At 64.7% G+C, this 53,269-nt stretch carries 64 protein-coding genes and 1 pseudogene (1 of these 65 only partly in view); 25 read left to right on the top strand and 40 right to left on the bottom strand.

The window, feature by feature from the left end; translation table 11 throughout:
- Positions 1–80 precede the first annotated feature (80 nt).
- The gene (gene yihA, locus L1F06_RS00820; RefSeq protein ID WP_003242175.1) at positions 81–731 is read left to right on the top strand and encodes a ribosome biogenesis GTP-binding protein YihA/YsxC; all 651 of its coding nucleotides are present in this window, start codon (positions 81–83) and stop codon (positions 729–731) included.
- Between the two features lie 394 nt (positions 732–1,125).
- On the opposite strand, the gene polA is transcribed toward yihA, so the two are convergent.
- Entirely contained in the window at positions 1,126–3,921 is a 2,796-nt protein-coding gene (gene polA / locus L1F06_RS00815) for a DNA polymerase I (protein ID WP_129483260.1), read from the bottom strand.
- Positions 3,922–4,139: 218 nt separating this feature from the next.
- Here polA and L1F06_RS00810 point away from each other — a divergent pair, with 218 nt between their 5' ends.
- A complete protein-coding gene (locus L1F06_RS00810; protein ID WP_011920475.1) occupies positions 4,140–4,424 on the top strand; it encodes a DUF2782 domain-containing protein in 285 nt (94 codons plus the stop codon).
- Positions 4,425–4,439: 15 nt separating this feature from the next.
- Positions 4,440–5,390: a homoserine kinase gene (locus L1F06_RS00805; protein ID WP_129483259.1), complete on the top strand. Its 951-nt coding sequence runs from the start codon at positions 4,440–4,442 to the stop codon at positions 5,388–5,390.
- A gap of 51 nt (positions 5,391–5,441) precedes the next feature.
- On the opposite strand, the gene L1F06_RS00800 is transcribed toward L1F06_RS00805, so the two are convergent.
- From L1F06_RS00800 to L1F06_RS24975, 20 genes and pseudogenes are all read right to left on the bottom strand, one after another.
- Positions 5,442–6,074 carry an SCO family protein gene (locus tag L1F06_RS00800; protein WP_011920473.1) on the bottom strand — a complete coding sequence of 211 codons (633 nt, stop codon included), beginning with the start codon at positions 6,072–6,074 and terminating at the stop codon, positions 5,442–5,444.
- 138 nt (positions 6,075–6,212) lie between these two features.
- Positions 6,213–8,387 (bottom strand): phage tail protein, encoded by a 2,175-nt coding sequence (locus tag L1F06_RS00795; RefSeq protein ID WP_129483258.1) that lies wholly within the window; start codon positions 8,385–8,387, stop codon positions 6,213–6,215.
- Complete coding sequence (locus L1F06_RS00790; RefSeq protein WP_129483320.1) at positions 8,371–8,601, bottom strand: hypothetical protein; 231 nt, start codon at positions 8,599–8,601, stop codon at positions 8,371–8,373. The genes L1F06_RS00795 and L1F06_RS00790 overlap by 17 nt, the downstream gene beginning before the upstream one ends.
- A gap of 8 nt (positions 8,602–8,609) precedes the next feature.
- A complete protein-coding gene (locus L1F06_RS00785; protein ID WP_129483257.1) occupies positions 8,610–8,840 on the bottom strand; it encodes a hypothetical protein in 231 nt (76 codons plus the stop codon).
- 1 nt (position 8,841) lies between these two features.
- Positions 8,842–9,663 (bottom strand): phage/gene transfer agent baseplate hub protein, encoded by an 822-nt coding sequence (locus tag L1F06_RS00780; RefSeq protein ID WP_129483256.1) that lies wholly within the window; start codon positions 9,661–9,663, stop codon positions 8,842–8,844.
- Positions 9,653–11,350 (bottom strand): hypothetical protein, encoded by a 1,698-nt coding sequence (locus L1F06_RS00775; protein WP_129483255.1) that lies wholly within the window; start codon positions 11,348–11,350, stop codon positions 9,653–9,655. Before L1F06_RS00775 ends, L1F06_RS00780 begins: the two co-directional genes overlap by 11 nt.
- Positions 11,351–11,352: 2 nt before the next feature.
- Positions 11,353–12,312: a hypothetical protein gene (locus L1F06_RS00770; protein WP_129483254.1), complete on the bottom strand. Its 960-nt coding sequence runs from the start codon at positions 12,310–12,312 to the stop codon at positions 11,353–11,355.
- Complete coding sequence (locus L1F06_RS00765; RefSeq protein ID WP_129483253.1) at positions 12,312–12,929, bottom strand: putative phage head morphogenesis protein; 618 nt, start codon at positions 12,927–12,929, stop codon at positions 12,312–12,314. The genes L1F06_RS00770 and L1F06_RS00765 overlap by 1 nt, the downstream gene beginning before the upstream one ends.
- The gene (locus L1F06_RS00760) at positions 12,919–14,490 is read right to left on the bottom strand and encodes a DUF935 domain-containing protein (RefSeq protein ID WP_129483252.1); all 1,572 of its coding nucleotides are present in this window, start codon (positions 14,488–14,490) and stop codon (positions 12,919–12,921) included. Before L1F06_RS00760 ends, L1F06_RS00765 begins: the two co-directional genes overlap by 11 nt.
- The gene (locus tag L1F06_RS00755) at positions 14,484–16,145 is read right to left on the bottom strand and encodes a hypothetical protein (RefSeq protein ID WP_129483251.1); all 1,662 of its coding nucleotides are present in this window, start codon (positions 16,143–16,145) and stop codon (positions 14,484–14,486) included. The genes L1F06_RS00760 and L1F06_RS00755 overlap by 7 nt, the downstream gene beginning before the upstream one ends.
- A complete protein-coding gene (locus L1F06_RS00750) occupies positions 16,145–16,693 on the bottom strand; it encodes a phage protein Gp27 family protein (protein WP_129483250.1) in 549 nt (182 codons plus the stop codon). Before L1F06_RS00750 ends, L1F06_RS00755 begins: the two co-directional genes overlap by 1 nt.
- Before the next feature lie 2 nt (positions 16,694–16,695).
- Complete coding sequence (locus L1F06_RS00745) at positions 16,696–16,992, bottom strand: VpaChn25_0724 family phage protein (RefSeq protein WP_129483249.1); 297 nt, start codon at positions 16,990–16,992, stop codon at positions 16,696–16,698.
- Positions 16,993–16,999: 7 nt separating this feature from the next.
- Positions 17,000–17,335 (bottom strand): DUF2730 family protein, encoded by a 336-nt coding sequence (locus L1F06_RS00740; RefSeq protein WP_129483248.1) that lies wholly within the window; start codon positions 17,333–17,335, stop codon positions 17,000–17,002.
- Positions 17,335–17,958: a lysis protein gene (locus L1F06_RS00735; RefSeq protein WP_129483247.1), complete on the bottom strand. Its 624-nt coding sequence runs from the start codon at positions 17,956–17,958 to the stop codon at positions 17,335–17,337. Before L1F06_RS00735 ends, L1F06_RS00740 begins: the two co-directional genes overlap by 1 nt.
- A gap of 213 nt (positions 17,959–18,171) precedes the next feature.
- Positions 18,172–18,795: pseudogene (locus tag L1F06_RS00730) on the bottom strand (transglycosylase SLT domain-containing protein); the annotation flags it as partial.
- A gap of 80 nt (positions 18,796–18,875) precedes the next feature.
- A complete protein-coding gene (locus L1F06_RS00725) occupies positions 18,876–19,178 on the bottom strand; it encodes a putative holin (protein WP_252576716.1) in 303 nt (100 codons plus the stop codon).
- Positions 19,179–19,357: 179 nt separating this feature from the next.
- Entirely contained in the window at positions 19,358–19,807 is a 450-nt protein-coding gene (locus tag L1F06_RS00720) for a hypothetical protein (protein ID WP_129483246.1), read from the bottom strand.
- Positions 19,808–19,858: 51 nt separating this feature from the next.
- Positions 19,859–20,587, bottom strand: coding sequence for a hypothetical protein (locus L1F06_RS00715; protein WP_129483245.1), 729 nt, complete (start codon positions 20,585–20,587; stop codon positions 19,859–19,861).
- A gap of 22 nt (positions 20,588–20,609) precedes the next feature.
- Positions 20,610–20,996 (bottom strand): hypothetical protein, encoded by a 387-nt coding sequence (locus tag L1F06_RS00710; protein ID WP_129483244.1) that lies wholly within the window; start codon positions 20,994–20,996, stop codon positions 20,610–20,612.
- A 4-nt stretch (positions 20,997–21,000) separates the two neighbouring features.
- Positions 21,001–21,420 (bottom strand): helix-turn-helix domain-containing protein, encoded by a 420-nt coding sequence (locus L1F06_RS24975; protein ID WP_305955312.1) that lies wholly within the window; start codon positions 21,418–21,420, stop codon positions 21,001–21,003.
- A gap of 98 nt (positions 21,421–21,518) precedes the next feature.
- Here L1F06_RS24975 and L1F06_RS00700 point away from each other — a divergent pair, with 98 nt between their 5' ends.
- From L1F06_RS00700 to L1F06_RS00670, 7 genes are all read left to right on the top strand, one after another.
- A complete protein-coding gene (locus L1F06_RS00700) occupies positions 21,519–21,731 on the top strand; it encodes a DNA-binding protein (protein WP_074919264.1) in 213 nt (70 codons plus the stop codon).
- A 36-nt stretch (positions 21,732–21,767) separates the two neighbouring features.
- Complete coding sequence (locus L1F06_RS00695) at positions 21,768–22,337, top strand: hypothetical protein (protein ID WP_129483243.1); 570 nt, start codon at positions 21,768–21,770, stop codon at positions 22,335–22,337.
- 100 nt (positions 22,338–22,437) lie between these two features.
- Positions 22,438–22,917 (top strand): hypothetical protein, encoded by a 480-nt coding sequence (locus L1F06_RS00690; protein ID WP_129483242.1) that lies wholly within the window; start codon positions 22,438–22,440, stop codon positions 22,915–22,917.
- On the top strand, positions 22,914–23,138 hold the full coding sequence (locus L1F06_RS00685) for a hypothetical protein (RefSeq protein WP_129483241.1): 225 nt from the start codon (positions 22,914–22,916) through the stop codon (positions 23,136–23,138). The genes L1F06_RS00690 and L1F06_RS00685 overlap by 4 nt, the downstream gene beginning before the upstream one ends.
- Entirely contained in the window at positions 23,135–23,443 is a 309-nt protein-coding gene (locus L1F06_RS00680) for a helix-turn-helix domain-containing protein (protein WP_024308355.1), read from the top strand. Before L1F06_RS00685 ends, L1F06_RS00680 begins: the two co-directional genes overlap by 4 nt.
- A 16-nt stretch (positions 23,444–23,459) precedes the next feature.
- A complete protein-coding gene (locus L1F06_RS00675; protein WP_129483240.1) occupies positions 23,460–23,741 on the top strand; it encodes a hypothetical protein in 282 nt (93 codons plus the stop codon).
- Entirely contained in the window at positions 23,741–24,706 is a 966-nt protein-coding gene (locus L1F06_RS00670) for a hypothetical protein (RefSeq protein WP_129483239.1), read from the top strand. The genes L1F06_RS00675 and L1F06_RS00670 overlap by 1 nt, the downstream gene beginning before the upstream one ends.
- 1,182 nt (positions 24,707–25,888) lie before the next feature.
- On the opposite strand, the gene L1F06_RS24970 is transcribed toward L1F06_RS00670, so the two are convergent.
- Both L1F06_RS24970 and L1F06_RS00660 read right to left on the bottom strand, forming a co-directional pair.
- Complete coding sequence (locus L1F06_RS24970; RefSeq protein WP_353851035.1) at positions 25,889–27,166, bottom strand: ExeA family protein; 1,278 nt, start codon at positions 27,164–27,166, stop codon at positions 25,889–25,891.
- 365 nt (positions 27,167–27,531) lie between these two features.
- Positions 27,532–27,732 (bottom strand): hypothetical protein, encoded by a 201-nt coding sequence (locus tag L1F06_RS00660; RefSeq protein ID WP_129483238.1) that lies wholly within the window; start codon positions 27,730–27,732, stop codon positions 27,532–27,534.
- Between L1F06_RS00660 and L1F06_RS00655 the strand changes: the two genes are divergently transcribed.
- Genes L1F06_RS00655 through L1F06_RS00620 form a run of 8 tightly spaced genes read left to right on the top strand, consistent with a single transcriptional unit; the run spans position 27,731 to position 31,117 of the window.
- Complete coding sequence (locus L1F06_RS00655; protein WP_129483237.1) at positions 27,731–28,351, top strand: DUF3164 family protein; 621 nt, start codon at positions 27,731–27,733, stop codon at positions 28,349–28,351. The genes L1F06_RS00660 and L1F06_RS00655 overlap by 2 nt on opposite strands.
- A 2-nt stretch (positions 28,352–28,353) precedes the next feature.
- Positions 28,354–28,599: a hypothetical protein gene (locus tag L1F06_RS00650; protein WP_129483236.1), complete on the top strand. Its 246-nt coding sequence runs from the start codon at positions 28,354–28,356 to the stop codon at positions 28,597–28,599.
- The gene (locus L1F06_RS00645) at positions 28,596–29,036 is read left to right on the top strand and encodes a hypothetical protein (RefSeq protein WP_129483235.1); all 441 of its coding nucleotides are present in this window, start codon (positions 28,596–28,598) and stop codon (positions 29,034–29,036) included. Before L1F06_RS00650 ends, L1F06_RS00645 begins: the two co-directional genes overlap by 4 nt.
- A complete protein-coding gene (locus tag L1F06_RS00640) occupies positions 29,037–29,246 on the top strand; it encodes a hypothetical protein (protein WP_129483234.1) in 210 nt (69 codons plus the stop codon).
- Positions 29,246–29,641, top strand: a complete 396-nt coding sequence (locus L1F06_RS00635) for a hypothetical protein (RefSeq protein WP_129483233.1) — start codon at positions 29,246–29,248, stop codon at positions 29,639–29,641. The genes L1F06_RS00640 and L1F06_RS00635 overlap by 1 nt, the downstream gene beginning before the upstream one ends.
- Positions 29,638–30,204, top strand: a complete 567-nt coding sequence (locus L1F06_RS00630) for a gp16 family protein (protein ID WP_129483232.1) — start codon at positions 29,638–29,640, stop codon at positions 30,202–30,204. The genes L1F06_RS00635 and L1F06_RS00630 overlap by 4 nt, the downstream gene beginning before the upstream one ends.
- Complete coding sequence (locus L1F06_RS00625; RefSeq protein ID WP_129483231.1) at positions 30,204–30,752, top strand: HI_1489 N-terminal domain-containing protein; 549 nt, start codon at positions 30,204–30,206, stop codon at positions 30,750–30,752. Before L1F06_RS00630 ends, L1F06_RS00625 begins: the two co-directional genes overlap by 1 nt.
- Positions 30,749–31,117: a Mor transcription activator family protein gene (locus tag L1F06_RS00620; RefSeq protein WP_252576714.1), complete on the top strand. Its 369-nt coding sequence runs from the start codon at positions 30,749–30,751 to the stop codon at positions 31,115–31,117. The genes L1F06_RS00625 and L1F06_RS00620 overlap by 4 nt, the downstream gene beginning before the upstream one ends.
- Positions 31,118–31,377: 260 nt before the next feature.
- Here L1F06_RS00620 and cyoE read toward each other — a convergent pair whose 3' ends face one another.
- The 4 genes from cyoE to L1F06_RS00600 are packed head-to-tail and all read right to left on the bottom strand — an operon-like array spanning position 31,378 to position 34,657.
- Positions 31,378–32,277, bottom strand: coding sequence for a heme o synthase (cyoE, locus tag L1F06_RS00615; RefSeq protein WP_003242169.1), 900 nt, complete (start codon positions 32,275–32,277; stop codon positions 31,378–31,380).
- Positions 32,278–32,295: 18 nt separating this feature from the next.
- Positions 32,296–33,333, bottom strand: a complete 1,038-nt coding sequence (locus L1F06_RS00610) for a COX15/CtaA family protein (RefSeq protein ID WP_003242167.1) — start codon at positions 33,331–33,333, stop codon at positions 32,296–32,298.
- A 36-nt stretch (positions 33,334–33,369) separates the two neighbouring features.
- Positions 33,370–33,951 carry a PA_0111/PP_0108 family redox-active disulfide protein gene (locus tag L1F06_RS00605; RefSeq protein WP_129483229.1) on the bottom strand — a complete coding sequence of 194 codons (582 nt, stop codon included), beginning with the start codon at positions 33,949–33,951 and terminating at the stop codon, positions 33,370–33,372.
- Positions 33,926–34,657, bottom strand: coding sequence for an SURF1 family protein (locus L1F06_RS00600; protein WP_129483228.1), 732 nt, complete (start codon positions 34,655–34,657; stop codon positions 33,926–33,928). The genes L1F06_RS00605 and L1F06_RS00600 overlap by 26 nt, the downstream gene beginning before the upstream one ends.
- Before the next feature lie 71 nt (positions 34,658–34,728).
- On the opposite strand from L1F06_RS00600, the gene L1F06_RS00595 reads away from it, so the two are divergent.
- Positions 34,729–34,932 (top strand): twin transmembrane helix small protein, encoded by a 204-nt coding sequence (locus L1F06_RS00595; protein ID WP_129483227.1) that lies wholly within the window; start codon positions 34,729–34,731, stop codon positions 34,930–34,932.
- A gap of 8 nt (positions 34,933–34,940) precedes the next feature.
- Here L1F06_RS00595 and L1F06_RS00590 read toward each other — a convergent pair whose 3' ends face one another.
- Genes L1F06_RS00590 through coxB form a run of 4 tightly spaced genes read right to left on the bottom strand, consistent with a single transcriptional unit; the run spans position 34,941 to position 39,120 of the window.
- A complete protein-coding gene (locus L1F06_RS00590; RefSeq protein WP_003242159.1) occupies positions 34,941–35,837 on the bottom strand; it encodes a cytochrome c oxidase subunit 3 in 897 nt (298 codons plus the stop codon).
- 11 nt (positions 35,838–35,848) lie between these two features.
- Positions 35,849–36,397 carry a cytochrome c oxidase assembly protein gene (locus tag L1F06_RS00585; protein WP_011920469.1) on the bottom strand — a complete coding sequence of 183 codons (549 nt, stop codon included), beginning with the start codon at positions 36,395–36,397 and terminating at the stop codon, positions 35,849–35,851.
- Positions 36,398–36,407: 10 nt separating this feature from the next.
- Positions 36,408–37,991: a cytochrome c oxidase subunit I gene (ctaD, locus tag L1F06_RS00580; protein WP_003242155.1), complete on the bottom strand. Its 1,584-nt coding sequence runs from the start codon at positions 37,989–37,991 to the stop codon at positions 36,408–36,410.
- A gap of 4 nt (positions 37,992–37,995) precedes the next feature.
- Complete coding sequence (coxB, locus tag L1F06_RS00575; RefSeq protein WP_003242153.1) at positions 37,996–39,120, bottom strand: cytochrome c oxidase subunit II; 1,125 nt, start codon at positions 39,118–39,120, stop codon at positions 37,996–37,998.
- Between the two features lie 408 nt (positions 39,121–39,528).
- On the opposite strand from coxB, the gene L1F06_RS00570 reads away from it, so the two are divergent.
- Positions 39,529–40,170: a hypothetical protein gene (locus L1F06_RS00570; RefSeq protein WP_129483226.1), complete on the top strand. Its 642-nt coding sequence runs from the start codon at positions 39,529–39,531 to the stop codon at positions 40,168–40,170.
- Here the strand turns inward: L1F06_RS00570 and L1F06_RS00565 are convergent.
- Positions 40,160–41,089, bottom strand: coding sequence for an AEC family transporter (locus tag L1F06_RS00565; protein ID WP_003242149.1), 930 nt, complete (start codon positions 41,087–41,089; stop codon positions 40,160–40,162). The genes L1F06_RS00570 and L1F06_RS00565 overlap by 11 nt on opposite strands.
- Positions 41,090–41,231: 142 nt before the next feature.
- Between L1F06_RS00565 and glsB the strand changes: the two genes are divergently transcribed.
- Together glsB and L1F06_RS00555 are read left to right on the top strand one after the other, a co-directional pair.
- Complete coding sequence (gene glsB / locus L1F06_RS00560) at positions 41,232–42,140, top strand: glutaminase B (protein WP_003242147.1); 909 nt, start codon at positions 41,232–41,234, stop codon at positions 42,138–42,140.
- A gap of 68 nt (positions 42,141–42,208) precedes the next feature.
- Entirely contained in the window at positions 42,209–42,604 is a 396-nt protein-coding gene (locus L1F06_RS00555) for a RidA family protein (RefSeq protein WP_096824977.1), read from the top strand.
- 7 nt (positions 42,605–42,611) lie between these two features.
- Here L1F06_RS00555 and L1F06_RS00550 read toward each other — a convergent pair whose 3' ends face one another.
- The 3 genes from L1F06_RS00550 to L1F06_RS00540 all read right to left on the bottom strand — a co-directional run bounded on the left by L1F06_RS00550 (position 42,612) and on the right by L1F06_RS00540 (position 45,677).
- Complete coding sequence (locus L1F06_RS00550; protein WP_003242143.1) at positions 42,612–43,055, bottom strand: GNAT family N-acetyltransferase; 444 nt, start codon at positions 43,053–43,055, stop codon at positions 42,612–42,614.
- A 28-nt stretch (positions 43,056–43,083) separates the two neighbouring features.
- Positions 43,084–44,073 (bottom strand): asparaginase, encoded by a 990-nt coding sequence (locus tag L1F06_RS00545; RefSeq protein WP_003242141.1) that lies wholly within the window; start codon positions 44,071–44,073, stop codon positions 43,084–43,086.
- 161 nt (positions 44,074–44,234) lie between these two features.
- Positions 44,235–45,677, bottom strand: a complete 1,443-nt coding sequence (locus L1F06_RS00540) for an alanine/glycine:cation symporter family protein (protein ID WP_096824979.1) — start codon at positions 45,675–45,677, stop codon at positions 44,235–44,237.
- Positions 45,678–45,837: 160 nt separating this feature from the next.
- On the opposite strand from L1F06_RS00540, the gene L1F06_RS00535 reads away from it, so the two are divergent.
- On the top strand, positions 45,838–46,656 hold the full coding sequence (locus tag L1F06_RS00535) for a helix-turn-helix domain-containing protein (RefSeq protein ID WP_129483225.1): 819 nt from the start codon (positions 45,838–45,840) through the stop codon (positions 46,654–46,656).
- Between the two features lie 4 nt (positions 46,657–46,660).
- On the opposite strand, the gene L1F06_RS00530 is transcribed toward L1F06_RS00535, so the two are convergent.
- From L1F06_RS00530 to L1F06_RS00520, 3 genes are read right to left on the bottom strand one after another with little or no spacing between them, the layout of a single operon-like run.
- A complete protein-coding gene (locus L1F06_RS00530; protein WP_129483224.1) occupies positions 46,661–47,332 on the bottom strand; it encodes a GNAT family N-acetyltransferase in 672 nt (223 codons plus the stop codon).
- Positions 47,332–47,772: a GNAT family N-acetyltransferase gene (locus tag L1F06_RS00525; RefSeq protein WP_129483223.1), complete on the bottom strand. Its 441-nt coding sequence runs from the start codon at positions 47,770–47,772 to the stop codon at positions 47,332–47,334. Before L1F06_RS00525 ends, L1F06_RS00530 begins: the two co-directional genes overlap by 1 nt.
- A gap of 19 nt (positions 47,773–47,791) precedes the next feature.
- The gene (locus L1F06_RS00520; RefSeq protein WP_129483222.1) at positions 47,792–48,424 is read right to left on the bottom strand and encodes an FMN-binding negative transcriptional regulator; all 633 of its coding nucleotides are present in this window, start codon (positions 48,422–48,424) and stop codon (positions 47,792–47,794) included.
- 97 nt (positions 48,425–48,521) lie between these two features.
- On the opposite strand from L1F06_RS00520, the gene pdxR reads away from it, so the two are divergent.
- Positions 48,522–49,988 (top strand): MocR-like pyridoxine biosynthesis transcription factor PdxR, encoded by a 1,467-nt coding sequence (pdxR, locus tag L1F06_RS00515; protein WP_129483221.1) that lies wholly within the window; start codon positions 48,522–48,524, stop codon positions 49,986–49,988.
- 115 nt (positions 49,989–50,103) lie between these two features.
- Here pdxR and L1F06_RS00510 read toward each other — a convergent pair whose 3' ends face one another.
- Positions 50,104–51,357, bottom strand: coding sequence for a dicarboxylate/amino acid:cation symporter (locus L1F06_RS00510; protein WP_011920458.1), 1,254 nt, complete (start codon positions 51,355–51,357; stop codon positions 50,104–50,106).
- A 128-nt stretch (positions 51,358–51,485) separates the two neighbouring features.
- Positions 51,486–52,910 (bottom strand): aspartate ammonia-lyase, encoded by a 1,425-nt coding sequence (gene aspA / locus L1F06_RS00505; RefSeq protein WP_011920457.1) that lies wholly within the window; start codon positions 52,908–52,910, stop codon positions 51,486–51,488.
- Positions 52,911–53,202: 292 nt separating this feature from the next.
- Between aspA and L1F06_RS00500 the strand changes: the two genes are divergently transcribed.
- A protein-coding gene (locus L1F06_RS00500) for a LysR substrate-binding domain-containing protein (RefSeq protein WP_003242125.1) crosses the window boundary here: on the top strand, positions 53,203–53,269 show its beginning. 836 nt of this gene lie beyond the right edge of the window; the window shows 67 of its 903 coding nt (coding positions 1–67); it begins with the start codon at positions 53,203–53,205; its stop codon lies beyond the right edge, outside the window.

The following is a 53,269-nucleotide window of genomic DNA, read 5'->3' as shown; positions in this document are numbered from 1 at the left end:
CCGGCGTGCCGCAGGTGCGCGGAAATGTCGCAAGTCCTCGTACCGCTGAACGGGAATCGAGGCACCCACCGGATACCCCCATGCTCCCGAAGAATCCCATCATCGGACTGTGCCAGCAGGCCAGCTTCCTCATCAGTGCCGCCAAGGTCGATCAGTGCCCCGAGGACAGCGGCCTGGAAGTGGCTTTCGCCGGCCGCTCCAACGCCGGCAAGTCGAGCGCGCTGAACACCCTGACCCATGCCAGCCTGGCGCGCACCTCGAAAACCCCGGGTCGTACCCAGCTGCTCAATTTCTTCCGCCTGGATGACGAGCGCCGCCTGGTGGACCTGCCCGGCTACGGCTACGCCAAGGTGCCGATCCCGCTCAAGCAGCACTGGCAGAAGCACCTGGAAGCCTACCTGGGCAGTCGCGAGAGCCTCTGCGGCCTGGTGTTGATGATGGATATCCGCCACCCGCTGACCGAGTTCGACCGGATGATGCTGGACTGGTCGGTGGCCAGCGGCATGCCGCTGCACATCCTGCTGACCAAGGCCGACAAGCTGGCCTTCGGCGCGGCGAAGAACGCATTGCTCAAGGTGCGTCAGGAAATCCGCAAGCAGTGGGGCGAGGGCATCAGCATCCAGCTGTTCTCGGCGCCCAAGCGCATGGGCGTGGAAGAGGCACAGATGGTACTGGCCGGCTGGCTGGACCTGTTGCCGCAAGAGGATGAAGAAAGCGCCGAGGAGGCCTGAAGTAGGGTGCGCTGTGCGCACCGAGACCGTAGAGAGTATCCGGTGCGCACAGCGCACCCTACGGAACTGTAGCCGCCCTCTCCCGCTAGGGGAGATCACCATCTGAATGCGCGTACGGCACTTTTCTGCAGGCAAAAAAAACCCCGAGCTTCGTATGGGGAGGGAGAAGTTCGGGGTTTAAGGTCTGAACCGCTAGGGCGGGGTTCAGATGTCTGCCAACACTTAACACAACAAAGGAGCATTGAAGGGCTTTGCGGCCATTCATGAGCTCTGACCGGGCGGCGCCGCGGAAAGTTCATCGCCTTCTTAAAAACCATTTGCCATAAGAAAGCGTCGATTCAGCCCTCAAGACCATAAGCCAGAGCTGCCGCGGCCTCGCGCCGCTTCGCGCGGGTCAATGCGCTTCGTCCCAGTTGGCGCCTACGCCGACTTCCACCAGCAGTGGCACATCCAGCTGCGCGGCCCCACCCATCAGCACCTTGAGCTGGGCGCCGACCTCTTCGAGCAGATCCTCGCGAACCTCGAGAACCAGTTCGTCGTGCACCTGGAGAATGATGCGGGCGTCGATGCCGCTGCCTTGCAGCCAGTCATCCACAGCGATCATCGCGCGCTTGATGATGTCCGCCGCAGTGCCCTGCATCGGCGCGTTGATCGCCGCGCGCTCGGCGCCCTTGCGCATGGCCTGGTTCTGCGCGTGGATCTCCGGCAGGTACAGGCGGCGACCGAACACGGTCTCCACATAGCCCTGCTCGGCAGCCTGCGCGCGGGTGCGCTCCATGTAGCTCAGCACGCCGGGATAGCGCGCGAAGTAGCGGTCGATATAGGCCTGCGCCTCCTTGCGCTCGACGTCGATCTGCTTGGCCAGGCCGAAGGCGCTCATGCCGTAGATCAGGCCGAAGTTGATGGCCTTGGCCTTGCGCCGCTGGTCGCTGGTCACCTCCTCCAGCGCCACGCCGAACACTTCGGCGGCAGTGGCCTTGTGCACGTCCAGATCATGGCGGAAGGCGTCGAGCAGGCCTTCGTCCTTGGCCAGGTGGGCCATGATGCGCAGCTCGATCTGCGAATAGTCCGCCGCCATCATCTTGTAGCCCTTGGGCGCGACGAACGCCTGGCGAATACGCCTGCCCTCGGCGGTGCGGATTGGGATGTTCTGCAGGTTCGGGTCGCTCGACGACAGACGGCCGGTCGCCGCCACCGCCTGGTGGTAGCTGGTGTGGATGCGCCCGGTGCGCGGGTTGATCTGCTCCGGCAACTTGTCGGTGTAGGTGCTCTTGAGCTTGCTCAGGGAGCGGTACTGCATCAGCACCTTGGGCAGCTCGAAGTCCTGCTCGGCCAGCTCGGCGAGTACTGCCTCGGCAGTGGAGGGCTGGCCCTTGGCGGTCTTGCTGATTACCGGGTAGCCGAGTTTTTCATAGAGGATCACGCCCAGCTGCTTGGGCGAGGCCAGGTTGAATTCCTCGCCGGCGATCTCGAAGGCCTTGCGCTCCAGTTCCACCAGTTTTTCGCCCAGCTCGACGCTCTGCTCGCCGAGCAGCTTGGCATCGACCAGCGCGCCGTTGCGCTCGATGCGCGCGAGCACCGGCACCAGCGGAATTTCGATCTCGCGCAGCACCTTGGCCAGTGACGGCACGGCCTCAAGCCTGCCCCAAAGCTCCTGGTGCAGGCGCAGGGTCACGTCGGCGTCCTCGGCGGCGTAAGGGCCGGCCTGCTCCAGGGCGATCTGGTCGAAGGTCAGCTGCTTGGCGCCCCGGCCGGCGATGTCCTCGAAGCGGATGGTGCTGTGGCCCAGGTATTTCAGCGCCAGGCTGTCCATGTCGTGGCGCGTGGCGGTGGAATCGAGCACGTAGGATTCGAGCATGGTATCGAAGGCCACGCCCTGCACGGCGATGGGCGTGCTGGCATTGGCCAGGACGTTGATGTCGTACTTGGCGTGCTGGCCGACCTTGGCCTTGGCCGGGTCTTCGAGGATCGGCTTGAGCGCCTTGAGCACGGCGTCGCGGTCGAGCTGCTGCGGCACGCCCATATAGCTGTGCGCCAGCGGCACGTAGGCAGCCTCGCCGGCCTTGACCGCGAAGGACAGACCGACCAGCTGCGCCTGCTGCGCGTCGATACTGGTGGTTTCGCTGTCGAAGGCGATCAGCTCGGCCTGCTCCAGCTTCTTCAGCCAGGCGTCGAACTGTGCCTGCTCCAGCACCAGCTCGTAATCGCCGGCGCCCATCGGAGGGGTCTCGGACGCTTGCTCGGTTGCCAGCCCGGCAGGCTCGGCGAACAGGTCGCCGGCCGGCACGGCGGCCTTGGCGGCCAGGGCCTTGTTCTGACGCAACAGCTCGTCGAGCCAGGCCTTGAATTCGAGCTCGCCGTACAGCTGCACCAGGGTCGCCTGATCCGGCTCGCCCGGGTGCAGCGAATCGATCTCGATGTTCAGCGGCACATCGGTCTTGATGGTGGCCAGCTGGTAGGAGAGATAGGCCATCTCGCGGTGTTCCTCGAGCTTGGCCGGCAGGCTCTTGGCGCCGCGGATCGGCAGCTCGGGCACCTTGTCGAGGTTGGCGTAGAGCACGTCGAGGCCACCGCCGACGCCGACCAGCAGGCCCAGCGCGGTCTTTTCGCCTACACCGGGCACGCCGGGGATGTTGTCGACCTTGTCGCCCATCAGCGCCAGGTAATCGATGATCAGCTCGGGACCGACACCGAATTTCTCTTTCACGCCATCGATGTCGTAGACGCTTCCGGTCATGGTGTTGACCAGCGTAACGTGCGGGCAGACCAACTGCGCCATGTCCTTGTCGCCGGTGGAGATCACCACGTCGCGCTGCTGCGCCGCGGCCTGGCGGGCCAGGGTGCCGATCACGTCGTCGGCCTCGACCCCCTCCACGCACAGCAGCGGCAGGCCCAGGGCGCGTACGCTGGCGTGCAGCGGCTCGACCTGCACGCGCAACTCGTCCGGCATGGACGGGCGGTTGGCCTTGTACTCGGCGAACAGCTCGTCGCGGAAGGTACCGCCCTTGGCATCGAAGACCACGGCGAAGGGGCTGTCGGGGTACTGCTTGCGCAGGCTCTTGAGCATGTTCAGCACACCCTTCACCGCACCGGTAGGCATGCCCTTGGAGGTGGTCAGCGGCGGCAGGGCGTGGAAGGCGCGGTACAGATACGAGGAACCGTCGACCAGAACGAGGGGAGCTTGGCTCATGCGCGGGATCAACCTTTTCGGCGGGTGCGGCGCTAACAGGTAGTTGAAAAACGTAGGCGAGGCAGCCAGTGCAAGGCAAAAACAGGCGAGGAAGCGGAGTTTACGAGCTGTAAATGAGCATTCTGAGCCTGTTTTTAACGCAGCAATGGCAACGCAGGTAGTTTTTCAACGGCCTGTTAGAATGACCGCATCATTGAAAAATAAGGAGCAAGGTTACCATGGGTACAGCCAAACGCCTGTTGCTGGTCGGCCTGCTGGCCTGCCTTCCGCTTGCCGCGCACGCCGATGACCCGGTGTCCGGCGACCCGGACGTGACCATCCGCCAGGATGGCGACCGCACCATCGAGGAATACCGCGTCAACGGCTTCCTGTACGCGATCAAGGTGATCCCGAAGAACGGCAAGCCCTACTTCCTGGTGCGCGCCGACGGCAGCGACGGCAACTTCATACGCTCGGACGACCCGGACATGCTGATCCCGTCCTGGGAAATCTTCAGTTGGTAACAAGGCAGTTCTGATATGTCGGTATTCACCCCCCTGGAGCGTCACGAGCTCGAAGTCTTCCTGGCGCCCTACGGGCTTGGCCGGTTGCGTGACTTCCAGGGCATCGCTGCAGGCAGCGAAAACAGCAACTTCTTCGTCAGCCTGGAGCAGGGCGAGTACGTTCTGACCCTGGTCGAACGCGGCCCGGTGGCCGACCTGCCGTTCTTCATCGAACTGCTCGACGTACTGCACGACGCCGGCCTGCCCGTGCCCTACGCCCTGCGCACGCAGCAAGGCGAAGCGCTGCGCAGCCTGGCGGAAAAACCGGCGCTGCTGCAGCCGCGGCTGGCCGGCAAGCATGTGCGCGAGGCCAACGCGCACCACTGCCAGGAGGTCGGCAGTCTGCTGGCACGCATCCATCTGGCCACCCGCGATGCACCCATCGAAAGACGCAGCGATCGCGGCCTGGACTGGATGCTGGCCGAAGGCCCGAGCCTGGCCCTCAAGCTCGACGAGCAGGCGTTGCCGCTGCTGCGCGATGCGCTGGCCGAGATTGCCGAATTGAAGCCGCGCATCCTCGCCCTGCCGCGGGCGAATCTGCATGCCGACCTGTTCCGTGACAACGTGCTGTTCGACGGCAACCACCTGGCTGGCGTGATCGACTTCTACAATGCCTGCTCGGGGCCGATGCTCTACGACCTGGCGATCACCCTGAACGACTGGTGCTCGCACGAGGATGGCAGCCTGGACGGCGCTCGCGCCCGCGCGCTGCTCGGCGCCTACGCGGCGCTGCGCCCCTTCACCGCCGCCGAGGCCGAGCTGTGGCCGACCATGCTGCGCGTGGCTTGCGTGCGCTTCTGGCTGTCACGCCTGATCGCGGCCGAGTCGTTCGCCGGGCAGGAAGTGCTGATCCACGATCCCGCCGAATTCCAGCGGCGCCTGGCGCAGCGCCAGCAGGTCAATCTGCCGCTGCCATTCGCGCTGTAGGGTGCGCCGTGCGCACCAATACCAATGCCTTCGAGTACTGGCCGGTGCGCCCTACGAGCCTGAAACCAGCCCCGGCAGTTGCGCGGCCAGCTTGGCGTTGTTGATCGGCGCGCGGATGAAGCCGCGCTGGGTGCCATCCGGGCCGATGATCACCAGATTGCCGCTGTGATCGACGGTGTAGTTTTCCTTGCTGGTGTCGGCCGGGATGTAGGGGATGCTCACCGAATTGGCGAATTTCTGCAGCGTCGCTTCCTCGCCGGTCAGGCCCTTGAAGCCGGCGTCGAAGTAGTTCAGGTACTTGCTCAGTTGCTCCGGCGTGTCCCGATGGGGATCGACGCTGACCATCACCACCTTCAGCCGCGCGCGGGTTTCCTCAGGCAGTTGCGTCTGCAACTGGCGCAGCTGGGCGAGGGTGGCCGGGCAGATGTCCGGGCAGAAGGTGTAGCCGAAGAACAACAGCTTCCAGTCACCCTTGAGCTGGTCCACCGCGACCTCCTTGCCGTCCTGATCGATCAGGGTCAGCGCCGGCAGGCTGCGGTTCTGCGGCAGCAGCACGATGCCGGCATCAAGCAGCGCCGCCGGGTCGCCCTGGCTCCGGCTGTTGAGCACCTTGTTGACGGTCAGGCCCAGCACCAGAGCCACGATGGCAACGAGAACGAAAACGGTGGTATGAGTACGCGTCATGAAACCCCTCAGCAAGCCGTTGAAAAACTACCTGCGTTGCCATCGCGGCGTTATGTAGCGCCGCGCGAAAAATCGCTTTGATGTGCGCGATAAATGTGAGGCGCTGATTCTTTCACATAAGGCAAGGGAATTGCCAAATCACGGTGGTGGCGGGTTGGTATGTCCGAACTGCCACCGCTGCCTCTGTAGGCTCTCAATCCCTCCACGCACCGACCACACCTCGGCAATGACTTGGCCCACGTAGGTGGTCGCCAGGGTGGCTGTAGTGCCGGCGAGACCTGTCTGGCTAGCCAGCACCGCGCTGGTGTCAGCGCGCAGCAGCCGGCAGCTGTAAGTAGTGCCGGCCTCGGGGCCGATGCTGCCGAGGCTTGTGTCGATCAGCTGATCAGCCTGGCTCAACCTGTTCCTATGAGCCCAGCCCAGCACCACGTCACCCTCGATGCTGGTCGGCCAGCTGCTGCCACCGATGGTGAACTGCCCAGGCGGGTAAGGTCTCCCTTGGCGCCCAACAAGAGCCAGGCTGTCGGTACCGGCCAGACCTGGGGCGAGCTGTCCGATACTGGTATTGGTCAGCAGCCTGGCCTGCACCGTGACGCCCGAGGAGTACTCAGTCTCGTCCACCCCTTCAAACGTGTCGTAGAACCACACCCGCGCCCCTGCCGCGTGCTCGCGGGGCACAGTGTCTGCGCAGCCGCGCCCCAAGGTCACCGAGCCGGTGCCCAGGTCAATCGCATCAACCCGCACGATCTCATCGTCGATCAGCGCCGCCTGCCCCAGGGAGACGCGATCCAGATCGAGGCCGCTGGTCAGCGTAGCCACAGTGGGCGCAGTCGAGACGGGAATGGCGCCGACGAGCTGGGCGGTCGGGCACCAGTCCGCGACGCCCCGATCGACGAACGAACCGCTAACCCCTGGGCGTGTAGTGAGGTTGTAGTTGAGCGATAGCCCGGACGGCTTAGCCGCCAACGTCGACAGCCAGGCCGCAGTGACGTCGAGCAGCGCCAGGTTGGCCGGATCGATCAGGCCAGCCAGCTCACGGTATGGCACCTCCATCAGGCGCCGCTGGCTGACCGCCTGTGGCGAGCGATCGGGCGGGACGTAGCCGCTGGGAGGGACCGCAACAAAGGATGCCGATGGCAGGCCAAACACGTCCTGGAGGGCAGTGATGGTGATCGCACCGTTGGCCAGCGTGCCGTCCTCGATCCGCCCGGCCCGCACCACCACTTCGGCAATGCCACGCTTGAGCGAGCGGATACGGAACGCATCGGCCGGCCCGATGCTCGATCCGCGACGGTCCAGCTTGACCTTGTACTTACGAAGGTTGCTGCCCATAACACGCATATCACGCTGCACGACCCGCGCCGCCAGGTCTCCCGTCGGGATGCCCGGATAGCTCCTGGTCTCTGACGATGGGCCGCCCTGCAGCTGCGCGATCGCCTGGTTGACGGCCCTTGCCCGGCGGGTCTCGCCAGTGACCGCGTCTGTGTACTCGACGAACAGCTGGCTGGGCGCGATCAGCGCACTACTGCTCTCGTCCTCCTCGATGCTGAGCAATCCGCTGTCCTCGTCGAACAACGGCAAGTCCGCAACGGTGTAGTCGTCGCGGATCAGCTTGAGGGTGATCAGGCCGGAGTTACGGTCAGGGCCACAGTAGGCGCCGATGTGGTCGGTGATCTGATCGCGGAAGTCGGCCAGAGACCCGGAAGAGCGCTTCCAGCCCAGGCAAAGGCCGAAGCCTTCATTGAACAGCTTCAGCGCTGCAGCCCGGAATGCCGTGTCGTCGAGCATGGCCCGATCGACGCCCAGGCCATTCTCTCGATTGGTGTAGACCTCATAGAGGATGTGCGCCGGGTTCATCGCCCGTACCTGGCCACCCGCCAGGTTGATGGCGCAGGTCTCTGGGTACCAAACATCTCCATCCCAGCCATTCATGCGGCGATAGCGCAGCAGCTCCCAAGGCTTTGGATAAGGGTTGATCGAGGTCACCAGGCCGGAATAGAAGAAGCCGGCGAACCCACGGAAGTTCGGCACATGCCCGCCGCCCAGCGCAGCAGCGAGGCTGGCGTTCAACGGTTGAGCCTCATCCCCCATCATCAAGTCGAAGCGCCCCTGGATGCCGCCTTCGCCCTTGTCGCCGCCGAACAGGTCAGGGGCGTTGATGGTGATGGTCTGGCTGGTTGTGGCGTTGCCCGACCAGGCCACCTTCCCGCTTGCGCGGATCTGCAGCAGGCCGTCAATCGCCTTGGCGATCGCACCGTGAATATCGAAGCTGTAGCGGAAACCCACAGTTTGCGCTTTAGGCTTGGCTCCCATCGCGGGCCTCCTCTACTGAACGAGCATGGGCGACCAGGTGCGCGGCCAAAGCGTTGTCAGTGGCCAGCAGCAGCTCGGCATCGATGCCCTCTTGCACGAACTTCAGCCAATCCAGCCCATGCTCGGCGAAGAACGCCCGAGACTGCTTGGCGCAGTAGCCCGTCCGGGTTGTCCAGGTCGGCACCGTATGCAGGTGCTGGATGGTAACGATCAGCCGGTCGCTCACTTCTTGCTCCCTTTCACCTTGATTGCCTGGCTGCGCTGGTTACGCACCGATAGCACCATCCAGTCCCTCGCCCACACCTGGCCGAAGATCCACTCCTTCTCGGTCCCTTCGTCGCACCGCGGGAAGTCGAAGTCCTGGAAGAAGGCTGGCTTGGGCTTCTTCGGCTTGGGCGCGGTTGCCTGGTTGAGGAGAAACGACGCCACCAAAATCGCAATCTGTGGCCACATGTCAGAACACCTGCTCGCCGTCGAAGGGGGATTTGCCATCCATCTGCGGTGTAGCCCGCATGTTGGCAAGGTTGTTGAACTTGCTGTGGCAGGTAGTGGCCAGGAAGTCGCAGCCGGGGAACACGCGAATCGCTCGGCCGAGGCCGAGTGCTACGGTGCCGCCCAGCAGGGTAAGCACGCCGCCTATATGCCGCTCGATTGTGCGCCTGTCGTATTCGCCCTGGCCGATCGGCCACTCGACCCACCCGCCGGTGAACCAGCCGTCCGGGAACGCGGCAAGAGCCCCACTGCTGATGGTGGCGCCAGTCATGGCCTGGATGGTGGTATCGACGCGCAGTGGGTTGAGGTCGACCTTGCACCAGGGCGAACCGAGATACGTTGTGCAGGTGCGGCTGAACGTATCGCTCAGGCCAGGCCGGTCCATTTCCGCATCAATGCTCTGGCATGTGATGGTGCAGCGGTCCAGCTCGGGCCAGCGCACGCTGGCGATGCTGCCGGTATAGCGCCACTTGCGCTCGGCTTCGCCGTAGTGGCCGTCATAGATGATCAGGCCGATCTTCGAGCTGGGGATGCTGTTGCGAAACGGCTCGGCGACCTCAATGTCGGCTGGCGCGGTGATCAGCAGCGAATCCTGCTTGGCCACGCCGCTCTGGCGGATGCCGTTGTCACTGATGCCGCCGCGCACCGTGCGGAACACCTGGGTCCCCACGGTCACGTCACGGTCGCAGCTGATATACAGCCAGCGCATCACACCGCGGCGGAACTCATAGAAGCGGAGTGGCGCGCCAGTCGCGAGCGAGGTCTCACGACTGCTAAAGCTCATCATCCCGCTCCTCTTTAAATACCGTTGCCCAGGCGGCAACGCCTTCGCTGTCGGTCATGTGCTGGATGCGCTGCACATCGCTCTCGAAGCGCATCAGGTTCATCCAGCTGATGCGCGCGACCTGGTGCGGCTGCACCTCGATGCCCAGGCCGCTACTGAGCGCCAGGCGCTCGACCTGGCTGTTGATCTCCGTCGAACCGATGATGCGGCGCATGCGCACGGTGCCGTCCCACAGCTCAATGCGGATATCCCGCCGACCGGCCTTGCCGGCGCTGAAGCGGGTGTAGCCGATATGGGTGATATCCATGGTGGTGGCCACCGCCGAGACAGTTGCCAAGAGGGTCACGTCATCCATGTGGGTTGGCACCCATACGGCCTGCTGCCGGCCGCGCATGCCATAGATGAAGGATCGAACCAACGCCCGCGCTTCGCGCCCCAGGTCGACATGGCGCTGGCCGAGCACCTGCAACGCACGCCTGGCTGCGTCAGTGATCAGGGGCTGGGCGAAGCCGCTGTCTAGCGTTTTGCGCAGCCGCTCGGCCGCATGGGTCAGGTCCTCGGTCTCGTCCGGCCGGCGCGCCCATACCGGGTAGCCTCTATATAAGGTGGCGGGCAGCCATTCGGGCCAATCCGAGGGCTCGACCACCAAAAAGCGAACCTCTGCTTCGACGAGACGATCGGTGAGCTTGCGCTGAGTAGGTTCTTCGAGCAGCTGGGCGGCGCGAGCTGGATACAGGCGCGAGCCAGCCGGCCAGGGCTGCTGTGTGTTGCGCTTGAGCTGCAGCCCGTTGCTGAGGACGTCGAGGATCTCGACCGTCTCACTGGTAAAGGCGTCCTCACCGCGCAGCATCGCCAAGCCGCCGTCACGAAAGTCCAGGTACTGCGTGCTGCAGGGAATGAATGCAGAGTCGGCGGCGATAGCCACCTGCAGCAGCTGGATGTCCGGCCAGATCGGGATCGACCAGATACGATCACTCCAGCCGAACAGCGCGAGATCGAGCAGCTGTCGCTCGCGCCCCTCGGCATACATCGGCCCGGAAAATTCACGACGCAGCGCGATGCGCAGACGGCGGCGCTGACTGACGGCCGACTCGCTCTGCAGCACATCAGTCAGTGCCGAGAGCACCTCATCGATGCCATCACCCCAGTCGGGCGCGAATGTCCAGGCGATAATGCGGTTGGCGGTGATCCGTAGGCCGGGTGCGCTACCGTTGTCAAATAGCCAGGTAACTACGGTATCAAGGACGGGTTGTCCGTCTGGAGTGACGGTCACATCCCAGGACAACTCCTTCAGGCCAGGGAACAGCAACGGCGGTGCTGGTTGGCCGCCAACCTGTATCCCCTCATCCAGGCCCTCAATGCTGGTCAGCGTACGAGCACCGAGGAAGGCATTCCAGAGAAACACAGGGCTCGTCTGCGCGGAGACGACGTTGCCCAGATCCAGCCGGCTCGGGGTGATATGGACCCGGAAATAGTAGTCGTCAAGGAAGCTACCCCCTCGCCGCCCGTTGATCTCACGCCCGTTGGCCTCAACCGGCCAGTGCATCGAGAGCGCAGCACCACCAGGTGTGCGCTGCATATCAGCCGGGGATGCGCCCACTGCACGGGTATAGAGGTCCGCCGCCCATTGCGGTTCGGTGAAACCACCCGTGCTAGCTGCCCGGAGCAGGCCTTGCAGAATAGCCATATTCAGGGCCCGTCATAGCGCACGGCGTAGCCGAAGGTGCCGCTATGGTCGATGTTGTCGAATGCGGTGCCTCCACCGGTTCCATTGCGCACAACACCATCACGCCTATGCCATGGGAACGTCTTCCAGCGGTCGGGACCAATTTCTATGATCTGACCTGGAACATAGTTGTCATTGCGCACGTGCCGAACATTAACCAAGTCGGCCACCAGGCTGAGCTTGTTAGATGCCCGGAAGCGGTAGAGACGCATCGGAATCAACGCAGCCTCACTGTTCCAGGCCGACGGCTGCGCAGCAACGAGTTGCGAAAAGGCATTAACGCCGGGCAGCGCTGCACTGGGGTCGTTAAGCCGCAAGTTCCACCCGTTCCCATCCAGGTCTGAGTGTAGGTAGACGTCTCTCTGCGCCGGGAATGCCCGGCCGGACGTGTTCCAACCGAACGCCCCAGATGTTAGTCCGTGGCTACCACTGCGATCAGCTCCACCCGCGGCGGGACCGATATGGAATGGCGAGACCACCGTTGGCACGTCATGGTTGATAGGCACCGAGCCGCGGATAGCAGCGACAAACATCCCCGTACCCGGCAGCTGGATGACTGAGCGACCAAATGCGCACCATTGATATCGATCGACGTCGTAGCGAACCGTCAACCAGACCTCATCAACCGGGGCAGTAAAAACGAAAATGTCGTACTGCGCCGGGTATGTCACGTCGAGCGTTGGAGTGCCGGCCTTGGCCATCAAACGGCCGATCTGAACCTCGTTGGGCATGTTCCCGGAAGAAGCCGACGTGCGCCCAGTTAGAGACATGTTGATGGCGTCATTGGTCAGCAGCAGATGGAGCGAGCCCTTGCTGAGTACATTGGTAGCGGCGTTCCATGTCCATCCGTTGTCTGTACATGCCGCGACGAGAGCGCTGCGAATACCGCTCATATCAGCCGCCGAGCCGGTGTAATAGGCCATCAGTCGTCGAGCCTCATTGCGTAGTAGTCGGTGTGGCCGGTGCGGGAAACGTCCTGGATCACGACGTAGTCATCGCCATCGATAACAAGGGTGTTCTCGACCGCGTTGTTGAAGCCGGTGATGTAGAAGATGCCGTCGAGCGAGCCCCAGATGTTTGCTGCGTCATGCAGCTCGATCGGTAACAGGTGATAGATGTTGTCGGTCTCACGGAGATTCGGAGACGTTGCTGACGCCCCGGTGCCAGCGATCCAGGTATTACTCCACGGGTAGGCCTGCGGCTGAATCCACGCATCATTGCTGCGCAGACCCAAGCCGAAGCGATTGCCCTTGTACGGCATGGAGTGAGTGGCCTCGCTGAAGCGCGTAGCTGCGGCGCCAGTCAGCATGCCGCCACACACAACGGGGTACGCCTCCAGCGTGGTACCGCCCTCGATCGCCCGCTGCACCGCCTGGTGGAAGTCGGCCACCAGGTCGTTACGGTTGGCGCCGGCTACGACGAACGCATAGTCGTTCTCGCGGCCGTATACGTCCGTCCAGCCGTTAGTAGGCAAGTTGAGTTTGCGGCGCAGGAACTCGTTCTGCTCGCGGAACGGCAGCGACGTGGCGCTAACGGCCATTGGCGGCCTCCTGGACGATGTCCAGGCGCCCCTGCAGGGCTGCAGCGGCCAGCGCCTGCGCCATGGCCTCGGCGTACTGCTCGATGCTCATGTCCGGCAGCAGCTCGGCCAGGCCATCGCGAATCTGCTCCAGGCTCTCGGCCCGCTCCACCAGCTGGCGGATACGCACGATCCACTGGCCGGTGATGGGCTGCAGGTCATCGTCCAGGCGCTGTGCGGCGGTGGTGGCTGGCTTCTGTTGTGCGGTGGCCACCGCAACGCCTGCAGGCGGCTCAGGCTCGGTCGGCGCCGATGGCTCGGCCTGCAGCTGCAACACGTCCTCGTTGTCGGCCGGCTCAGGGATGGCGACTCGCTCCTGGGCCCACTGACGCGGAATCTTGAAGCCGAGCTTGACCAGGCTGGGCAGCGCATCGGCGTAGGCCTTGAGATCCTCTGGTTCCTGGGTGGGGAACACCAGGCGCGGGCAGCGCTTCCAGTTGTCCACCAGGCCGTTGAGCACGGCGATCGGGTACACCAGGTCACGGCTGATGGTGGCGGCCAGCTGCTTGGCGTCGGAGTCGCGCAGATCGAGGCGCACCTCGTTGTGCACGTTGCCCAGGGCGTTGGTGTTGGTGCCTTCGCCGGTACCGCTGGTGAGCGTGCCGCCCAGGATCACCTTGCTCTGGGTGCGCTCGCACCAGTCGATCATCAGCTTGAACGCAGCCGGGTCACCCTGGGCAGCGTTGAGGAACTCCATCTCCATGCCGATCGGGATGATGCCAGCGGCGCTGTGCCCGAGCTGGGCCAGGGCGCGCAGCAGCGTCAGCTTCTCCCTTTCGGTGGCGCCGCCTGGGTATTTGCCCACTCGCATGGGGATGCCGTAGATCTCCAGGAACTCGGCCAGATCACCGACGCTGTAGTTCTTGAACAGGTACGGCCACACCAGCACGCGCATCAGCGCGCTGCGCTCCAGGTAACCGCTCTTGGCCTTGTGAACGTGGGTTATCCAGGTGAACGGCTGCAACGGCTCGCCACCCATGGAGCCGCGCAGGCGGATCTCCTGGCGCCGCTCGCCACGGGTGAGCTGGAACCAGGTCTGCGGCCGATGATCGATCGCACGCGGCAGCCAGTCACCGTCCACCCGGTGCCAGCCGTCGAACTCCAGGCAGGCAAAGCCCTTGCCGATGGCGTCGGTCACGTCGAACAGCATCGCCTCGAAGTCATCCAGCCCGGCCAACAGCTGCTCGAGCGCGGCGGTTGCTTCCTTCTCCTTAGCGGTGGGGTTGTCCGGCGGCACGATCTGCCAATCCAGCTGGGCGACCGCGCGGCGGCGCTTGTCCATCTCGGCGAACACATGGCCGTCCTTCTCCTCGATGTCCTCGAACAGCTCGTACTGCGCGACGATGTCGCCTTGCTCGGCGGCATCGAGCAGTGCGGCCAGGCGGCTGGGCGTCAGGCCGCGCGAGGGGTGGTTGCCCACTTCGTGGTGCAGGCTGGTCAGGTGGGCGGTCTGCGGCTCACGGATTTCGGCCAGGCGGATCGGCTGGCCATCGGGCCCCAGGATGCGGGATGTGGTCACCATGATGTGGTCGGCTCCGGTAATTCGATGTCGTTGTCGTCGTTGGCCACGTTGTCGAAGCCGCGACTATGGCGAGGCAGCATGGTCGCCTCGATGATGCCGCCCTGCATGAAGCTGGCCCGCACGGCCATGGCCAGGGAGATGGCCGAGTCGCCGTGGCGCTTGGCCTTGGAGCTGGTGCTCTCCAGATCCTTCGTGCGGCCCTTGTCGATGACCGGCACGCCTTTCTCGACCTTGATCGACAGCAGGTCATCAAGCGTGGTCTGGTGCCGGGGTAGCTGCAGGTTGAACGCCTCGAACTCGCCCTTGAGCTTGGGCATCCACTCGCCGTACCAGGCCAGCGATAGCGCCACCTGGTCGACCATGGTGCTGCCGTACTTCAGCGCGGCCTGTTCAGCCAGGTACCCACCGTTGCCGGTGGCGTCGAACGCCAGGCCAGTCAGGCGCGGCAGGCGATCGCAGATGTAGAACATGATCTGCTCCTGCGCGCCGTAGGTCAGGTTGCGCAGCTCGACTTGGAACGGCACGCGCTTGCGCAGCAGCGGGTCGATCTGCAGCGGGGTGAACACGGTGAGGTCGCCACGGCGGGCGAAGTCTTCACCGAAGGTGTGGCGGTTGCGGTCGCTGAGGCGGGCCAGCTCGGGCTGCAGGTTTTCCTCACACCAGGCGCGCACCTCGGCCTCGCGGTGTTCGGGCGTCCACTCCTCGAAGCCTTGCGGCGCCTCGTAGCGGTAGATGCGGATCGAGTGGTCGGAGACCATCGCGGCCTCGATCAGCACGCGGCTCAGGTAAGCGCCGCCGCTCTTCTTCGGCACACAGCCGTACTCTTCCTCGGCCGACTCGATGTTGGGGGCGTTGCGGTACAGCTTGTCGCGCCATTCCTTCTCGGCTTCAGGCGACCATTCCTGGTTGGTGACGTAGCAGATCCGCTTGTACAGCCCCTGGGCCAGGGCATCGTCCAGGGTGATGCGGTGGATGCTGTAGTCCTTACGGCCTTCGCGTGCGTCCTGGATGTAGCTGTTGAAGGCATTGTCCACGCCGTTGTGGGTGCTGATCAGCCGGACCTTGTTGCCCCACATAGTCAGCGCCAGGGCCGCCTTGAGCAGCTCTTCAAGGGACTCATGGAAGGCCGCCTCGTCGATCACCACGTCGCCCTGCAGGCCGCGCAGGTTGCTAGGACGCGAGCTGAGCGCCTGGATTTTGAAGCCGCTCTTCGGGAAGCGGATCATGTAGGCGAGGATCTCCTCGCGGCGTCCGTCATCCCAGAAGCTCTGCTCGTAGACGTCGGCCTGGGCCATCTCATTGAACGCACGGGCGAACAGCGCGCAGGCGGCGATGTACTCCAGCGCCATCTCCTGCTTGCTGCCCACGTAGAAGGTATTGCAACCACCGCGGCGCCGAGGCTTGGCGGCGTTGATCACGTTGCGGCCAGCCTCGGCCCAGGTCAGGCCGGTACGGCGGGACTTCTCGGCGATCATGATCTGGCTGGTGTCGTCGAACCAGCGCTGCTGGTACGGCAGGAATACGCCCTCGGCCTCCGGTACCGCATCGGCCATATCCTGGGGCACGACGACGCCATGAAGCTCCAGCTCGGCGGCGAGGTCGATCTTGCGGGGCTTGGTCAGCGCCTTGAGTGCTTTGCCTTCTTGCTCGCTCATCAGGCTTTACCCATCAGGACGCGGCGGATGCGGTCTTCGAACTCTTCGCTCATGCCATCGCTGCCGCGCATCTCTTCCAGGCGCTGCTCCTGCTCGGCCAGCAGCGCCTCGCGGGCTTCACGCTCGATCGCCTTGCGCTCCTCGCGGCTGGCCTTGCTGGCCTGCAGCACGTCCTTCGCGGCGCGGGCGAGCTTGCGCACGTCGTCGATGGTTGTCTCGTCGTCGATCTGCGCGCCCAGGGCCGCGTGCGTGGTCAGGGTCTGGATCGACTGCACCATCAGCGCGCCGGCCTTGTCGTTCGGGTTCTCGCCCAGCTCCTCGACCAGCAGGCTGGCCATGGCCTGCTGCTCGCGCAGCCGCTTGGCCATCTCGTCGAAGCTGACCTTGTAGCGGCCAATCGCCGAACGGCTGGGCTTGTCCGCACTGGGGAAGTGCTCGTGCAGATCCTCGATCAGCTCGTCCAGGGTGAGGCGCCGCTCGCGCAGGCGCTTCTCGATGTGGGTACGGACTGCCGGATCTAGCCGGTCGATGCTCGACTTGCGCCCCATGGTCAGGGCCTCGGCTTGCTGACGCCCGGTACCGAGGCGCGGCCAGCAGCCACGTCGCCACCACGCTCGGTCAGGGTCACGACCAGGACGGAGCCGATATCCTCGATCGCCACCAGGCCCTGTTCGCCGAGCCAAACCAGGTCGCCCTTCACCTGGTCGCGGCTCGGGTGGTGCCCGAACTGGCCCAGCAGGTTGGCGATCACCGAGGAGTTGGAACGGTACTGCGGCAGCTCAGAGAGGATGCGCAGCATCACCAGGCGCTGATCCTGGCGGAGATAGTCAGCGTATTGAGTGCTCATTGCAGCCTCACTTGTTGTTCAACAGGTATTCATTCATGCGCTCAACGGCGCGTGCCAAAGGGTCGAGCGCTTTGGTTACCCCCGCGATCTCGACCTTGATCGCCTTCATGTCTCCAGCCAGCTCGGCCAGCTCGCCGGCCAGTTCGGTGAACTGGTCACTGGTGGGCAGGTGCTTCATCTGCTGCTCCAGCACCGTCAGCCGGTTGTCCTGCCCGGCCAGGCGCTGGGCCAGGGCTTCGGCCTCCACCTTGGAGCTGGCCTTGCGGGCACTGCTCCAGGAGAAGTAGCCCACCACCACGGTGAACAGGAACTGCGCGCCGCGCAGCAGGGAGTCGAAGTCCATCAGGGCTTGTCCTTGTCGTGTAGGTCGATCAGCGCGTTCAGCTGCGCACGGATGGCGAGCGCCCAAGCGCCGTAGTCACGCGCATGGGCCAGGATGTCTGCAGCGGTAACGCCGCTTTCCAGTAGTTCGGCGTCAGAGCCGGGGGCGGGCCAGGCCGCTTCTTGAGAGCCGGCGTAGGCTCGGCAGCCGGCTGGAGCTGGGGCAGTGGCTCCAAGCGCTGCGTTGAAGTCGCGCAGCCAGCCACAAGTGACAACGAAGCGAGGAGCAACCACAGGGGCAGCGCCGCGCGCCGGGGCGTATTGAGTCGAGACACGGTTGATGCGCTCCTGTGTGAGTTGCTGCTTGAGCCGGCCGATCTCGTCCTGGGCATCCAGGAACACCAGCTCGGCCTGGTTGGCGCGCTCCACCTGCTGGCGGTAGAGCACCAGGTTCTGTTCGGCGGCATCGGCGCGCAGCTTCTGGTGCTCCTCGCGCAGATCGGCAACGGCCTTGTCGCCCTTGGCCTGAGCGGCGCTGTGGCCCCGGTCATACTGGCTCTCGCCGTAGGCGTACATCAGGTATGCCATCACCACGAAGATCGGCACGTGCCAGTAGTCAGCGATCCAGCCGATGACGTTCTTCATCACCGCCCCTTACGCTTGAGCCGGCGCCGCAACCAGCGCGGCATGGGTGGTCGTTTGTCCACGCGCTCGGGCGGCCAGAGCTGGGCCGGTCGAACGCGGGGCGGCGGCGATGCGAACAGCTCGGCGGCAGCCAACCAGTTCCGGGAGCAGGCGGCAGGCGAACTGGTGGTCAACGTGGCGAGCAGAAACAGCGTTGGGATCTTCATGGCGGCTATACCTGTCGGCGCAAACGCCAGGCCCCCAGCCGGCAGCCGCATACATGGGCTCCCAGCGCAGCAGGATGGCGCGCGGGTAATGGCGGTTCTCGCGGAAGTTGGCGATCGAGCGGCCAGCGTTGTGCCGCTCGACGGAATCGAACCAGGCCAGCGGATCGGCGCCCTTTGCCGATGCCAGCCTGCGGTCACGATTCACCCAGCCATTGCCGCCGTTGTATCCGGCCAGCACGAAGGCCCAGCGGTCACACTCGCTCACGGCCTGGTTTCGTTCGTAGAGCCAGCGGTCGAACGCCACCATCGCCCGCAACGCCCAGCCAGGGTTATACGGCTGCGCCGGGCCCAGGCTGCGCGGGTAGATCTCGGCCATCCAGTCGGCAGTCGCGGGCATGAACTGCGCCAAGCCCTCGGCGCCGACGCCAGAGCGGGCATTCACCCGCCAGGCGCTCTCCTGATGCACCTGGGCGGCGAAGGTCGCCACGGGCGCCCCCAGGCCCCATTCGGCATGGGCGGCGCGCACCAGGGTGCGGCGGTGCTGCTCGGCAGCGGTCGGGATGCTTGCAGCATCGGCGCTGGGCACGATGAAGAAGCCGACTGCGAACACCAGCAGGATCAGCGGAAACAGGAACAGGCGCGGTTCGACCATCCAGATGATCGCCAGGTCATTGCCGGCCTCAGCCAGCCAACGCTTGAGGCGGTTCACGACTAAAGCCCCAGCGTCATGCCGAGGATGCAGGCCAAGGCGATCACGGCTCGCCTGATCCACGCCCCGACGATATGAATGCCCCCGATGCACTCATGCGGCCTGGCCTCGACCAGGAACAGCACGCGGTCGATGTAGTACGCCAGCACGGCGCCGATGGTGATGAGGCTGACCTTGTACAGCACCACCTGCAGCTGCTCGGGCCGCACGAACCAGATGGCGGTCAGCAGCATCAGGGAGATAACAGCGAAAACGGTCATGCGCGGCAGGAGGCGGCGCTTGGGCTTGTTCTGGCAGGTGGCCATGGGTTGCGCTCCGAGGTTGGCCAATCCCTGGCCGTGGCTGTGCTCATACCGGCAGTCCGACCGGGGGAGAGATCACAGCTTCGCCTCGCGCGCGCGCGGAGTAATTTGGACGCGGCAAAAACAACTAGGGCGCCATTGCGGCGCCCTCTGGACCTGGGTGTTTCAGACGTCTTAAGGCGTTAAGCGCCTCTGATTACTCGCGCTACGAAAGATAGGACCTCTTTGCGCACCCACTCTTGATCCACACTCTGCAGATCCTTCATAGGCAACGCACCATTGCCGACCTTCCCCTTGGGCGTCCATACATCCCAGTTCACTTGCACTTTCGGGTTAGCTACGAACGTCAAGGTTGACTCAGGTAGTCTTCCTCGTGTTCCGGGTGCTTCAAGCTGGAAGCCAAAAACAACTCTTGGGGTTGAGGTTTCCCCAACAGCTACCCTGCAGCTATGCCCTCTTGAGCTAAGTTCCGACTCGAACTCTCTGAGCACCGGCACGAATATAGTGTTAAGTAGTTCCAACGCATGATTACGGAGGTTGTCTGCTTGCTCCTTGGCCTGGCGAGCATCTTCAGCAGCCTTATCAATGCGCTCATTTCGTTCTTGAAACAGCTTGTCCAACTCATCCTTCATCTCTAACTCCCAATTCATCGCGCATAGCCACTCCTAGTTAGCGTTTTCGCCTCACTGCCCCATGATCTCCTTATAGCGCCGCTGATACTCCTCGTAGCTCAGCCCCTGCGTGTTCTGCAGCTCTTGGATCTGCTGTTCCTTGCTCTTCACCGCAACCTCACCAGCCTGGCCGGCAGGGCGTGTCGGCACTGCCTCCCACTTGGGAATCCTTGAGGCCGGAGCGGCAGTTGGGTGCGAAACAGCCCCGCCCAGCGCCGTAGACATGGCTTGCAGATAACCGAGCACATAGGTGGCCGGCAGCTCGACAATGACGCCACCCTGCTGAGAAGAGAAGCGAACTTTCAAGCCCGAACCTGCATTGGCCAGGACCTCCAGCGGCACAACTGCTGACGTGCTTTCGTAGTAGCTGCACCGGCTAGAGCGACAGCTATACACCTCCCTGTTCGTGGATACGGTTTCAAGAGGAATTGGCCCCGGCAGCGTGGCATTGGAGAAGAACATCCAAGCGTGAGAGAGGTAGCTCCACTTCACCCGAAGGGCATGAGTTATCGAGCCGTCCTTCTTCGACTGGATGGCGGCGAGCTGGGCTTCGTAGGTCATGCCCATCACCGGATTACCCGTCACGGGTGGCGCCAGGTAGATCCTGCTCTCGCTGTACTCGCTTTCATGCACGCGAGTTGCCTGTGCGACCTCTGTAGGCGTTTTGTTTCGGAAGTCTGTAGCACAGCCGGATAGAAGAACGGCAGCCAGCACCGTGAAAAACATTGCTCTGATCTTCATTACACAGGCCTCATCCATGTGGTTATTCGCGATAGCGATTACGGCGGCTCTCGAAGTAGGCCGCACCGATCTCAACAACAAGCGGAAGTAAAAACCAGATCACTGAAAGCGCTGCGATGGCAATACCGACCGACAGTGCCAGTGTCTCTGCCAGCCCTTCTATACCTGGCGCCAGGCCTCTTTCTGACCGCCAACCATGTAACCAACCGAAGATGAAGAGCACTCCCAGACCGAACAGCGTCATCTGCCCACGGGCCTTTTCATCTCTCTCTTCCTTGGTGCACTGGTTGCAGATGCTCTTTTCACGATCAATGACCCTGACCTCGCATCGCGGGCAAGGCTTGATCTGATTCTCGTAATAGTCCCGCCCGGCGACTCGGTTGTTGCTCCCCTCAACCTGGATATCCACGGTGCTACTCCTTCGTTTCGTTGTAATCCCTTCCAGCTACTCGGTTCCCATCGCCTGAAACGCTCATGCCATCAGCCTTACCGTCAGCTTTGCGTGTCTTCTTACCCGTCAGCATTTCGGCCAGAAGGAGCTTACGAGCACGGGCCGGCATAGCGCGATATGCCTCGAGCAAGACTTGTTCGTCTGCTGGAAGTTGAGCGACGGGATGGGCTTTCGAGCGTTCACCAAGCACCACGTACATCAAGTCCACACCTTCGCTAGCCCAGGCAGCAAGCCCCCCAGCGTCGGGCGTTCGCTCGCCGCTCTCATAGCCGAAAAGAGTTTTTCTGCTTACTCCAGCCACAGCCGCGAAGTCGGTTTGATTGAACCCTAGCCGCTTCCTTTCCTCAGCAAGCCGCTCGCCAATGGGCAAATAAGTACCCATAAACCTCCTTGACGATGGGTAGTTTTCTACCCATACTCAGCCTCACAAACACCAAAGATTCTTATGAATCTTCAACTACCAGCCGAGGAGCCACCGCCATGGCAACCCAGCAAAAACCCAAGACCGTCGAACAGGTGAAAGCCCAGTTCCGTGCCAAGGGCCTAACCGTCAATCAATGGGCGAAAGACCACGGCTTTCCGCCCACCGCCGTTTACCAAGTGCTCAACGGCTTCTCCAAAGGCAACTACGGCCAGTCGCATGTCATTGCAGTTGCCCTCGGCCTCAAGGACGGCGAAGCCGTTGCCGCTTAACCACCCCCAACCACAACAGCAGCGAGGGTCACCGCCATGACCGACAAGCCGCAAGTTGCGCTCGAAGAGATCGAGCTGATTCCCCACCCCATGGACGCCTGGCGCGCCGCGCTCAACGCGCTGATCGCCTGCGCACCTGGTGATGGCCCTGCCATTGCCGCACACCTGGCCGAAGCCCGCCAGCAGGCCCTGGTGTTCGTCGATCGCACGCCGGCCAGCGCCGGTACCGCAAAGCTGATCGATCGCCTGATGCTGCTCGGCGCCGGCCAACTTGTTGGGCAGCAGCTGAAGGCTAAGGCCTACCAGGATCTGCGCAACGAGTTCGGCTTCAAGGCCGACGCCGAGGTCATTGGCATTGACTTCGCCGCCCCTCACGGGCGCCGGCCAGCTGCTCAACCAGCCCCTGCATCATCGTCTGAGCATGCGGCTCAGCCTGCGCACCAGGCCACCTCGTCCCCAGCATCGAGCGCTCCAGCGGAGCCGGGTCAACGCCCTGCAGCTCCAGCTGCGCAGCCAGGTAAAGCCAGCACCGCGCAAGCGCCTGAATCTGCCCCTCAACCTGCAGTAACCGAACCTCGTCCATCGGGTGACTCCCCATGCCTGTGAATGTACCCCAACAGGCTGGCCTTTTGGTAACAGCATTGCCAATGGGCAAAAAGCCTATTTGTTTGCACGCCGCCTCCTGCCACGCCGGGAGGGCCATCCAATGACGCGCCGCTCTTGGAAGAACGCCCAGCCCAGCAGCATCCGTCAGGCCATGGAGTGGTCGCTGGACTTCGCCAAGGAGCGGCACAACCTGAGCGTCGAACGCATTGCCGAACGCATGGGCCAGGCCAACCACTGGGCCCTCTACAAGTGGCTCACCGAAGGGCGCATGCCTGCTGTGCTGATCCCGGCCTTCGAGCATGCCTGCGGCATCGCCCTGGTCAGCCGCTGGCTGGCATCCACCAGCGGCAAGCTGCTGATCGACATCCCGTCTGGCCGCACCTGCACCGCGCAGGACGTAAACGAGCTGCAGGCCGTACTCAACGCGACCACGGGTGCCCTGATCGCCTTCTACCAGGGCCAGGTCGATGCCGACGCTGCCCAGGCAGCGCTGCAGTCCGGCCTCACCAGCCTGGCCTGGCACCGCGCCAATGTGCAGCAGCACGCCAACCCACAACTGGATCTCGGAGAGCAGCCATGAGCCCGGAAAGCCTCGCCCTAATCATGGACATGCATGAAGCCCTGGAGCCGTTCGACGGCTACCGCGAGTGGAACGCCGTCAGCCAGCGGGCATTCGCACGCCACTGCCAGAAGCTCGGCAAGCCCCTCGCTCAGCTCACCATCGAGGATCTGCAGAACGCAGCCAAGGCCGCCGACGAAGCCGCCGCCGACTACTTCGCACTACTCAGGACTTCAGCATGACCACCCCACGCACCTCCGACAGCGGCGCGCGAATCCTGCGCGTGCTCAAGGCCCTCAAGGGCTACAGCCTCACCGGCATAAGCAACGGCGAGTTGGCAAAGGGGCTCGGGGAGAGCCCGGCCAACATCAACCGCGCCATCAACACCCTGATCGCCGAAGGCCTGGCCGTGAAGCTCGACAACGGCCGCTTCGCCCCAAGCATCGCGCTGCTGCAGATCGCGCAGGCCCACGCCAACGAGATGGGTGCCGCACAGCACCGCATCAACGAAATCAACCAACGCGTGCTGGCCGGTGCCAGCCGCTGACAACAAGGAGCACAACATGGACTTCAACCGACTGGCCAACGCTCTGCTCAGGGGCGAACAAAAGCACAGCGAGCCCTTCATGCAGGGCATGACGGCAGTGCTGCGCAACCGTATCGACCAGACCCTGGTCACCAGCCCTTACCAGGCCGGCACCGTCGAGGCCGATGCGTTCGAGCATGGTCGCCTGCGCGGCCATAACGAGTTCCGTAACGCGCTGATCGAGGCCGACAACAACCGCTTCCAAGCCATCAGCCGCCTGCAGAAGCTGGCCAACGGCAACGCACAGGAGGCCGCGTAATGTCTCGTAAAGCCGCCCCCACCGCCGAGCTGGTACAGGACGTCCCGGTCAACGAAGAAGCCGTCAACGTCATCCAGAACCTGGGCGCAATCGCCCAAGGCCTGCAGGACGAGCGCGACCTGGCCAACCAGATCCTCGGCCAAGTACAGATGGCCCGCTCCATCGCCCGTTTTGCCGACGTCGTCAGTTTGTCGAAGCTCGCCCATATCAAGGAAACCAAGATGTACCGGGCCTTGCAGGGCAAAAAGGGTATCGACGCCGACGGCAACGAAATTGCCGACGTCGGCACTTGGGACGGTTTCTGCCAAGCCCTTGGCCTGTCCCGTTCGAAAGTCGACGAAGACCTTACCAACCTGAAGGCGTTCGGCGAAGAGGCGCTCAAGCAGCTGGGCGCCATTGGCGCCGGCTACCGCGAGCTACGCCAATGGCGCCGCCTGCCCGAAGACGCCAAGTCCGCGCTGATCGAGGCCTCCAAGCAGGGCAACCTCGACGCAGTGCAGTACCTGGCCGAAGAGCTGATCCACACCCACACCAAGGAAAAGGACGAGCTGCAGAAGAAGCTCACCGACACCCAGGCCGACTACGACGCCCTTGGCGAGGTGCTCAGCAAGAAGAGCGCCGAGCTGGATCGCACCAAGCAGGATCTGGAGAAGGCCAAGCGCCGCATCGAGACCATGTCGGCCGACGACGCCGCCAAGGAGCTGCGCCAGGAGGTTGTCGGCATCGCCTTCGAGGCCGAGGCCGACATCAGCGGCAAGCTGCGCGCCGCCTTCGCCAGCCTGGAGCAGCACGGCAGCGAGACCGGCAGCGACCACCGCAACTTCCAGGCCCAGCTGATCGCCCACCTGCAGCGCCTGCTCGGCGAGCTGAAGGCCGAGTTCCAGCTGCCCGAGGTCGGCGAAGAGGAGGACTTCTCCTGGATGCACCAGGAAGGCGTCAAGCCCATCACGGATGCAGAGGCCTAACCCATGAGCGCCGTCATTACCCAACGCCTGGTCGACCTGGACCGCTCGCTGCAACGCGCAGCGCGCGGCCAGCGTACCGCCCTGTGCCGGGCTGCGGCGCAGGAGCTGGGCCTGAGCCTGGCAACCCTATACCGCAAACTGGAGGAAGTGACCGTGGCCGCTGCTCCCCGTAAACGCCGCGCTGATGCCGGCCAGAGCGCGCTCACCCGCGAGGAGGCGCTGACCATCAGCGCCACCTTGATCGAGTCCGCCCGCCGCAACGAAAAGCGCCTCTATTCCCTGGGTGATGCCGTCGAAGCGCTACGCGCCAGCGGCATGATCCGCGCCGAAGCCGTCGACAAGGTCAGCGGCGAGATCCGCCCGATGTCGCTAAGCGCCATCAGCCGCGCCCTGTATGCCTACAAGCTGCACCCTGACCAGCTGCTAGCCCCGGCGCCGGTGACCGAGCTGCAGAGCCTGCACCCCAACCACATCTGGCAGGTGGACGCCTCGCTGTGCGTTCTCTACTACCTCAAGCCCACCGCCGAGAAGAACGCCAACGGCCTGCGCGTGATGGAGGCCGACCAGTTCTACAAGAACAAGCCCAAGAACCTCGCGCGCATCGCAGCTGACCGGGTCTGGTCGTATGAAATCACCGACCACGCCAGCGGCTGGATCTACCTCCAGTACGTGATGGGCGCCGAGAGCGGCGAGAACCTCAACAGCGTGCTGATCAACGCCATGCAGGAGCGTGGCGGCGCCGACGTCATGCACGGCCGGCCCTTCGGTCTGATGATGGACCCAGGCTCAGCCAACACCGCCGGCATGACCAAGAACCTCTGCCGCAGCCTGGGCATTCAGATGATCGTCCACGCACCTGGTGCTGCTCGCGTCACCGGCCAGGTGGAGAACGCGCGGAACATCATCGAGCGCAAGTTCGAGGCTGGCCTGCGCTTCCAGCCAGTGGCTGACCTGGACGAGCTGAACGCCCTGGCAGCCAAGTGGCGCATGCACTTCAACGCCACGGCCAAGCACAGCCGCCACGGCAAGTCGCGCACCGACGTGTGGCTGACCATCCGCCAGGAACAGCTGATCAAGGTGCCCAGCGTCGAAGTCTGCCGCCAGCTGGCCGTGGCCGAGCCCGAGAGCCGCAAGGTCAACACCAAGATGCGCGTCAGCTTCCAGGGCCGCGAGTTCGATGTATCAGTGGTGCCGGATGTCATGGTCGGCGACAAGATCATGGTCACCCGCAACCCCTGGAACGATCAGGCCGCCCAGGTGGTGACCGTCGATGCCCACGGCCACGAGGTGTACTACCTGGTGCCTGCCATCGAACGCAACGAGCTGGGCTTCGACGTAACCGCCCCGGTGATCGGCGAAGCCTTCAAGCGCATGGCCGACACCCCGGCCCAGGTGGCACGCAAGGAGGCCGCCAAGCTGGCGATGGGTGCCGAGACTGAGGAAGACGTGGCAGCGGCCCGCAAGGCCAAGGCCATCCCCTTCGGTGGCCAGCTGCAGCCCTATAAGCACATCGACGATGCCCAGCTGCCCACCTTCATGCCGCGCCGTGGCACTGAGCACGAACTGGCCGCGCCTACCGTCGTCGCGCCGCCGCTCAGCATCTTCGCCGCTGCCAAGCGCCTGCAGGCGCGCTTCCGCAATGATGTCCGCCGACAGGCGGGTGGCGCCGACCAGGGCGGCCTGGTTGAAGGCAGCGGCCAGCATGTTGTGTACGGCCAGCGGGTACAGCACCGAGCCGTTCTCCTTGGAGCCGGTGCCGGTGAGCTTGCTGCGCAGGGCTTCGATGGCCGGCTCGTCCATCACCTCTTCCAGCGGCTTGTTGACCAGCTTGAAGCGGTGCTTGAGGTAGTCGCCCAGGTGCTGGTCGAGCGGGTTGAGCTTCACCACCTCGCAGCGCTGCACCACCTCGCGCACGTCGGCGCGCTTCTCGCTGAGCTTGTTGGCCAGCTCGCTCTGGCCGATCAGCACGATGCTGAGCAGCTTCTCGAAGCCGTCCTCCAGCTCGAAGAAGCGCTTGAGGTGCTTGAGGGTCGGTACCGGGATGGCGTGCGCCTCCTCGATCACCAGGACGTGGCGGTTGCCCATGCGGTGCGACTCGCGCAGCACGTTGTGCACGGCGCGGTACCGGGCATCCAGGCCGCGCGGCATCTTGCTGCCAGGGCTTACGGTGGCCAGGATGGCCTCGCAGATGTGCATGGCCTTGAGGGTCTTGCCCTTGAAGTCGTCATCCTCCATGCCGATGACGTAGGGCTCGATGACGATCACCGGCTTGTCTTCAGTGCGCAGGCGTTCGTGCAGATCCTTGCGGATGGTGGACTTGCCCGAGCCGGACTCGCCCAGGATCGCCAGGAATACGCCGTAGCGCGTGACCTGGTAGAGGCTTTCGCGCACATAGCGGATATCCGGCGAGACGAACAGATCAGCGCTGGTGCGCGGGTCTGCGAACGGGTCGCCGAACATGCCGAAGTGCTGGCGTGCCTGCTGTGTCAGTTTGGTTGCGCGTAGTAGCATTGTGTCGGGCTCCTCGATTGGCTTCTTGGGATTGCGGTGCTCAGGCCGTTGGGCGTTGCAGCGCCCAGCGGCCACCTTGGTGTTCTGCTCCTGGTTCTCCTCCTCTTCGAAAATGCCCACCAGCTGCATGCCGGTGACGTTGAAACTCTCCAGCCAGGCGACGATGCGCGCCTTCAAGTCCTCCTGCGGGATGGTCTTGGGCCACATGCTGTGGTTGATCAGCTGGGAAATGGTCGGGCGGCTCAGGCCCAACTCGCGGGCCAGGTCGGCCTGGCCCAGGTTGTGGTAGCGCAGCAGTGCTTTGAGCTTGAGCATCACGCACCTCCTACGACGGAAAGGGTTGGTCGGCGGGTGAAGGCGGCGCGCAGGCTGGCCTCGACGCTATCGAGGGCTTCTTCCTGGATGCCGGCCGGGTGGTGCTGGCTAAGCCAGGCGTAGTGCTCCGGGCTCCAGTCGGTGAGGCGGTACAGGCCGAACTCGAAATCAACACCCAACAAGCCGAGGAAGAAACCCATGGCTGAGCAAATCCAAGTCCCTGAAGGCTTCCGCCTCGACGCCCAGGGCCGTCACGTACCTGAATCCATGATCAAACCGCTCGACCTGATGCGCGACGAACTGGTGATGGCCATCGTCGGCAAGACCCAGGAACTCAACCTGGCGCTGGTCGACTTCAAGGCCAAGGTTTTCGGTGAGGTCGACGCCCTGGTGGCAGTCGCGGCCGACGAGTACGGCGCCAAGCTGGGCGGCGCCAAGGGCAACGTCACGCTGTTCAGCTATGACGGCCGCTACAAGGTGGTGCGGGCCAAGGCGGACAACATCCGCTTCGACGAGCGCCTGCAGGGCGCCAAGGCCCTGATCGACGAATGCCTGCAGGAGTGGGTGAAGGGCTCGCGCCCCGAGATCATCACCCTGATCAACGACGCCTTCAAAGTCGACCAGGCCGGCAACATCCGCACCGGCAGCGTCCTCGCACTGCGCCGCCTGGAGATCACAGACGAACGCTGGATTCGCGCCATGCAGGCCATTAGCGACGCGGTCACCGTGGTCACCACCAGCTCCTACGTCCGCGTGTACGAGCGTGTCGGTGATACCGACCGGTACGAGCCCATCAGCCTCGACATTGCGAAGGTGTGACCATGGCACTTTCTACCGAAGACCGCGCGCGCCTGATTGATCGCCTGGATCGTAGCTTCCAGGCCATGCCGCGCTGGGTAAAGACCGCGACCAAGCATGCGATGGGGGCGCCTTCGCACCATCCCGCAACCGGCAAGAAGTTCGAGAGCTTCCGTGAGGTCATCGAGGCGGCTGCCGACGAGACACTGCTGATCCTCAAGGAGGACTTCGAGGACAACGACGATCTGGCGCCGGAGGTTCTGCAATGAAGACCCTCATTCACTTCAAGGACAGCGGCCAAGACTTCCTACGCTGGGCTGTCGACGAGAACGGCACAGTCATCGACTGCTGGCCCTTCCAGGCCGATGTCTGGAAAGGGCTAAAGGTCACCAACCTGGCAAAACTGAAGGTAGGCGGCGTCGTTGAATACAACCATCACGGGCGCAGCGGCTGCATCAGCCACCTGGTGACCGGCGTTGTTCCGCTGGCACCGGTGGAAGTCAGCGTGAGATTGGACGGCGATGGCTATGCCACCAATACCGTCCGAGGCAAGCGCGCCAGCTGCACCTATGACGCCTCGCTGGCCGTAGAGCGGCTGGGCGACAAGCTGTTCCCTGGTTACCACCTCATCATCGAGCGCCTGCCTTGCACGGCAGTAGGCCGTTTGTACGGCAAATGGCGTATCGAACCAGCGGGGGCCATCTAAATGAGCCTGCTCAACGGGAAAGACACCGAAACCACCACGCTCCTGCACGTCATCCAGGCTGCAGAGGCGAGTCAATCCAACCACTTCGAACTGATCAGCCTGGGTCTCGACAGCGGGCGCGATCTGATCCTGGTTGCCGTCCTGGCTGATGACCTGGACGCCACCCGTCGAGTGCTCGAAGGGTTGCAGGATCTGCAGGAGGTGCGCTGATGGGACACCCAATCTTTCACGAGGCCCCCTCCAGGGACATGACCAAGGCTCAGGAGCGCCAAGCCGAGCTGGATGCGCAGGTCGAAGCCTTCCTGGCCAAGGGCGGCGAGATCAAGGCCTTCGACAACTTCCGCCGTCCTATCGAGAGTGGGCCCTGGCGCTCTAAGTCGATCAGCCCGGAGCAGCAGAAGCCAGTCCAGGCTGCGCCCATCAAGGCGAAACCGGCCAAGCCCGCCGCTCCTGTGAAGGCAAAGCCGGTACCGGAGGTGCCAGCCGAACCGGTGGTAGTGGCTACTATCGACCTCAGTGCCGAGCTGCGCGCCTTGCGCAAGCAGACTGCAGCCATCAACCGCCGCCTCAATCGCCTGAGCTGCTCTATGGGTGGTCGCGCATGAGTATCTCGAAAGGCGTACTCGGCAAGATCCACATCGCCAAGGGCCAACTGGGCATGGATGACGACAGCTATCGCGCACTGCTGCGCCGCGTGGCCGGAGTCGAGTCGGCAAAAGACCTCAACACCCGCCAGGCCGGCCGGCTGATGGTCGAGCTGGAGCGCCTGGGCTTCAAACCGAAGCCCAGCGGCAAGGCGAAGGGCAAGCCGCACAACTTCGCCCAGCTGTCCGGCGAGATCGAGGTGATCGAGGCTCAGCTCACCAACATGGGCCTGCCCTGGAGCTATGCCGATGCGATCGCCAAGCGCCAGTTCGGCGTAGAGAAGGTCGCATGGCTGAAAACGCCCAAGCAGCTAACGGCGGTGCTGGCGGCGTTGCACGTCGAGCAGGAGAAGCGCGAGCTGCTCCACCAGGTGGAAACCCTGTGCAAGGAGCTGGGTGTGACTGATCCAGAACGGGTAGACGGTTTGGAAGCCCTGCCGAAGGGGTGGAAGCGCCAGCGTCCAATTCTCAAGGCACTGGTGGGTGCCCTCAATAACCTGGTCATCGCGCGGAGGGGCGACTGATGCAGCTGCAATGCCCATGCTGCGGTGAGCAGTTTCCGATCGAGGCCGGCTTCGCAGACGCGGACGGCAAGAAGCTGGCGGCAATGCTTGCCGGCCTCGATCCGAGGCTCGGCCGGGCGGTGCTCAACTACCTGCGCCTGTTCAGCCCGGCCAAGCGCGGCCTGCGCATGACCCGCGCCATCAAGCTGCTGGAGGAGCTGCTCGACCTGGTCAACGCCGGCACGGTGCAAAAGGACGCCCGCACCAACGATTCCAAGCCGGCGCCGCCCAGGATCTGGACGGCCGGCATCGAGCAGATGCTGATCGCCCGCGATCGCCTGTCGCTGCCACTCGATAACCACAACTACCTGCGCACGGTGGTCTATGGCATCGCCAGCGACCCCGCCCAGGCCCAAGCCGCCGCTCCGGCCAAGCCGGCCCGCGCGGCTGCCACCACTCAACAGATCCTGCAGGACGCCCTCGGCCGCATCGAAGCCGATCGCCGCCTGGGCCTTATTAATGAAGAGGAAGCCGAACGCCGCATCGCAGCGGCAAGGGGGAACGCATGAGCGCAAGGCCAACAGCGATGGCGGAGAAGCGCCACGAACTACTCAGCGATATCGCCGACCACGTTGCGGCAGTTGTTGCAGAGCACGGGGTCGATGCGGCGATCGCCGAGCAGGCCGGCGCGGCGGTGGTCGAGCATTTGTCCAATACCTGGGCGGGAAGCTGCGTCACGTTCCCAAAGGACTTCCGCTGGCGTATCACTCAGCGGGATCTGGAGATCCTGGGCAAATTCAACGGCCGCAACCACCACGCGCTGGCCGTTGAGTACGACATGACAGAGAATGCGATCTACAAGCTACTCAAGAGAACGCAGGACAGGAAGTTCGACCGCGATCAGCACAAACTCGACCTCGGCGACGGCCTGTAACCCCGGCCGCCGCCGTTTCACCTACGGCAACACTGTTACAAACCCCATCCCGCTATTTTCCCCTTCGTTCCTTTATATCCCGCCTTTATCGCGCTTTCCCTGTCATATCTTTCTCAAGCCTGCACAGCGTTAAAAACAGGCTCGGACTGCTCATTTACAACTCGTAAAGTCGAGCGCGACTCCGACCGGTCCTCGCCTGTTTTTGCGGGGCCGCCAACGGTATTGCGCTGACTGCCTCGCCAACGTTTTTTAACGGCCTGCTAGATATTCAGCAGCAGGTAGTGGTCCGCCAGCAAAGCGATGAACAGCAGGAACAGGTACCAGATACTGTACTTGAAGGTGTTGATCGCCGCGTGCGGTTTGCTGTCACGGTACAGCACCCAGGCCCAGTGCAGGAAGCGCGCGCCCAGCAGCAGGGCGCAGACCAGGTAGAGCGGCCCGCTCATGTGAATGGCGTAGGGCAGCAGGGTCACGGCGAACATCACCAGGGTGTAGAGCAGGATGTGCACCTTGGTGTAGTGCTCGCCATGGGTGACCGGCAGCATGGGGATGTCGGCCTTGGCGTATTCGGCCTTGCGATGGATCGCCAGCGCCCAGAAGTGCGGCGGAGTCCAGGCGAAGATGATCAGCACCAGCAGCAGCGGCTCGGCGCTCAGGTGCCCGGTCACCGCCACCCAGCCGAGCAACGGCGGCGCAGCGCCGGCCAAACCGCCGATGACGATGTTCTGCGGCGTGGCGCGCTTGAGAAAGCCGGTGTAGATCACCGCATAGCCCAGTAGCGAAGCGAGGGTGAGCCAGGCCGCCAGCTGGTTGGTGAACAGCAGCAACAGCCCCATGCCGGCAGTGGCCAGCAGCAACGCGAAGGCTATCGCCGCCGCCGGCGAAACCCGCCCGGCAGTGACCGGACGTTTGTGCGTACGCGCCATGATCGAGTCGATGCGCCGGTCCACCACGTGGTTGACCGCCGCCGCCGCGCCAGCGCAAAGGCCGATGCCCAGGTTGCCGAACAGCAGCACGGTCCAGGGCACCCCGGCACGGGTGGCGAGGAACATGCCCACCAGCGAGGTGATCAGCATCAGCATCACCACCCGCGGTTTGGTCAACTCCAGATAGTCGCGCCAGGTGGCGTGTTCGGAGTGGGCTCGTAGCACTGTAGCCATGGCGTTTCTCCTTATGCGTTATGCGCCCTGTTCTTGCAGACGCCGAGCGCTGCCCAAGGTTCGCTGTACTTTCACTGGCGCCGGGGCGCGCAGGCGGTAATTGACCAGCACCAGCGTCAGCAACAGCGCCGCGCCGCCGGCGTTGTGCGCGACGGCCACCAGCAGCGGCAGATGGAAGATCACGTTGCTGATGCCCAGGCCCACCTGCACGGCCAGCGCCAGCAGCAGCAGACCGGCCAGGCGCGACAGCTTGGCCGCGTGCAGACGCCAGGCCAGCAGCAGCAGCGCCAAGGTCACCAGCAAGGCGCCGATACGGTGGCTCATGTGGATCGCGGTGCGCGCGTCGCTGTCGAGCTGCCCGCCCAGGTAGTTGGGGCCGATGTGCTGGGTCAGGTGAAAGCCCTTGCCGAAATCCATCGCCGGCCACCATTCGCCGTGGCAGGTGGGCAGATCGACGCAGGCCACCGCAGCGTAGTTGGAGCTGACCCAGCCGCCGAGGGCGATCTGCCCGATCACCAGCAGCAGGCAGGCGGCGGCCAGCGCCCGCAGGCGCATGGGCAGTTGCAGCGGCGCGAGGCGCCCGGACAGGCGCAGGGTGAGCAGCGCCAGCAGGCTGAGGGTGGCGAAGCCGCCCAGCAGATGGGCGGTGACGATCTGCGGCCAGAGCTTGAGGGTCACCGTCCACATGCCGAAGGCGGCCTGCACGATCACCAGTGCCAGGATCGCCAGCGGCAGTTTGAGCGGCTGCGTCGCATCGCCACGGCGGCGCACGGCCTGCACCGCCATGCCCAGGATCACCAGCCCGAGGGCACCGGCGAAGTAGCGATGGATCATCTCGTACCAGCCCTTGGCGACCTCCACCGGCGCCTCCGGGAAACGCGCCTCGGCGATGGCCTGCTTGTGCTCGCTCATCGGCACGCCGAGAAAGCCATAGCAGCCGGGCCAGTCGGGGCAACCCAGGCCGGCATGGGTCAGCCGGGTGTAGGCGCCGAGCAGCACCACCACGGCGGCCAGCAGGGTCGCGAACAGGGCGAGGCGGTATCCGGGTTTATGCATGTGGAATCCTTAGCAGGCGATCGCCTGCACAGCCGTTCAACCGATCTTGGAAATCTTCAGCAGGTAACGCAGGTCGTCGAGGATCGCCTTGCCCCTGCTGCCGGCGGGATAACGCAGCACCAGGTTGCCATGCGGGTCGATCAGCCATAGCTGCGCCCCGGGGAGCGCCTGCACGGCGCGCTCGTAAGCCTGCGGGTCCAGTTGGTAACGCCCCAGACGCGGGTATTCGCGCTTGAGGGTGGCGTCGTATTCGGCCGGCAATGGCTCGGCCAGCGCCAGTCCGTGGCTCGCCCGCGCCGTTTCGCGGTTGAGGCCGATCTGGATCTGCCGCGCCAGATAGACCAGCTCGCGGCAGTCGGCCTCGCATGCGCCCGGCGCCGTGACCAGAATCTGCCAGAGCGGCTGCACCTCGCCCTGCACGCCGAGATCGCTCAAGGTTCGCCCGTCGCCGATCAGCACCCCGTGGTAGCTGCGCGCCTCCGGCACCCAGAAACGCCATTGGTACATGGCGCTGGCCAGCAGCATCGGGCCGATGGCGACGGCCAGCAGGAGCAGCAACTGCAGGCGGCCGCGCGTCTTGCGCGGAGTTGCCTCAGGCATGGCGATGGCTGGGTTCATGACGACTCTCCCGTGCATTGTGGATTCCGAGATAGATGAACAGGCCAAGCAGCGCGGCCGCCAGGGCGAACCACTGCACCGCATAACCCAGGTGTTTGCTCGGGCTCATGGCCACCACCGGCCAGTCGACCCGATAGCTGGCCGGACCGTCCTCCAGCCGCGCTTCGAACGGCAGGCCACCGCGGCCCAGTTGCTGCCACAGATTTTCGGCCTCGACCTGGGTGATCAGCCGCGGCCAGCCTTCGGTCGCCGCACCGGAACGCAGGTTCAGACCGCCGGAGGGCGCCACGTAGACCCAGGCCGTGAGCTGCAGCACGCCATCGGGAGTGTCGAAGCGCGGCGTGGTGCGCCGGTCGGGCCAGGGCAGCCAGCCGCGGTTGAGCAATACCCAGAGGCCGCTGGGCTGGTCGTAGAAGGGTTGCAGCAACTCGACGCCGGCATGGCCGTCGCGGATGCGGCTGTCCAGCAGCAGGCTGTGCTCGCTATCGAAGTGTCCACGCAGCTGGACGCGGCGGTAGGCGGGATCACGCATGGGCTCGAGCTGTTCGAGACTGATCGGCTCGGCCTGGCGCCGCGCCTCGAAGCTTGCCAGTAGCGCGCGCTTCTCCTCGCCGCGCTGCAGTTGCCAGACGCCCAGCCACAGCAGGCCGGGCAGCAGCAGGGCAACCAGCAGGCTGGGCAGCCAACCGGGACGGAAGGCGTTCATCGCACCCTGCCGTTACGATCGGGGTTGCTGGCTATACTGCACTGCATCACTCAAATCCCCCGGAGTCTCGCATGCTCAAGGCCGCGATCATCCTCATGCTGCTGGCCACCATCGCCAGCCTGTTCAGCGGCCTGTTCTTCCTGGTCAAGGACGAAGGCCATGGTTACCGCGTGGTCGGCGCGCTGACTGTCCGTGTCGGCCTGACCGCCATCACCGTTGCCCTGGTCGCCTGGGGCTTCTACTCAGGGCAACTGGTCTCTCATGTCACCTGGTAAGGCCCCCGCTACAGCACGTAGACGAAGACGAACAGCCCCAGCCAGACCACATCGACGAAGTGCCAGTACCAGGCGGCCGCCTCGAAGCCAAAGTGCTGATCGGCACTGAAATGCCCGCGCATGATGCGCACCAGCATCACGATCAGAATGATGGTCCCCAGCGTCACGTGCGCCCCGTGGAAGCCGGTGAGCATGAAGAAGGTCGCGCCATAGATGCCTGAGCCCAGGGTCAGCCCCAGCTCGGTGTAGGCCTCGATGTACTCCTCGACCTGGAAGAACAGGAACGCCAGGGCGAGCACGATGGTTGCCGCCAGCCAGGCCTTGAGCGGGCCACGATGGTTCTTCTTCAGCGCATGGTGAGCGAAGGTGATGGTGAAGCTGGAGGACACCAGCAGGATGGTGTTGACCAGCGGCAGATGCCAGGGGTCGATCACCGCGCTGGGCGGCGGGAACAACTTGGAGTCGGGGTTCTGCAGCAGCGGCCAGCTGTATTCGAAGCCCTCCCAGAGCATGTTGGCGATGCCCTTGGAACCTTCACCGCCGAGCCAGGGCCCGGACCACATGCGGATATAGAACAGCGCACCGAAGAAGGCGGCGAAGAACATCACCTCGGAAAAGATGAACCAGCTCATGCCCCAGCGGAACGAGCGGTCCATCTGTGCGCTGTACAGCCCGGCACGGCTTTCCTTGATCACGTTGCCGAACCAGCCGAACAGCATCCAGGCCAGGATCAGCCCACCGACGAAGAAGATCAGCGGGCCGTTGGAGCCTTCGCGGCCCGCCGACAGATCGTTGAACCAGGTGCCGACACCGTAGAAGCTGACCAGCAGACCGATGGTGGCGACGATAGGCCACTTGCTCTGCGCCGGTACGTAATAGTTCTCGTGACTTTCGTGACTCGACATTGTTGTTCTCCTTATGGAGCCTGTGCCACTGGCGGTTTGCGCACGGTGATATCGAACAGGGTGTAGCCCAAGGTCAGGTGCTTCACGTCCTTGGGCAGGTCTCTGTCGACGATGAAACGCACCGGCATCTCGATGCGCTCGCCCGGTTGCAGCACCTGCTGGGTGAAGCAGAAGCACTCGGTCTTGTGGAAGAAGGCCGCCGCCTTGGAGGGCGATACGCTGGGAATGGCCTGCGCGGTCATGGGTTGGTCGCTGGGGTTGTAGGCGACGAACAGCATGTCGCGCGACTCGCCGGGATGGACCAGGAGTTCGTCGGCCTGCGGGCCGAACTCCCAGACCATGCCGGCGGCGTTGGTGGCGAGAAACTGCACGCGCACCTGGCGCTGCTCATCCACCAACTGCTCGCCCTGGTAGGCCCCGGCCGTCTTGCCGTTGATGCCGAACACCCGGCACATGGCGTCGTAGAACGGCGGCAGGACGAAGATGCCGAAGCAGAACATCACCACCACCACGACCAGCAGGCGGGTGACCAGACGACGAGTGGCGATGACCTCGCTCACGACAGACCTCCTACTTCACTTCCGGTGGGGTGCTGAAGGTGTGATAGGGCGCCGGCGAAGGCACCGTCCACTCCAGCCCGTCGGCACCATCCCAGGGCTTGGCCGGGGCCGGTTTGCCGCCACGGATGCACTTGATGACGATGAACAGGAACAGCAGCTGGGTCGCTCCGAACAGGAAGGCACCGATGCTCGACACCATGTTGAAGTTGGCGAACATCATGTTGTAGTCGGGAATGCGACGCGGCATGCCGGCCAGGCCGACGAAGTGCATGGGGAAGAACGCCAGGTTCATGCCGATGAAGCTCATCCAGAAGTGCAGCTTGGCCAGGGTTTCGTCGTACATGTGGCCGGTCCACTTCGGCAGCCAGTAGTAGGCCGAGGCGAAGATGCCGAAGATCGCCCCAGGCACCAGCACGTAGTGGAAGTGCGCCACCACGAAGTAGGTGTCGTGGTACTGGAAGTCCGCCGGAGCGATGGCCAGCATCAGCCCGGAGAAGCCGCCGATGGTGAACAGGATGACGAAGGCCACCGAGAACAGCATCGGCGCCTCGAAGGTCATCGAGCCCTGCCACATGGTGCTGGCCCAGTTGAATACCTTCACCCCGGTGGGCACGGCGATCAGCATGGTGGCGTACATGAAGAACAGCTCGCCGGTCAGCGGGATGCCGACGGTGAACATGTGGTGCGCCCAGACGATGAACGACAGGAAGGCGATCGCCGCGGTGGCGTAGACCATCGAGGTGTAGCCGAACAGCGGCTTGCGCGCGAAGGCAGGGATGATTGAGCTGACCGCGCCGAAGGCGGGCAGGATCATGATGTACACCTCGGGGTGGCCGAAGAACCAGAACACGTGCTGGAACAGGACCGGATCACCACCGCCAGCGGCATTGAAGAAGCTGGTGCCGAAGTGGATGTCCATCAGCATCATGGTCACGCAGCCAGCCAGTACCGGCATCACCGCGATCAGCAGGAAGGCGGTGATCAGCCAGGTCCAGACGAACAGCGGCATCTTCATCAGGGTCATGCCGGGGGCGCGCAGGTTGAGGATGGTGGCGACCACGTTGATCGCCCCCATGATCGAACTGATGCCCATCAGGTGCACGGCGAAGATGAAGAAGGTGGTGCTCTCCGGCCCGTAGGTGGTCGACAGCGGCGCGTAGAAGGTCCAACCGAAGTTCGGCCCGCCACCTTCCATGAACAGCGTCGAGACCAGCAGGCCGAAGGCCGCCGGCAGCAGCCAGAAGCTGAAGTTGTTCATCCGCGGCAGGGCCATGTCCGGCGCGCCGATCATCAGCGGGATCATCCAGTTGGCCAGGCCGACGAAAGCCGGCATCACCGCGCCGAAGACCATGATCAGGCCGTGCATGGTGGTCATCTGGTTGAAGAACTCTGGCTGCACGATCTGCAGACCCGGCTGGAACAGCTCGGCACGGATGACCATGGCCATCGAGCCGCCCAGCAGGAACATGCAGAAGCTGAACCACAGGTACATCGTGCCGATGTCCTTGTGGTTGGTGGTCAGCACCCAGCGCATCAGGCCCTTGGCCGGGCCATGGTGGTGGTCAGTATGACCGTGGTCGATCACTGCACTCATGTCCTTACTCCTGAGCCTTCGAGAAGTCGAGAATGTCCTTGGGCGTGACCATGTCACCGACCTTGTTGCCCCAGGCGTTGCGCTCGTAGGTGATGATGGCGGCCAGGTCGACCGGCGACAGCTGCTTGCCGAAGGCGGCCATGGAGGTGCCCGGCTTGCCGTTGTAGACGATGTCGATATGGCCCTCGGCCGGGCCCATGGCGATGGCCGAACCCTTGAGTGCCGGGAACATCGGCGGCAGTCCCTCGCCACCGGGCTGGTGGCAGGCGGCGCAGGCGGTGAGGTAGGCCTTCTCGCCACGCGCCATCAGCTCTTCCATGGTCCATTCCTTGCTGGTCAGCTCACGCTCGGCGGCGGCGGCCTCCTTGCGTTCGGCCAGCCAGACGGCGAAGTCCTCCTTGGACTTGGCTTCGACCACCACCGGCATGAAGCCGTGGTCCTTGCCGCACAGCTCGGTGCACTGGCCACGGTAGATGCCGGGCTCCTCGATGCGCGTCCAGGACTCGTTGATGAAGCCGGGGATGGCGTCCTTCTTCACTGCCAGCGCCGGCACCCACCAGGAGTGGATCACGTCGGCGGCGGTGATCAAAAAGCGCACCTTGGTGCCGACCGGCACCACCAGCGGCTCGTCCACCTCCAGCAGGTAGTGCTCGCCCTTGGCTTCGCGGTTGTTGATCTGGCTACGCGGCGTGGACATGTTGCTGAAGAACTCCACGTCCTGGCCCAGGTACTTGTAGTGCCATTTCCACTGGTAGCCGGTGACCTGGATATCCAGCTCGGACTCGGAGGTGTCGTAGATCTCGATCAGCGTCTTGGTCGCCGGGATCGCCATCAGCACCAGAATGGCCAATGGCACGACGGTCCAGAGAATTTCCACCGTGGTGCTTTCGTGGAAGTGCGCGGGCTCCTGCCCGGTGGAGCGGCGGTGCATGATCATCGACCAGAACATGGCGCCGAAGACGATCACGCCGATCACGACGCAGATCCAGAAGATGGTCATGTGCAGATCGAAGACGGAGCGGCTGACCTCGGTAACACCGGGTGCCATGTTCACCGTCCACTGGGCATGCGCCGAGCCTAATGCCAGCCACAGCAGGAGGCCCATCCAGACTCGTGGATGTCGCATCATTGCGGGTTCCCCTTGATTGTTCTTGTTATCCCGCCGGCTGAGCCTGCGGCTAAGGGATCGACTGCCGTACGGCACGATCGCGCCCGGCTTACTGCCCACGCGATCACGCTCAACTGCTGGCGACTGCTGTCGAAACCTCTCCGTGCCTTGGCCCGTCCGGTTCCATCAGGTACTGCCTTTCGAACTCGAGTATAGACGGCGAGTTTCACCTCGCAACGTGCACGCGAAAATGGCCGAAGGCTCGCAAGCCTTGTCCTAAACGCCGCGGCTGACGCGGCCTGGAGCGCAATCACGACAGGGCCATATAGCGAGCTCGCATAAGTATGAAAAAGTTATGACAATCGCGTCTTAGCCGACCGTAGGAGCCGGCTAAGGTTCACGTCCATGTCCTGAATTGTGGGAGCAGTCATGAACACCGCCGCCGTCCGCCAGTCCATCGCCCAGGCGCAACAACACGAAATCAGCAGCCAGGCCCTTGCCCGGTTTCTGCAGGCCCAGCTCGAACGCCTGCACCCGTCCATTCGCCTGCCCGAGGAGGACGCGCCGGGCGCCCTGAGCGCGTTCGTCAGCGCCTATATCGAGCAGGTGCCCGAGGTACTCGACGCCGCGGTGGAGGTCGCGCGGGAGGCCGGCATCGAGGATGCGGTCAAGCCCGTGCTGAAGATTGCCGAGCATTTCTTCCTCCAGCCGCCGCCGCTGATCGATGGCCATGAGGGGCTCGAAGGGCTGCTCGACGAGGCCTACCTGGCGCACCGCCTGGTGGAGGAGGTCAACGACCGCTACATCACCCACCTGGGCCAGCCGCTGATTCCGCTGGATACCACTCGCGCCAATCTGATCGCCCACCAGTTGATTGGCGAACCCTTCGCCAACCAGCTCGACGAAGCGGTGCATCACGCGCTGGCCGGCATGCTCGACGATGCCAGCTTCGATCAGCCTTCCGTGCAGGCCTACCGCGAACGCCTGGCCGCGCCGGATACCGTTTCGGCCTGGCGGCGCTGGCCCTGCCTGTCGCAGCAGTTGGGCCTGGAGCTGCAGCTCAAGGCGTGATCAGCAGCAGGATCAGCGACAGGGTCAGCAGCGAGCCGAGGGTCGAGAACAGAATGGCCCGCGACACCAGCGCGGCCTGGCGCTGGTAATACTCGGCCAGCATGAAGGGGCCGGTGCCGGTGGGCAGCGCACTGAGCAGCAAGGCGGCGTGAGCCCAGAACGGCGGCAGGTCGAGCAGCACGAAGGCGATGAACCAGGTCACCAGTGGCTGCAGCACCAGCTTGAGCGCCACCAGCGGCCAGGCGCCCTTGGCCGGGCCGCTCTGCCGCTGCGCCAGGAACAGGCCCAGCGACACCAGCGCGCAGGGCACGGTCGCCGCGCCGAGCAGGCGCAGGAACTCGTCCAGCGCCGGCGCGAGTGACAGGCCGCCGAACGACCAGAGCGCGCCGAGCACCGGCGCCACCACCAGCGGGTTCTTCAGCAGCGCCAGGCTGACCTGGGCAATCGCTCCGCCCAGGCCCTTCTGGCTCTGCAGCCCTACCTCGATGCACACCACCGCCAGTGCGAACAGCAGGCAGACGACGATGAGCGAGGCGATCAGGGCAGGCGCCATGCCGTCTTCGCCGAGCACCAGCACGCACAGCGGAATGCCGATGTAACCGGTGTTGGCGTAGCCGGCGCTGAGTCCGTCGATGCTGGCGTCGACCAGGCTGCCGGTGGTTTTCCAGCGGTAGGCCAGGGTGAGCAGAAACACCGCCAGGGTGCCGCCGGTGAACGCCAGCAGGAAACCGGGCTGCCAGATGTGCGCCCAGTCGGCCTTGGCCGTCAGGCTGAAGAGCAGGGCGGGCAGGCCGAGCCAGACCACGAAGCGGTTCATCTCCGAGGCAGCGGTCGGTCCCAGGCGATTGCTGCGGCGACAGATATAGCCGACCAGAATCAGACCGAAGATCGGCAACAGGACGTTGAGAACGGTGGACATCGGGCTACGCCAGCAACGGGGGAGGGCCGAGACTAGGCGGCCGCGCCGCTCAGGGCAAGCGTCTGCCTGTGATCCGGGCCGGGCGAAGCGCGTCTAGCACTGACCTGCCGGGAAGCTGCCCGGCGCCGTCGCGAGCCCGAACATGCAAGCGCTGTTGACTGAAATCCTCGACGAGGTCCGCCCGCTGATCGGCCAGGGCAAGGTGGCCGACTACATTCCCGCGCTAGCCGGCGTGGTGCCCGATCAGCTGGGCATCGCCGTGTACGGCAACGATGGCCAGTTGCACGTGGCCGGCGATGCGCGCACGCCGTTTTCGATCCAGAGCATTTCCAAGGTGTTCAGCCTGGTGCAGGCCATCGGCCACAGTGGCGAGGCCATCTGGCAGCGCCTCGGGCACGAGCCGTCCGGGCAGCCGTTCAATTCGCTGGTGCAGCTGGAATTCGAGCGTGGCAAACCGCGCAACCCGTTCATCAACGCCGGCGCCCTGGTCATCTGCGACATCAACCAGTCGCGCTATGCCGCACCGGCGCTGTCGATGCGCGACTTCGTAAGGCGCCTGTCGGGCAACCCAGAGGTGACGGTGGACAACCACGTCGCCGAATCGGAATACCAGCACCGTGCGCGCAACGCCGCGGCGGCCTACCTGATGCAGTCGTTCGGCAATTTCCACAACGAGGTGGAGGCGGTGCTGCGCAGCTACTTCAGCTGCTGCGCGCTGCGCATGAGCTGCGTGGACCTGGCGCGTGCCTTCGGCTTTCTGGCCAACCAGGGTTTCTGCCAGCACAGCGGCGAGCAGATTCTCTCGCCGCGACAGAGCAAGCAGATCAACGCCATCATGGCCACCAGCGGGCTGTACGACGAAGCGGGCAACTTCGCCTACCGCGTCGGCCTGCCCGGCAAGAGCGGCGTCGGTGGCGGCATCGTCGCGGTGGTGCCGGGGCAGTTCAGCGTGTGCGTGTGGTCGCCGGAACTCAATGCAGCCGGTAATTCCCTGGCCGGGATCAAGGCACTGGAACTGCTCAGCGAACGCATCGGCTGGTCGGTGTTCTGATTCGATAGGCTAAGGTCGCAGCAGGCCGCACCGTCGTGCGGCCACCGTGCCAAAGACCAGGAGTGCCCATGTCGATGCCCGCATACCATATGTTCGCCGCTGCGCCCGCACCGGTCGCACCGTTTTCTCACGCCTGCGAAGCCGATGGCTGGGTGTTCATCACCGGTCAGCTGCCCATCGATCCGGGCAATGAAGCGGCGCCCCTGCCCGAGGGCATCGAGGCGCAGACGCACAAGACCTTCGACAACCTGCTGGTGGTGCTCGAGGGGCTCGGCCTGGGGCTGGAGAACGTGGTCTCGGCGCGCGCCTTCCTCACCGATTTCTATGGCGACTACGCGCGCTTCAATGCGGTGTACGCCAGCTACTTCCCCGAAGACAAACGCCCGGCGCGCACCTGCATCGGCACCACGGGCCTGGCGCGGCATGCGCTGGTGGAGATCGACTTCATCGCCAGGCGGCCGTGACAGGCAGCTAGAGCAGCTTGCGGTACTGCACGAAGCCCGAGCGCTCGCCAATGCGCTCGTAGAGCAGCATGGCCTGGCTGTTGCTCTCATGAGTCAGCCAGTGCACCCGCGAGCAGCCGGCTTCACGCGCCTGGTCATAGACGTGCTGGATCAGCTGGCGGCCGACGCCACTGCTGCGCTGGCCCTTGGCGACGAACAGGTCCTGCAGGTAGCAGTAGTCGCCGACCGTCCAGGTCGAGCGATGGATGACCCAGTGGACCAGGCCGACCGCCTCGCCATCCTGCCAGGCCAGGGCAGCGCCCATGGGCTCGGCCGGGTCGAGAAAGCGCTGCCAGGTCACGGCGCTGGCCTCGGCCGGGATGTCGGTCATGTAGAAGCGCTGGTAGCCCTGCCACAGCGGCAGCCAGGCCTCGTGATCGGCGGCACTGACGGGACGGATCTCGAGACTCATGGCTTGCCTCCTGGCTGGACGTGAGGGTTCAGTCGCTCATCTCACCACAGAGATCGCGCGCCAGCCAGTGTTCGACCTCGGCCTGCGTCAACCCGGCGCCGAGCAGGGCGAACAGCTTGCCCAGCGCCGCCTCGCGGGTCATACCGCCGCAGGACACCAGGCCGGCCTCGGCCAGTCGGCTGCCGGCGGCGTACACGCCGAACTGCACGTGCCCCTGCGGGCACTGGCTGATCGCCGCCAGCACCACGCCGCGCGCGTGCGCCTCGTGCAGGACGGCCATCAGCTCGGCATCGCCGGCCGGGCCGGTGCCGCTGCCGTAGCATTCCAGCAGCAGACCCTGTATGCCGCTTTCCAGCAGGGCGCGCAGGTGCGACGCCTGCAGCGCCGGATGCAGCGGCAGCACCGCCAGGTTCGCCGCCTGCCGCGGCTGGCGATAGTCGATGCGCGCATCGATGGCGGCGCGCTCGGCCTGGCGCAGGCGCGGCAGCACCTGGAAGGCGTCGAAGGCATCGCTGCGCAGCTTGGAGCAGCGCGCGCCATGCAGCAGCTGGCCATTGAAGTACAGGTGCACGCCCGGCTGCACGCCGCGGTGCAATGCACGCAACGCGCCGAACAGATTGGGCCAGGCATCGCCGCCCGCCACGCCGGCCGGCTGCATGGCGCCGGTGAGCAGCACCGGCACGTCCAGACCGAGCAGCAGGAAGCTCAGCGCCGCAGCGCTGTAGGCCAGGGTATCGGTGCCATGCAGCACCAGTACGGCGTCGTGCCCCTCCTGCTCGACCGCGGCGACGATCTGGTCGCGCAGGGCCAGCCAGTGGCCGGGGTTCATGTTGGCGCTGTCGATCAGCGGCAGCAGCTCGCGGAACTGCCAGTTCGGCAGCTCGCCGGTATTCTCGCTGGCCTGCTGGGCACGCATGCGCGCCTCGAAGCCGGAAGCCGGAGCCAGGCCGTCCGCGCTCATCTGCATGCCAATGGTCCCGCCGGTGTACAGCACCAGCAGGTTTTCTGGGGTCGCCATGGGCTCTCCTCGCAAATCACGGGCAAGAAAAAGGCTATGTCGCGCCTTGCCTGACGGCCCGCCTGCGCGGGGCGTAGCTACGCCAAGGGCGGAGCAGGCTTCAACAGGAACATAGCCAAGAAAAAGGGGGCCTGGGCCCCCTCCTTCCGTATCAGGTCAACTCAACGCTGGTGCACGCGGTCGCCGATCTCGGCCTGATCCGCCACCGGCTTGCTCGCCTGGGCGCCCCAGACGCTGGGGTCGAGGTCCAGATCGGCGAACTGCTTGGCGTCGAACACCGGCGAGTCCACGCCAGCCTTGATCTGGCTATCGTAGTCGCGCATCAGGCGCAGGCCCACCTTGAACAGCAGCGCCAGGGCGATGAGGTTGGCGATGGCCAGCAGGCCCATGGTCACGTCGGCGAAGGCGAACACGGTGCCCAGATCCTGCACCGAACCCCACAGCACCAGACCGACCACCAGCACGCGGTAGATCATCACCGGGCCGCGCTTCTGGCTGAAGAAGCCCAGGGCGTTCTCGCCGAGGTAGTAGTTGTAGATCAGGGTGGTGAAGACGAACAGCAGCAGCGCCAGGCTGATGAACACCCGGCCCCACTCACCGACCACGGCGGCCACGGCGCTCTGGGTCAGGACCACACCGGCCTGCTCCATGCCCGGCTGATAGACGCCGGACAGCAGGATGATCAGCGCGGTGCAGCTGCACAGGATCAGGGTGTCGATGAACACGCTGAGCGACTGCACGATGCCCTGCGCGACCGGGTGCTTGACCTCGGCGACGGCGGCCACGTTGGGCGCGCTGCCCAGGCCGGCCTCGTTGGAGAACAGGCCGCGCTTGACCCCCATGATGATGGCCGCACCGATGCCGCCGGCGAAGGCCGGCTCGAGGCCGAAGGCGCTCTTGACGATCAGGGCGAAGGTGGCCGGCACTTCGCTGATGTTCATGCCGATCACCAGCACGGCCATGCCGATGTAGGAGAAGGCCATGACCGGTACCAGCACGTCGGCGAACTGGGCGATGCGCTTGATGCCGCCGAAGATGATCAAACCGATCACCACGGTCAGGGCAATGCCGCTGGCCAGGGTCGGGACGCCGAAGGTGTCGTGCAGCGAGCTGGCCACGGTGAAGGACTGCACGGCGTTGAAGCCGAAGCCGAAGGTCACCAGCAGCAGGATCGACACGAGGATGCCCAACCAGCGCTGACCGAGGCCATGCTGAATGTAGAACGCCGGGCCGCCGCGGTAGCCGCCGTCGGCTTCGCGGCGCTTGTACAGCTGCGCCAGGGAGCACTCGAAGTAGCTGGTGGCCATGCCAACCAGCGCCACCACCCACATCCAGAAGATCGCGCCCGGGCCACCGAGCATGATGGCCACCGATACGCCGGCGATGTTGCCGGCACCGACGCGGCCGGCCACCGACAGCATCAGGGCCTGGAACGAGCTGAGCTGACCGGGCTGACGCTGGAAGGCTTCGCGGAAGATGCGGAACATGTTGCCGAAATAGCGGAACTGCACGAAGCGCGAGGCGATGCTGAAGTACAGACCGAGACCGATCAGCATCACGATCAGCAGCTTGCTCCAGATAAGGTCATTGAGAAGATCGAGCATGGGAGGCTTTCTCTCTTGTTTTTCTGAATGGGAATGCGGCCCCGCCGGGCGGCTGGCGAATGGTTGGCGATGTGGCCGGACCGGACAATTTCGCAGGTCGCGGCGATCTGACGCGAGTTGATGCTAGAATCGCGACACCCGCATCATTCAGAACGTCCATATGTCCGATTCCCTCGGCAGCAACCTCAAACTGCTGTGCAGCCATTACCGCTCGATTGCCGAGGTCTGCCGCAAGCTCTCGATCAACCGCGCGCAGTTCAATCGCTACCTGGCCGGGCAGAGCCGACCCACCGCGCACAACCTCAAACGCATCTGCGACTTCTTCGGCGTCGAACCCTTCGAACTGAGCATGCCGGCCGAGCAGTTCGCCCGCCTGATCGGCGCCCGCAGCGGCGATACGCAGGTGCAAGGCGGCAGCGATCCGCTGCTGGAGCTGTTCGACCCGCTGCGCCAGCAGGCCAGCCCCATGGGGCGCTACTGCGGCTACTACTTCGAGTACTCCAACTGCATGTCGGTTCCGGGCCACGTCCTGCTGTCGCTGGTGCACCTGCGCGAGGAGCGCGGCAACTACCTGTTCGAGCGTCAGGAACGCCAGGAGCGCCAGGAACACACCCGCGGCGGCGCCGAGGACTGGGTGCGCTGCCGCTATCTGGGCGCGGCCTTCTTCCTGCAGGACCGCCTGTTTCTGGTGGACTACGAGTCGCTGACCGGCAACGAGATCAGCCAGACCATCCTCATCCCCAGCTTCAAGAGCCGCATCACACGACTCAACGGCATCAAGACCGGCGTTTCCAGCGGCGACCGGCGCACGCCGGCCTGCACCCGCGTGGTCTGGCAGTACCTGGGCAACGAGATCAACCGGGTCAACGCCTACCGCCAGCTGATGCTCTACGCGCCGGACGATGCGCGTATCGACGACGACATCCGCCAGCGCCTGGGCGGCGCGCAGCTGCGTGACGGATTGTTCGAGATGGAGTAGGGCGTTACCCCCGCAGCGCCTCCAGGCGCTGCTTCTGCCGCCCCGCCTCATCGAAGTTTTCCTCAGCTAGCCAGCGCGCGAAGGCCTCGCGGCATGCCGGCCATTCCCCGTCGATGATGGAGAACCAGGCCGTGTCACGGTTGCGGCCCTTGCGCACCATGTGCTGACGGAACAGCCCTTCCCGGGTGAAGCCGAAGCGCTCGGCGGCGCGCAGCGAGCGGGCATTGGCCGCGTCGCACTTCCATTCCAGGCGGCGATAGCCGAGATCGTCGAAGGCGTGGCGCGCCAGCAGATAGACCGCCTCGGTCGCGTCCGGGGTGCGCTGCATCGGCGCGCCGAAGGCGACGTGGCCGATTTCGATGCTGCCGTCCTGCGCGGTGATACGCAGGTAGCTGAACAGCCCCAGGGCGCGGCCGCTGGCCAGGTCGACCACCGCATAGAACAGCGGGTCATGGCTCTGCGCATTGCCGGCCAGCCAGGTATCGAAGACGCCTCGCTCGGTGAAGGGGCCGTAGGGCAGATAATCCCAAAGCGCCGGGTCCGGCCCCTGCAGCGCGCGCCACAGATCATCACCATGCCGCGTGACATCGAGTGCTTCGAGACGCACGAAACGGCCCTGCAGCACGCGCTGGTCCGGGGTTGGACGGGGTTGCCAATGAGCAAGATCACGCGTCATCAGAAGAGCTTCCTGTACTGGATGAAACCGGAGCGGTCACCGATACGGTCGTAGAGCATACGCCCCTGGTAGTTGCTTTCCTGGGTCAGCCAATGCACGCGGCTGGCACCAGCAGCGCGCGCCTCGGCGTAGACATGCTCGATCAGTGCGCGGCCTACGCCGCCGCCGCGAATGTGCTCGGCGACGAACAGATCCTGCAGGTAGCAGTAGTCACCACTCGTCCAGCAACTGCGGTGGTAGATGAAGTGCACCAGGCCGACCGCCTCGCCGTCCTGCCAGGCCAGGGCGGCGTGCATCGGCTCGGCCGGGTCGAGAAAGCGCTGCCAGGTGAGGGCGCTGGTCTCGGCTGGAATTTCGGCCTGGTAGAAACGCTGGTAAGCCTGCCAGAGCGGCAGCCAGGCGGCGTGATCGGCAGCGGTGATGGGGCGGATATCGAGCATGAGGGCCTTCCTTTGGTGATCAGTCGGTGGGATTCATCCGTGCCGCCAGTTCGTGGTCGCGCGGGTTGTTGGACGTTGCCAGGCCGGTACGCACGCCGGCCTGGTCGTTGCTCGAACGGTTCTGGCTGAGCTTCCATTTGCCTTCGAGTCGGCGAATCGGCAGGGCGAAGCCGACGATGGCGCGCAGCATGCTGTCGATGTAGTCGCGCGGCGCATCGCTGACCGCCCAGGGCTGCGGGCGCCCTTGTTCGTGGCGCTCGCTGAGACGGCTGACCAGCTCGAGCAGGCGCTCGGGTTCGTCGAACACCTCGGCCTGGCCCCAGGCATGCACGGCGATGTAATTCCAGGTCGGCACCACCTTGCCGTGCTCGGCCTTGGCCGGATACCAGCCGGGATGCACGTAGGCGTCCGCTCCGCTGAACACCACCAGCGCCTCGGCGCCAGCGGCCAGGTCGCGCCAGTGCCCATTGGCGCGGGCGAAGTGGCCGTACAGGGTGCCGAACTCGCCTTCGCCAGGCTCGAGCAGCAACGGCAGATGGCTGGCCTGCAGGCCCTGCGCACCGCTGCTGGTCACGATGGCCAGGCCGCTGGCGTGGATCTGCGCGTGCAGGGTGGGCAGATCGTCCTGGCGAAAGGCGGCGGGGCAATACATGGCGGCATCTCCTGGCGTGATGGAGCCATGCTAGGCAGGATATTGGCCTGACGTAAGATCCATTGCCGACGACTTCGATAGAGCCAATTTATCCATCATGAAACGCTCGCCCGCCTTGCCCTTCGACCTTTCCGGCATTCATCTGCAGCCCGGCCAGGGGCTGGCGCGCCAGCTCTACCAGACCTTGCGAGAGCGCATCCTCGACGGTCGCCTGGCCGGAGGCACGCGCCTGCCGGCCAGCCGTGAGCTGGCCGCGCTGCTTGGTATCTCGCGCAATACCGTGACCCGCGCGCTGGACCAGCTGTATGCCGAGGGCTACGTGAACGGGCGGGTCGGCGATGGCACCTACGTCGCCGAGCTGATGCGCCACCGGCCTGCCCCGGTGGCAGCCGTCGCCCCGGCAGCGGCCAGCCCGGCACTGCAGTTGTTGCAGAGCCATCACCTGGCGATGCCCGCCGCGGGCGCACCGCGCGCCTTTCGTATCGGCGTGCCGGCTTTCGACCTGTTCCCCTTCGCGACCTGGTCACGTCTGCAGGCGCGCTTCTGGCGCAAACCCTCGCTGGCACGGCTGGGCTATGGCGACCCCGCTGGCGACCTGCAGCTGCGCGAATTGATCGCCGCCTACCTGCGCAACAGCCGCGGCCTGACCTGCGAGGCGCAGCAGGTACTGATCACCTGTGGCTCGCAGCAGGCCATCAGCCTCTGCGCGCAGTTGCTGATTCAACCGGGCGAGCGCGTGGCCATCGAAAACCCCGGCTACCGCGCGGCGGGCCATGCCTTCGCGGTGGCCGGCGCGCAGCTGTGCGGCGTGGCGGTAGACGGCGAAGGCCTGGACGTCGACGCCCTGCAGCGCGTGAACGAGTGCCGGCTGGCCTATGTCACGCCCGCGCATCAGTACCCCACCGGCGTCACCCTGTCGCTACCCAGGCGCCTGGCCTTGCTGGAGTGGGCCAAGCGCGTCAACGGCTGGATCATCGAGGACGATTACGACGGCGAGTACCGCTACAGCGGTACACCACTCGCGCCACTGGCAGCGCTGGACGAGCAGCAGCGGGTGATCTACATCGGCACCTTCGGCAAGCTCGCCTTCCCGGCGCTGCGCCTGGGGTATCTGGTGCTGCCGCCGGCGCTGGCCGAGAGCTTCGCGAGGCGCCAGGCGCTGGAGATACGCCACTCGGAGGTCGGCACCCAGGCGGTGATGGCCGAGTTCATCGCCGCCGGGCACTTCCAGCGCCATGTGCGGCGCATGCGTCAGGCTGCGCGCAGCCGCCGCGACGCGCTGATCGAGGCCTGGCCGCAGGCGATTCCCGGATGCTCACCGTTGCCGGCGGTTGAGGCCGGCCTGCACCTGAGCATCAGGGTCGAGAGCCTGGCCCGTGAGCGTGAGCTGATCGGCTCCGCACGCGCAGCCGGCATCGAGATGAACCCCTTGAGCGGTTACTGGCTACCCGGCAGCGAAACAGCCGAGGACGCCCGCGCCGGGCTGGTGCTGGGTTTTGCGGCAGTGCCCGAGGCGCAGATCGTCGAGGCGGTGCAGACGCTACGCCAGGCGTGGGGGCTGTAACGCAGGCCAACCGGCGGTGCGCGCGGCGCACCCTACGGCGGCCACAAAAAAAAGGGATGGCCGAGGCCATCCCTGAAGGTTGAGGCTGGTGAAGGCCTCCTATGAAAGCGGTTGCTCAGGCAGCGTTGTCGCTGTTGTAGATCTCGCGATCCAGCTCCTTCTCGCTGCTGCCCACCAGGGTGGTGGTCATCAGGTCACCGGCGACGTTCACCGTGGTGCGCGCCATGTCGAGGATGCGGTCGATACCGGCGATCAGCGCCACGCCTTCCAGCGGCAGGCCGACCGAGGTCAGCACCAGGCCGAGCATGATCAGGCCGGCGCCGGGTACGCCGGCGGTGCCGACCGAAGCCAGGGTGGCGGTGAGGATGATCATCAGGTACTGGCCGGCATTCAGGTCGATGCCGAAGGCCTGGGCGATGAACAGCGCCAGCACGCCCTGGTAGATGGCGGTGCCGTCCATGTTGATGGTGGCGCCCACCGGTAACACGAAGCCAGCCACGCCCTGCGACACGCCGAGGTTCTTGCGCGCACACTCGATGGACACCGGCAGGGTGCCGGAGCTGCTCGAGGTACTGAAGGCCACCGCCAGCGCCGGGGCGATGCCGCGGAAGAAACGCAGCGGGCTGAGGCGCGCCAGGCCGCCGATCAGGCCGCCGTAGATCAGCAGCATGTGGGCGATGCTGGCCAGGTAGATCACCCCGATCACCCCGGCCAGCGGCAGCAATACCTCGATGCCGTGGGAAGCGACCACGCCGGCAATAAGCGCGAACACGCCGATGGGGGCGAAGCGCATCACCAGGTCGGTGAGCTTGTAGAACACCTCGGCCAGGCTGTCGAACAGCTTGGCCACCGGCGCGGCCTTCTCGCCGATCAGGTTCATGCTCACGCCCAGGGCGATGGCGAAGACGATGATCTGCAGGATGTTGCCTTCGGCGAAGGCCGTCACCGGGTTGGTCGGCACCAGCCCCACCAGGATCTGCACCAGCGAGGGCGCCTGCTTGGCCTCTTCGCTGCCGCTGGCGACCATGTTCATGCCCTCACCGGGGCTGAACAGGGTGCCGAAGGCCAGGCCGATGCTCACCGCGAAGGCGGTGGTGATCAGGTAGATGGCGATGGTCTTGACGCTGATGCGGCCGAGCTTGGCGCTGTCGCTCATGGCTGTGATGCCCGCCACCAGGGAGACGAACACCAGCGGCACGATCAGCATCTTGATCGCGTTGAGGAACAGCGCGCCGACCGGCGCCAGCGCCAGGGCGAGGCTCTTGGACAGCATGCCGACCACCACGCCGAGCACCAGGCCGACGAGGATCTGCTGCCACAGCGGCACGCGCGCAAGCAGGGAAAGGGAAGCGGTATTGCTCTGACTCATATGTTGTACACCCGGATTGTCGTTTTTGTGGGGCCGTCTGCGCGGCCTTCAGCGGTGCCGCCCCATGAACAGGCTCGAGGGCGGAAATGAACACGCCGCCCAAGGGGCGGCGTGCGTCATTCGATGAATCAGCCCTGCAGCGGAACCAGGCGCGGGGCGATCATGTTCTCGGGGCGCAGGATGTCGGCCAGGGTGGCCTCGTCCAGCAGCTGCTCCTCGCGCACCAGCTCCAGTACGCCGCGCCCGCTTTCCAGGGCGACCTTGGCGATGCGGGTGGCGTTCTCGTAGCCGATGTAGGGGTTGAGCGCGGTGATCAGACCGATGGAGTTCTCCATCAGTTCGCGGCAGCGCGTCTCGTTGGCGGTGATGCCGTCGATGCACAGCTCGCGCAGCATGTCCATGGCGCGGGTCAGCAGGCGGATCGAGTCGAAGATCTTGTAGGCGATCAGCGGCTCCATCACGTTCAGCTGCAGCTGGCCGCCCTCGGCCGCCATGGTCAGCGCCAGGTCGTTACCGATCACTTCGAAGGCCACCTGGTTGACCGCCTCGGGGATCACCGGGTTGACCTTGCCCGGCATGATCGAGCTGCCCGGCTGACGCGCCGGCAGGTTGATCTCGTTGATGCCGGTACGCGGGCCGCTGGAGAGCAGGCGCAGGTCGTTGCAGATCTTCGACAGCTTGACCGCGGTGCGCTTGAGCATGCCGGAGAACAGCACGAAGGCGCCCATGTCGCTGGTGGCTTCGATCAAGTCGGCAGCCGGGGTCAGCGGGTGGCCGCTGATGATGGCCAGGCGCTTGACCGCCAGGGCCTGGTATTTCGGGTCGGCGTTGATACCGGTGCCGATGGCGGTACCGCCCAGGTTGACTTCAGTGAGCAGGGTCGGCGCCAGCAGTTTCAGGTGCTGCAGGTCTTCGCCCAGGGTGGTGGCGAAGGCGCGGAATTCCTGGCCGAGGGTCATCGGCACGGCGTCCTGCAGCTGGGTGCGGCCCATCTTCAGCACGTGGCCGAACTCCAGGCCCTTGGCGGCGAAGGACTGGATCAGCTTGTCCAGCGCGCTGAGCAGGCTGTCGTGGCCGAGCAGCAGGCCGAGACGGATGGCGGTCGGGTAGGCGTCGTTGGTCGACTGCGCCATGTTCACGTCGTTGTTCGGGTGCAGGTGCTGGTACTGGCCCTTCTCATGCCCCATGGCCTCGAGGGCGATGTTGGCGATCACCTCGTTGGCATTCATGTTGGTCGAGGTACCGGCGCCGCCCTGGATCATGTCGACCACGAACTGCTCGTGGAACTCGCCCTGGATGATGCGTGCGCAGGCGGTGCTGATCGCCGTGTGCTTTGCCGCGGACAGGTGGCCCAGCTCGCGGTTGGCGTCGGCCGAGGCCTGCTTGACCATGGCCAGGCCGATCACCAGTTTCGGGTAATGCGACAGCGGCACGCCGGACAGGCGGAAGTTCTGCACGGCGCGCAGGGTCTGGATGCCGTAGTAGGCATCGGCGGGGACTTCGAGGGTGCCGAGCAGGTCTTTTTCGACGCGAACAGATGCAGCAGAGGACATGATAGAGATGACTCTTGGGAAATACGGCGAGTGCCGCGATGCCCATAGAATATGGGCTTGTGCCGTTTCGCCTCCAATGCCGTTGCTTGCTGCCCTATGCACAATCGGCATAATGTCGATGTGACCGCGAAGCAGCAGCAAACGTAGGGTGGGTTAGCCACGTACCACCGAAGGCAAATGCCAGGCTGATGGCGATGCGGCGTAACCCACCCTTGGCGCTGCGTTCAGCCGGATGCAATCCGCGCCAACGTGACGGGCCAACCCCGGCTTGCATCCGGACTACGGAGACGCGATGAATCTGGAAACCAAATGGCTGGAGGACTTCATCGCCCTGGCCGCCACCCGCAGCTTCTCCCAGG

The organism is Pseudomonas hydrolytica, assembly GCF_021495345.1.
GTDB classification, from domain to species: domain Bacteria; phylum Pseudomonadota; class Gammaproteobacteria; order Pseudomonadales; family Pseudomonadaceae; genus Aquipseudomonas; species Aquipseudomonas hydrolytica.
Note: the sequence above shows the minus strand (reverse complement) of the source record. Positions and strands in the feature narration are given on the sequence as shown.

Bases quoted from the DNA above. Each gene is read 5' to 3' on its own strand.
- L1F06_RS00650 (WP_129483236.1), top strand. From the start codon at position 28,354: ATGGCACTTTCTACCGAAGACCGCGCGCGCCTGATTGATCGCCTGGAT.
- L1F06_RS00740 (WP_129483248.1), bottom strand. From the start codon at position 17,335: ATGGACTTCGACTCCCTGCTGCGCGGCGCGCAGTTCCTGTTCACCGTG.
- L1F06_RS00625 (WP_129483231.1), top strand. From the start codon at position 30,204: ATGCAGCTGCAATGCCCATGCTGCGGTGAGCAGTTTCCGATCGAGGCC.
- L1F06_RS00520 (WP_129483222.1), bottom strand. From the start codon at position 48,424: ATGTATTGCCCCGCCGCCTTTCGCCAGGACGATCTGCCCACCCTGCAC.
- L1F06_RS00540 (WP_096824979.1), bottom strand. From the start codon at position 45,677: ATGCTCGATCTTCTCAATGACCTTATCTGGAGCAAGCTGCTGATCGTG.
- L1F06_RS00800 (WP_011920473.1), bottom strand. From the start codon at position 6,074: ATGACGCGTACTCATACCACCGTTTTCGTTCTCGTTGCCATCGTGGCT.
- coxB (WP_003242153.1), bottom strand. From the start codon at position 39,120: ATGATGCGACATCCACGAGTCTGGATGGGCCTCCTGCTGTGGCTGGCA.
- L1F06_RS00775 (WP_129483255.1), bottom strand. From the start codon at position 11,350: ATGGCTATTCTGCAAGGCCTGCTCCGGGCAGCTAGCACGGGTGGTTTC.
- L1F06_RS00720 (WP_129483246.1), bottom strand. From the start codon at position 19,807: ATGAAGGATGAGTTGGACAAGCTGTTTCAAGAACGAAATGAGCGCATT.
- L1F06_RS00595 (WP_129483227.1), top strand. From the start codon at position 34,729: ATGCTCAAGGCCGCGATCATCCTCATGCTGCTGGCCACCATCGCCAGC.
- L1F06_RS00610 (WP_003242167.1), bottom strand. From the start codon at position 33,333: ATGCATAAACCCGGATACCGCCTCGCCCTGTTCGCGACCCTGCTGGCC.
- L1F06_RS00670 (WP_129483239.1), top strand. From the start codon at position 23,741: ATGTCTCGTAAAGCCGCCCCCACCGCCGAGCTGGTACAGGACGTCCCG.
- L1F06_RS00555 (WP_096824977.1), top strand. From the start codon at position 42,209: ATGTCGATGCCCGCATACCATATGTTCGCCGCTGCGCCCGCACCGGTC.
- L1F06_RS00545 (WP_003242141.1), bottom strand. From the start codon at position 44,073: ATGGCGACCCCAGAAAACCTGCTGGTGCTGTACACCGGCGGGACCATT.
- L1F06_RS00590 (WP_003242159.1), bottom strand. From the start codon at position 35,837: ATGTCGAGTCACGAAAGTCACGAGAACTATTACGTACCGGCGCAGAGC.
- L1F06_RS00635 (WP_129483233.1), top strand. From the start codon at position 29,246: ATGGGACACCCAATCTTTCACGAGGCCCCCTCCAGGGACATGACCAAG.
- cyoE (WP_003242169.1), bottom strand. From the start codon at position 32,277: ATGGCTACAGTGCTACGAGCCCACTCCGAACACGCCACCTGGCGCGAC.
- L1F06_RS00700 (WP_074919264.1), top strand. From the start codon at position 21,519: ATGGCAACCCAGCAAAAACCCAAGACCGTCGAACAGGTGAAAGCCCAG.
- L1F06_RS00725 (WP_252576716.1), bottom strand. From the start codon at position 19,178: ATGGCCACCTGCCAGAACAAGCCCAAGCGCCGCCTCCTGCCGCGCATG.
- L1F06_RS00690 (WP_129483242.1), top strand. From the start codon at position 22,438: ATGACGCGCCGCTCTTGGAAGAACGCCCAGCCCAGCAGCATCCGTCAG.
- L1F06_RS00760 (WP_129483252.1), bottom strand. From the start codon at position 14,490: ATGGTGACCACATCCCGCATCCTGGGGCCCGATGGCCAGCCGATCCGC.
- L1F06_RS00770 (WP_129483254.1), bottom strand. From the start codon at position 12,312: ATGGCCTATTACACCGGCTCGGCGGCTGATATGAGCGGTATTCGCAGC.
- L1F06_RS00640 (WP_129483234.1), top strand. From the start codon at position 29,037: ATGAGCCTGCTCAACGGGAAAGACACCGAAACCACCACGCTCCTGCAC.
- yihA (WP_003242175.1), top strand. From the start codon at position 81: ATGCTCCCGAAGAATCCCATCATCGGACTGTGCCAGCAGGCCAGCTTC.
- L1F06_RS00660 (WP_129483238.1), bottom strand. From the start codon at position 27,732: ATGGGTTTCTTCCTCGGCTTGTTGGGTGTTGATTTCGAGTTCGGCCTG.
- L1F06_RS24975 (WP_305955312.1), bottom strand. From the start codon at position 21,420: ATGGGTACTTATTTGCCCATTGGCGAGCGGCTTGCTGAGGAAAGGAAG.
- L1F06_RS00655 (WP_129483237.1), top strand. From the start codon at position 27,731: ATGGCTGAGCAAATCCAAGTCCCTGAAGGCTTCCGCCTCGACGCCCAG.
- L1F06_RS00510 (WP_011920458.1), bottom strand. From the start codon at position 51,357: ATGAGTCAGAGCAATACCGCTTCCCTTTCCCTGCTTGCGCGCGTGCCG.
- L1F06_RS00735 (WP_129483247.1), bottom strand. From the start codon at position 17,958: ATGAAGAACGTCATCGGCTGGATCGCTGACTACTGGCACGTGCCGATC.
- L1F06_RS00680 (WP_024308355.1), top strand. From the start codon at position 23,135: ATGACCACCCCACGCACCTCCGACAGCGGCGCGCGAATCCTGCGCGTG.
- L1F06_RS00600 (WP_129483228.1), bottom strand. From the start codon at position 34,657: ATGAACGCCTTCCGTCCCGGTTGGCTGCCCAGCCTGCTGGTTGCCCTG.
- L1F06_RS00785 (WP_129483257.1), bottom strand. From the start codon at position 8,840: ATGTGGCCACAGATTGCGATTTTGGTGGCGTCGTTTCTCCTCAACCAG.
- L1F06_RS00695 (WP_129483243.1), top strand. From the start codon at position 21,768: ATGACCGACAAGCCGCAAGTTGCGCTCGAAGAGATCGAGCTGATTCCC.
- L1F06_RS00530 (WP_129483224.1), bottom strand. From the start codon at position 47,332: ATGACGCGTGATCTTGCTCATTGGCAACCCCGTCCAACCCCGGACCAG.
- L1F06_RS00630 (WP_129483232.1), top strand. From the start codon at position 29,638: ATGAGTATCTCGAAAGGCGTACTCGGCAAGATCCACATCGCCAAGGGC.
- L1F06_RS00525 (WP_129483223.1), bottom strand. From the start codon at position 47,772: ATGCTCGATATCCGCCCCATCACCGCTGCCGATCACGCCGCCTGGCTG.
- L1F06_RS00645 (WP_129483235.1), top strand. From the start codon at position 28,596: ATGAAGACCCTCATTCACTTCAAGGACAGCGGCCAAGACTTCCTACGC.
- L1F06_RS00780 (WP_129483256.1), bottom strand. From the start codon at position 9,663: ATGAGCTTTAGCAGTCGTGAGACCTCGCTCGCGACTGGCGCGCCACTC.
- pdxR (WP_129483221.1), top strand. From the start codon at position 48,522: ATGAAACGCTCGCCCGCCTTGCCCTTCGACCTTTCCGGCATTCATCTG.
- L1F06_RS00715 (WP_129483245.1), bottom strand. From the start codon at position 20,587: ATGAAGATCAGAGCAATGTTTTTCACGGTGCTGGCTGCCGTTCTTCTA.
- L1F06_RS00685 (WP_129483241.1), top strand. From the start codon at position 22,914: ATGAGCCCGGAAAGCCTCGCCCTAATCATGGACATGCATGAAGCCCTG.
- L1F06_RS00550 (WP_003242143.1), bottom strand. From the start codon at position 43,055: ATGAGTCTCGAGATCCGTCCCGTCAGTGCCGCCGATCACGAGGCCTGG.
- L1F06_RS00570 (WP_129483226.1), top strand. From the start codon at position 39,529: ATGAACACCGCCGCCGTCCGCCAGTCCATCGCCCAGGCGCAACAACAC.
- polA (WP_129483260.1), bottom strand. From the start codon at position 3,921: ATGAGCCAAGCTCCCCTCGTTCTGGTCGACGGTTCCTCGTATCTGTAC.
- L1F06_RS00805 (WP_129483259.1), top strand. From the start codon at position 4,440: ATGTCGGTATTCACCCCCCTGGAGCGTCACGAGCTCGAAGTCTTCCTG.
- L1F06_RS24970 (WP_353851035.1), bottom strand. From the start codon at position 27,166: ATGTTCGGCGACCCGTTCGCAGACCCGCGCACCAGCGCTGATCTGTTC.
- L1F06_RS00535 (WP_129483225.1), top strand. From the start codon at position 45,838: ATGTCCGATTCCCTCGGCAGCAACCTCAAACTGCTGTGCAGCCATTAC.
- L1F06_RS00750 (WP_129483250.1), bottom strand. From the start codon at position 16,693: ATGGGGCGCAAGTCGAGCATCGACCGGCTAGATCCGGCAGTCCGTACC.
- ctaD (WP_003242155.1), bottom strand. From the start codon at position 37,991: ATGAGTGCAGTGATCGACCACGGTCATACTGACCACCACCATGGCCCG.
- aspA (WP_011920457.1), bottom strand. From the start codon at position 52,910: ATGTCCTCTGCTGCATCTGTTCGCGTCGAAAAAGACCTGCTCGGCACC.
- L1F06_RS00810 (WP_011920475.1), top strand. From the start codon at position 4,140: ATGGGTACAGCCAAACGCCTGTTGCTGGTCGGCCTGCTGGCCTGCCTT.
- L1F06_RS00745 (WP_129483249.1), bottom strand. From the start codon at position 16,992: ATGAGCACTCAATACGCTGACTATCTCCGCCAGGATCAGCGCCTGGTG.
- L1F06_RS00755 (WP_129483251.1), bottom strand. From the start codon at position 16,145: ATGAGCGAGCAAGAAGGCAAAGCACTCAAGGCGCTGACCAAGCCCCGC.
- L1F06_RS00795 (WP_129483258.1), bottom strand. From the start codon at position 8,387: ATGGGAGCCAAGCCTAAAGCGCAAACTGTGGGTTTCCGCTACAGCTTC.
- L1F06_RS00675 (WP_129483240.1), top strand. From the start codon at position 23,460: ATGGACTTCAACCGACTGGCCAACGCTCTGCTCAGGGGCGAACAAAAG.
- L1F06_RS00765 (WP_129483253.1), bottom strand. From the start codon at position 12,929: ATGGCCGTTAGCGCCACGTCGCTGCCGTTCCGCGAGCAGAACGAGTTC.
- glsB (WP_003242147.1), top strand. From the start codon at position 41,232: ATGCAAGCGCTGTTGACTGAAATCCTCGACGAGGTCCGCCCGCTGATC.
- L1F06_RS00565 (WP_003242149.1), bottom strand. From the start codon at position 41,089: ATGTCCACCGTTCTCAACGTCCTGTTGCCGATCTTCGGTCTGATTCTG.
- L1F06_RS00605 (WP_129483229.1), bottom strand. From the start codon at position 33,951: ATGAACCCAGCCATCGCCATGCCTGAGGCAACTCCGCGCAAGACGCGC.
- L1F06_RS00620 (WP_252576714.1), top strand. From the start codon at position 30,749: ATGAGCGCAAGGCCAACAGCGATGGCGGAGAAGCGCCACGAACTACTC.